The organism is Chryseobacterium vaccae (assembly GCF_009602705.1).
Taxonomy (GTDB): Bacteria; Bacteroidota; Bacteroidia; order Flavobacteriales; family Weeksellaceae; genus Chryseobacterium; species Chryseobacterium vaccae.
In genome coordinates, this window is sequence record NZ_VSWH01000001.1 from 1,211,100 (window position 1) to 1,268,770 (window position 57,671).

Genomic DNA, 57,671 nt, shown 5'->3' on the forward strand with positions numbered 1-57,671 from the left:
CCAAGACGTTACTCGGACCACTTGGAAAATAGAAAAAAAATCGTTATATTTATATATAATTTAACAACGGCAGATGGACATATTACAAGGAAATCAACACGCAACTCCCGAGGATTTTTACAAATCTCTAAAGGAAAAGCTGGAAGGTCATCACGACTTTCCGGAAGATTATTTATTTAAATTTATCATTCCCACAGACCAGGCAAAACTTACTGAGATTTACAAAGTTTTTGATGGCATTAAATTTACACTGGGAAACCGCGAAAGCAAAAACGGAAAATATACAGCCTGTAACATCAACGCATTTGTACTGGATGCAGATCAGGTTGTCAATATTTATAAAGAAGTATCAAAAATAGAAGGTGTTATTCTATTATAATACTTTACTTCTAAAAATAAGAAACGGCTATTTCTACTTTTGAAACAGCCGTTTTTTTATTGATTTTTTATTTTTCAATAAAGAATTTCACATTTTCAATAGGTCTTCCCAGCATAGCCACGGAGCCTTTGATCAGAATCGGACGCTGGATAAGGGAAGGATTTTCAGAGAGAATCTTCAGCCACTCTTCTTCAGAATACTCTTTATCAGCAAAATTCTCTAAGTAGAGTTTATCAGTCTTGCGGATCAGATGAAATACGGTCTGATTCAGTTTTTTCAATACCGTTTTAATTTCCAGAATACTTAGCGGATCTTCAATAATGTTGATGATCTCGAACGGTACACCATTTTCGTCCAGATATTCCAGTACAGCATTTGACTTTGAGCAGTCTCCGTTATGTAAAACTTTTACCAGCATAATACAGACATTTAAAAATTAAACTTTTCTCCTCAAATTTAGCAAGAAACCGTCTGATCTGCATCTTAAAATCTGATAAAAAATTGTTAAAAGCAAAATTTATTCATCAACTTTTACATATTCCAATGTCCTGTCTTATCGTTCGTACTAATTCTTTTCTTAGTATCAAAATAGTCCACTGTAAACGGAAAGGATATAACAAACACTTATACTGATTGTAAGTGTTTTTATTATCAGAAAGCTTTCATTTCCCATTACGGGATTTATCACCGTTGACTCCCTGGAACTTACCCCCTTCAAGAAATACCTGATATGTATTTTCAGGGAGGCTCTACTCTGTTTTTGGTTGCTTTAACCAGCTATCACTTTCCGATTAACTCTTTTGAATATGTATAAGGCTGAACACAAGAAATAATAAAAATTTCATTTGTTTGATTCTATATATGTTAAATGGTTCAAGAACTTATGTTAAGCACTCCCTAAGGGATTGTTTTAAAAGCTATATTCCGCTTCATGTTCTCCAAGTACAATCTGGAAGGATGGTGGTAGAGCTTCTTTATATTCCGGTTGTATACTAGGATTTCCCGGATATATCTTTCCGGTATATTTTATCAGGTAATTTTTACTTTTGCTCGGAATAATAAGATCTGCCCAGCCATTTGTTTTATTGGAAGAAATAGCGATAGGGCCACCCACCACTGTGAATCCATTGATCTTTTTACCTTTGCTGTTTAAAAGATAAACGGTGCACCCTCCCGTTCCACAGAAGTAGCTTCCAGCCATACCCACAAAGATTTCCTTATCACCATCACCATTCAGGTCTGCTTCAGTATAACGGAATTTTCGATCGTTCTCGGTCAGAATATTTAAATCATTTTTCAGCAGCTGCTCTCTCAAAACATTACCAATCAATAAAGCCTTCTGATCAGTAGGTACAGAATCATTTGTTGAGGATACAGCAACAGTATCTTTTGATTGTGCAGCCGGAGCTTCATGAATTCTGTTGCTGTCAGCAGTTGGAGAAGACTGTTTTTCTGTCTGTTTATTGCATGAAAGACAAAATAAGGAAACAAGGGAATATGCAAAAATATGTTTAATGTTTAAATACATAGATATAATTTGGTGGTTAGAAATGTGTTTTCAATTACATGATCAAAGCTACACATTTTTAAACTGTTAAACCATACAAAAACACAAAACCAGTAAGCCTTTATCCAATAAACAGATTGAACGAAAATAAAATAATTAAAATTTATATTTCAATGCATTTTATTAATCAAATCATTAAAATAATCCATGTAATTCTGCCTCTATTTTTTCAAGAATGAGCCCGAAATCTTCCGGTTTTTCAACAAAGTCCAGATCATCAACCTCAATGATCAGAAGCTTTCCTTCTGTATAATTGGAAATCCACTTCTCGTATTTCTGATTCAGTTTGGAAAGATATTCAATACTGATGGATGCTTCATATTCACGGCCTCTTTTGTAGATTTTCTTTACCAGATTGGGTACATCAGATTTTAAATAGATCAGAAGATCCGGTGCAGAGACGAAAGATTTCATCAGATTGAAAACCGATGCATAATTATTAAAATCCCTGTCTGAAAGAAGGTTCATATCATTTAAGTTTTCCGCAAAGATGTGGGCATCTTCATAGATTGTACGGTCCTGGATAATATTTTTGCCACTCTCTCTGATTTCTTTTACCTGACGGAATCTGCTTCCGAGGAAATAAATCTGCAATGCAAAACTCCATTTACTCATGTCTGCATAAAAATCCTCAAGGTAAGGATTATGATCTACATCTTCAAACTGCGCATCCCATCCGTAATGCTTGGAAAGCATAGTGGTTAAAGTAGTTTTTCCTGCTCCAATATTTCCTGTAACTGCAATATGCATATTCTTTTTCTCTTAGTATTTATTTAATTAAATTCCAACATCCTGAACTGTGGAGACATTTTCAATAAGCTTCTGTAAAGTATCCTCAGCTGCTTTTGGCTGGTCTTCCTTTTTTTGTTCAGCAGCTTCCGATCCATTTTCAGAGGCTTTCTCTGCCGTGGGTACGGAGGTTTTCTGTACAGCATCCGGTTCTGTCTGTTGCTTGGCTTCCTTTATTTTTTCAAGGTTGTAAAGATAGAGTTTGTTCGCTTTGATTGCAAAATATGACAGGATGTTTTTATCCACAATTTGCGCATCCGGATCTTCAAAAACTTTTACCATTCCTTTTTCAGGAACATATTTTAAAATAGAGTTTCCGGCAATCACTAAAATAATATCGTTCTCTCTTCTGAAACGTTTACCGTTTTCCAGAGATGCTTCAAAAAGCTTTTCAAATTTCAGGGTATAGATTCTTATATGTTTCCTGGTGAGGATATACACTTTATTTTCATATACTAAAAGATCAGTCAGATCATCAAAGCTAATATCAAAAGGATAGGAATTGATTGTGGTTTCATTTCTGAAGTTATACTGTATTAAACGCTTTGTACTATCGTCCAGAAGCCATAGCTGCTGAAGATCTTCCGCATACGCCATCCTGATAAATCCGAACTTTTGCCTGAAATCCAGTTTCTGGATCTCATTCATGTTCTGATCCACAAACTTCATCTCCTGAGCATTTTCCGAAAATAAAGGTACACTGAGAGGATTCTGAACAGACTGAACTTTATACGGAACGGTAAGCATCATTTTTCCCAACTGCTTTCCTAATGAATCGTATTTGGTAAAACTGAAATCCTTATTCTTATAGATGTACAGATTTCCGTAATCATCTGCCAGCATATCTTTTGCCTCCTTCAGTTTTAAGGTATCCAAAGGAAGTGTTTTCTGTCCGAAAGCTGTACAGAAAAGAAAAAAAAATAGTATGTTTAAAAATTTCACCCTTCTTTTTTAATGAGTTCAAGATACTGAAAAATTATTTCATCCAAAAGATGATTTAACCTGATATCATTATCATAAATATTAATCAAAACTGAGACCACGAGACGTTCTTTAGGATATATTCTCAGGTCGGACATTCCTCCCGGATAAGCACCTCCGTGGCCGAAATAATAATTCCTGTAAAAATCCCGTCCGGTAATGAATCCCAGCGCATAGGTTTTATCTTCATCCCTGGGAACTAACAGTTCTTTAAATGTTTCTTTAGACAGAATACGATCTGCATACAGGTATGAATTCCCAAGCTTTACCAAATCTTCGGAGGTCGAAAGGTAACAGCCCGGTCCATAATTAAAGCTGCAGTCTGTACAGGGTACGATCTTCAATTCATCATTCATCCGGTAGTAAAACCGCGAAGTATCTTCATCAAAATTTCCATCATCAGGAACAGTATGCTCTAAACCTGCTTTATCCAGCACCAATTCTTTTTTTGCCTTTATGATAGATTCCCCTGCCAGCTTTTCTAGCAGAACACCCAAAAGGATGTATCCATAATTACTGTAACTGTAAGAAGTTCCAGGTCTGGATATCAGCTCCGCATCCTGAAAAGACTGATAAAAATTACTCCTGTGAAGATTATTCTTCCCACACAGAAATCCTTTCTGCTTATCTCTCACCAGTCCGGCTCTATGGCTCAGCAATTGTTCGATCGTTATGTCATATTCTTTCTTAGGAAGGCTATCCAGGTACTTATAAACACTCTCTTTGAGGTTTACTTTATTCTGCTCCTGAAGGCTTGCTAATGCTACAGAAGTCATCGTTTTGGAAATGCTTCCTATTCTGAATTTGGTTTTGGACGGAATTACTTCAGTCTTATTTTCCACATCTGCATACCCCGACCCTTTGGAATAAACCAATTGATTTCTATAGGAAACAGAAATCGAAAGTCCTGGAATATTATATTTCTTTCTGAATTTTTCAAGCAGTTTATCCGTCTTTTTATCAAGAACAGAAAAGTCAGTTGTATTCTGCCCTGCCATGGTACAGAAAAAGAAAAAAGCGATAACCTGTACAACTTTTAAAGAAGTTTTTGTACTATTCATCATTATAAAACGGTCTCCTGTTTATTTAATGGAAACTTCATAAATTTTCGCCCAGTTTTTGCCGGTCACCAGCATATTATTTCCTTTGAAAGCAATTCCGTTGAGAACATGTTCACTGTTTTCCTGAACATTTTCTTCTGTTATTTTAGTAAAATCAAGTTTTCCAACCACTTCTCCGGTTGCAGGATTGATTTTGAGAATGAAAGGCTGATGCCAAACGTTAGCATAAATAAAGCCGTCATAATACTCCAGTTCATTCAGCTTATCATAAACTTCAGTATTTCCAGCCACAGAGATTGTTTTTATCACCTTTGAAGGATCATTTATATCCAGAAAAAATAAATTTTTCGAACCGTCAGTAGCAATCAGGTTTTCTCCGTCGTAAGTAAGTCCCCAACCCTCTTTCATGGCCTTCGCCATGCGGAATTCAGAAAGTTTTTTGAATGTATTTTTATCATATACAAAAACTTTCCTGTTTTGATAGGTCAGCTGATAGATTTTATCTCCAACTACCGCACAGCCTTCAGAAAAAATGTTAGCAGGCTGCCTGGCAACGAGACTGGGAACGGTTGAACCCAATGTATATTTTATAAGCTGAGAAGTTCCTTCCAGACCATCACTTTCGTAGACGGTATTACCTTCTATCAGAAATCCTTCCACAAAATTATCGGGATCATGAGGATAGTCTTTTATGATTTCATAGGCAATATTCTGTTCGGGTTTTCGGGCAAAAACATTAATGGTAGCATCCTGATTCAGGGTTTCTCCGTTTTTAGTTTTAATAACGAAAGTAACTTCATTATCCCCCATTGTGAAAAACTTAGGATCAATCGTTAAATCTGAGCTTTCTTTGTCTCCAAAACTGATAGCCACTGCTTCGACATTGTCTGTCACTTCTTTGGGTAAAGCAAGCTTATCTCCAAAATGATAGCCTTCTGCCTCCTTAGAATTATTAAAGTTAACCAGAGAATCAATTATCTTTTCATTATTGCTGCAGGAAACCAACAGAAAAACAGCGCCCAGTCCAATGGTTAGATTTCTTTTCAATGAGTAGTTTATAATCATTTTCCAAAAATAGTAATTTTTTGATCCCTTCATAGAGAACCCGAAACAAAATCACAGGTTATAAAAATTTCTTGTGAAGGCAAGCTTTGATAAAGCTTTACGTTGATTTTTATTTGAAACGCAAAGCTTCATGATGAATGCTGCTGATTTCAGGAGGCAAAGAACAGAATCAACTCTGTTGATTCGATGAAACGGACTGGATATTTTAATTATAAGTTTCAAGTTTGTCCAAATCATAAACTTGTGACCAGACCTGGTGTTACATCATGTTAATTCCTATTCAGTCTTTCAATACATGGCAAGAAAAACAGCGTTCCAAAGAGAACGCTGTTGTATGATTAAAAAGTTTCAGTCATTTATTTGATCTGTACTTCATAGATTTTCGACCAGTTTTTACCGGTTACCAGCATATTATCACCTTTGAAGGCAATTCCGTTCAGAACATCATCAGTTCCTTTGGTATTTTGCTTGGCAATTTCTGTAAAGTCAAAAGTTCCTACCACTTCTCCGTTGGCCGGATTGATTTTTAAAATAACCGGTTTCTGCCAAACGTTGGCATAGATAAAGCCTTTATGGTATTCCAGTTCGTTCAGCTGATCATAAGCCTGAGCACTTCCTGCAACAGCAATATGCTTAACTAATTTGGAAGGATCATTAACATCCAGGAAGTATAAAAGTTTGCTGCCGTCTGATGCAATCAGGTTTTTCCCGTCATAGGTAAGTCCCCAGCCTTCTCCAAGTACATTTGGATAAGCAAATTCTGAAAGCAGTTTCAAAGAACTTTTATCATAGATATATCCTTTTTTGCTCTGCCATGTCAGTTGGTATACTTTATCTCCTACAATGGTACTTCCTTCCGAAAAGTCTTCCTGAGCCTGTTTTGTGGAAGCAAGCGGTGTTGTTGTTCCCAATGTATATTTTAAGATCTGTGAAGATCCGTTCTGCCCGTCACTCTCATAAATAGTATTTCCTTCCGCCTGAAATCCCTGTACGAAATTTTTAGGATCGTGCGGATATTCTCCTACAATCTCATATGAAATTTTCTGCTCCGGATTTTTTGCAAATACATTGATGGTTGCATCCTGGTTCAGTATTTTTCCGCCTTTTGTTTTCACATTAAAGGTAACAGCATTATCTCCTAATGTAAAGAATTTAGGATCTACCGTAAGGTTTGAAGATTCTTTATCTCCGAAACTGATGGTAATACTTTCTGCATTTTCCGTTACCTCTTTCGGAAGTTCCAGTTTATCACCAAAGTGATAACCTTTGGTCTCCATAGAGTTGTTATAATCATTTAAAGTGTTCAGGATTTTTTCATCTTTGTTACAAGATGCCAGCAGGAGAACCGCTGCAAAACCTGCTATGATATTTTTTTTCATTGAATTTCTAAATATTTCCCCAAAAATAGCAAATTTTATTCCGTATTGCCAATATTATCCACGGGCTGTCCAAATTGTAGGATATAACCATTATTATCATAGATTCCAAATTCCCTCATTTCCCATTCAAAGGTTTCTATCTCATAGCAGATCTTTGCTTTTGTTTTAAGGTCTTCCCAAAGTTCATTTACATCATCCACATTGAAATAAAATGAGCCTGTAAAGCCTATCTTTTCAGACTTTTCATGTTCATTAGGCTGGGAAAGCATGATCTGCACTTCATCTTTGCGCAGGGACGCCCAATTCCAGTCATCATTTCTTCCCTGCAATGTAAATCCCAGAATGAGGGTGTAAAAATTAATGGTTTCATCCATATTTTCGGTCCATAATATGGGACGGACTGCTGTAAATTTTGTCATCGCTTTAGCTTTTCAAAGGTATTTTTATTGATTTTCATATTGACTGAAAGCCAGGTTTCATCGTCTATATTCACGGTACTCATCACTTCCGGATCTGTTTCAAAACCTACTTTTTTATAGCATTCAATTGCTCCAATATTCCAGTCGTAAACATTGAGTTCTGCAGTCTCGCGATCAAAATGACTGAATCCGTATTCCAGCAGATTTTCTACCGTCTTTCTTCCGTAACCTTTTCCTCTGTTGTTTTCATCCCAGATCAATATACGCCCAAGCAGAAAAGTATTCTCTTTCAGAAAGATCTGGGCATGACCGATTATATTTCCAATAGTTTTATCTTCAATACTGAACATGAATCTGTTTTTATTTTCAAGATCACCTTTCAGCTGTTCTTCCGTTAATGGAAAATGATAGGCAGGTCCTGCAAACTGGAGGAGCATTCTTTGATCTTTGATGTTAGAAATCAGTTCTGAAACATTCTCATCTTTAAAAGGAAGTAATTCAATCATTCTATTTATTTTCCAGATATAACTTCAAGCTCTGTCCGATAATAGCATTCCAGCCCTGAATAAAATTTTCACGGGAAAAGCCTTCTCCAAGCTCATTAAAATTCTCAATATTTTCATGGGTAAGCGTTACCAGCGTCTCCTCTCCTTTTGGCTGAAGATTCCAGGTTACCGTTGTTTCAGCTTTGGAAAAATCAGGATATGACCAGGTATGTTTTAAACGCTGTTCCGGGATCAATTCTAAAATCCGGCCGTGGTGGTGATACTTTTTTTCTTCTCCCGGTTCAAAAAAGTTAAATTCTTTTCCAACTTCCGGCTCAAAATCCTGAATATCAAAATACCAGTTTTTCATTTCCTCTTTATCAGTCAATGCTTTCCATACTTTTTGTACCGGAGCATTTATTGTGTACTGAACAGTGATGGGTGTATCCATAAATAAAACTCAAAAAGATTTTACATAAAATTACATATTAAAATGGCAAAAGCCGCAAAAGTTTATTTTAAATATTCTTTTACGGCTTCTATAGAGCTTATTTAAATCTGTGTTATTAATGAGCAAACCCTGTAATCTTTGCTTCATCAAAATCCAGCTGCATCTCAATGGTTCTCATCACATGATCATCAAATATTTTTTCTCTTTTCATTCGGTGCAGTTCATTTCTCTGTGCCTGAATGATCTGACGGAGAACGTCTTTATTTTCATTAATTGCGGTTACATAATCTCCTGTGGAAGCCATACACTGAGCTTTGTCTGCCATCAGCATCATTTCATTTTCCAGCTTATGCTTCTGGTGGCGTACGAGGCTGTTACGTTCTGCCAATTCAGAAAAATCGTTCTCTAATTTGTGCATGGCTGTTTCCTTCAGTTTACGCATCAGAATTACTTCCTGCTTTTCTTCCGGCAGCTCACTTCCTGCATCCTGTATGTTCAGGAATTTCAGGATTGGGGTAAGAAGCAATCCCTGTCCTACTAAAGTGATCAGAATAATAACAAAAGTTACAAACAAAATAATATTACGGTGCGGAAAAGCCTCTCCGTTAGGTAAAAATGCAGGAATAGACAATGCAGCCGCCAATGATACCACTCCCCTCATTGCTGCAAAGCTGATGATAAAAGGTTCCCGCCAGTCGGGTTTGGGTACTTTAAGTCTTAATTCTTTGGAGCAGACCCTTGGAAAATACATCAGTGCGTAGCTGTACAGCATTCTGGTCAGGATAATAGCCCCACCAATCACAATGCTATAGAAAATCCCTTCTGAAATGGTATAGTCTTTCATTCCGGCTACAACCACAGGGAGTTCAAGCCCAATAAGGATGAAAATAATTGTATTCATCACAAATATGAGCACGCTCCAGACATTTCCCGACTGTATCCTCGACGTATGGCTTAAATAACAATGTGAATTATAGGACATCAATAATCCTCCTGCCACTACTGCAAGCACTCCGGAGAAGTGAAAATGTTCTGCTCCTACATACATAATGTAAGGAACAATAAGGGTAATCACGGTATCTATATTGGAGTTGGAAGGAATTAACCTTAATAGTGCCCCAAACAGCAAGCCGGTTCCCACTCCTACTGCCACTCCTCCGATAGCCATTGTAAAGAAATCCTGAACGGCATCTCTCCAGATAAACTGTCCGGAAATAACGGCTGCAAGCGCAAATTTAAATACAATTAAGCTGGAAGCATCATTAATTAAGCTTTCCCCTTCCAGAATATTGGTGATTTTTTTAGGGATCTTCATATGCTTCAGTACAGAGGTTGCGGCTACCGCATCAGGCGGAGAATTCACTCCTCCCAACAGAAATCCCATGGCTACGGTTAATCCCGGAATAATGGAAGATGAAAGATAGGCCACTACAATTGAGGTTAAAAACACCAGTCCGAAAGCCATTGAAAAGATCTGCTTCCTCCATTTGTGGAAATCCTGCCAGGAGGTAAACCACGCCGCCTCAAACAAAATTGGCGGCAAAAAGATAAGGAATACAAGGTCCGGTTCTATTTCTATATGGGGCATTCCCGGAATGAGGCTTATCAGCAATCCGGCAATCACCAGAAAGATAGGATAAGCTACTTTCAGTTTCTGCCCTATCATCACTAATATCATTACAGACAGAAGTACTGCAATGGATATGATAACATAACTGTGAATCATCTTGAGTTTGTTTTTTAGTTGTTTTTTAGTTAATCTGTGAGATTGTAAAACTTATATGGATCTTTCTACATCCACGGTTTACATCACGATATTATTCTTCGGAGCAATGGCTGGCGGAAGATCGGACTCATCCAGCATATCTCTCATATCAATTTCAATCGTTCTGCTGATCTGGGTAATCGGCACATCATTAGGGCTTCCTTCAAAAGGATTGACAGAAGCTTCTCCCACGCTGTCTAATGTGTGAAAGCACCATGTCACCAATAACGAAAACGGAATATTGAACCATAAAGTCCAGCCTTCCAGCACTGTTCCGTCGCCCAGTTTATCAAGCTCTTTCAATAATCCGAATGGTACGAAAAGAATGAAAAGCAGCAAAAGGTAAGTAGTAATGGAGGAAAAGTTTCTCGGATACGGAAAGTTTTTAATTCTTTCTGCTTTCCCCTGATCATCGGTAAATTTTACCAGCTGCTGATTGATCTGCGTCCATTGGAAATCATTAATATCTCCCTTGGCATAGGCTTCTGAAAGTTCCCTGCTCTGAGCAGCCATTAATTGAGTGGCCCTGTTTTTCTTACTCAGAATGTATTGAAGTTCATCTTCGGCAAGGTATTTTTTCAATTCGTCTTCCAGCTTTGAAGTGCGTTCCGGAATTTCATACTTCTTAGCGTATTCATCAAATTGTGCGGTTCCCATATTTTCCCATACTCTCGGCTCCCTAAGTTGGAAACGGAGCGCAGTAAGCCATGCATAATGACGGAGAAACATTTCTTTTACTTTTTTTGGATCTTTTGCTGTAAGAGCATCCCTCAGTATATACCCGAAACTCCGGCTGTCATTGATGATGGAGCCATAGATCTGTCTGGCTTCCCATAACCTGCTGTAGCTGGCATTATTCTTAAATCCGACAATGAATGCGACGGCTGTTCCCATAATCGCAATCGGCTGCCAGGGGACTGAAAGAAATTTCCAACCAAAAAAGTATAATATTGTGGGAATTGCCGACAATATTGTTAAAACGTAGATACTCTGCCTCGTCCATTTTGCGAATTCGCGGGCTCCGAACCTTTTCCCTGAGTGCATATGTGTTTATTTTATTTATGTTTCTGTTTATTGTTAACCAACAGTTTTTTCTTCATCAGGCACTTTCAGGAATAACTATTGGTATTAGTTTTTGGTAAACGGAATATTATTATAAAAACCGATCTGAATCTGTCCGCGATTTCTGTTTTCCTGAATCTGGTTCATATATCCGGCTTCAATCCTCATGTTTTTATTGATTACATATCCCAATGCCCCGTATACTCTGTTTCTGTCGAACACCGGGCTGTCAAAATGCAGGAAAATCTCGTTATAGACTGATGCATAGAGAGATTTCGGCAGCATTTCTTTTTGAGTGATAGGAATATTCAATCCCAGCATATAACGGAATCTCATTCTGAAATCGCTTTCCAGGAAGCGCTCTTCCAAGCGATATCGGTGCTGCAGGTTGAAGCGCCCAAATTTCTGCTTGGTGATATACTGCTGGAAGATCCTGTGCTCAATATTTTCTTTTTTTTCACCGTTTACGTAAGGCTGGCTTAAAATAAATCCATATCCCAACAGCACATTGTTATTATTCTCGGTAAGATCATATCCTACCCCGGTACGGATCAAAAGCTGTTCAAGGTCTCCCACTGCATCAAAGTTCCGGTACTGGATTTCGTTATGCCAGTTCAGCTTTTTGCTGATCTTGTTATTTCCGAAATACATATACCATGCTCCCAGGTCATTCTTCTGTGCCCATGCACTTATTGATCCAAGACTTAATACTGTTAATGCCAGCTTCGTAAAAACCTTTCTCATAAATACCAATTACTATTATCTATCACGTTGAACAAATTTAATACTTTAAATCAATAATAGCAAATGATATTTACTGGGAAAGCAATAGATTAGTTTACACAGAATATTAACTTATAAATCCCGATGAAAAGATACTTTCTCTAATCTCTGCCCGGAATATGCTCCAGCAGGACATCATTTCCTTTTTTATCAAAATAAGTACAGGTCATCGCATCAAGGTCCATTTTCCAGCCTTCTATCCCGTTTTCTGCACAGTCATTACAGAAAGTGACATAATCTGTTCCTCCCTGCTGGTGAAGTTTTAATCTTTTAATAAAGTCTTCAAGTTTTACTGCTTCGGAAATACTTCTTACCCCATCATCTTTCTTTCCTGTAGTTGCCAACTGATTATCTTCATCAAAGTAATCTGTATTTCCGTCAGCAACATAGGCCGTATAATTGGAAACTCCCAGTTCTTTCAATGCCTGAATATATTTCGGAAAATCGGCACCGCTTTTTACTTTTTGGTGCTCAGCTTTAATATCATCAATGGTAAATTTCATCTTTATTGTTTATGGTTTAATCAATGCCTTTCTTTAAAAAGTCATTATCAAATTTAAAAATTTTCGGGATGCAAATGTATGATAAAATAAAAACCGACAGAAGATCTGTCGGTTTATTTTTAACTATATTTCTTATACAAAATATTCATATTAAGGATGCTGCTGCATTTTTGCAGGATCATCATAATTGACCATCCAGCCAATTCCGAACTTATCGGTGAACATTCCGAAATAAGCTCCCCAGAAAGTATCTGCCATTGGCATTGTTACCTGCCCGCCAGCAGAAAGTCCTGCAAATAATTTGTCTGCTTCTTCTTTAGACTCTGCATTTATAGAGATTGAAAAATTGTTCCCAGCTTTGAAACCGGAAGACCATTCTCCACCAGTATCGCTTCCCATTAAAATGGTTTCTTTGGAAATAGGAAGAGAAACATGCATAATTTTGTCTTTATCTTCTTCGGGAGTTTCTTTTCCGTCCATAGGAGGCATTTCTCCGAAAGTTCCGATATAAGGATATTCACCGCCGAACACTGATTTATAGAAATCAAATGCTTCTCTGCAATTGCCGTTGAATGTTAAATAAACGTTTACTGTTGCCATGATTTTTTTTTAATAAGTTTTTTTAAGATAAGTTTTTATACAGATTATCTGTGCTGATCAATCAGGATCATGTTTCCATCCGGATCTTTCAGGAAAATATGTTCCGGGCCCGAAGTGGTTTCATCAGCAGATTTATCAAGTTCAATTCCATTTTCCTTTAAATGTTTCTGAATCTCCCGGACATCATCAAAAGACTCCAGGTTTTGGGCATTTTCGTCCCAACCAGGGTTGAAGGTAAGCATATTTCCATCGAACATCGCCTGAAACAGACCGATCAATGTGTTTCCGTTTTTCATGATCAGGTAGTTCTGATCCATATTTCCGCCCATAGCAGAGAATCCCAGCTTTTCATAAAAATCTTTGGATTTCTGAAGGTCTTTTACGCTTAAGCTGAGTGAGAATACTCCTAATCTCATATTGTTTTTGTTTTTAAAGCTATTTTACTTCCTATAAATACAAGGCCCCAGACTGCAATTCCCAAGATCCAGAACCAGATAGGAGTTGGCAGAGACATCATCATATAAATGGTGATCATCAGAAAAATAATACCACAAACAACTGCAGATGTATGTTTTCCATTAGCTGCAATTTTTGAAGCTGTATATCCGGAAACGAAAGCTGCCAGTGCGTAGGCGATAATAACGAAGAACAACGCCATAAAAGGAGCGGATGCCACATATTCCTTCATGGCTTCCATATCATTGCTTCCTGCTGCTGCAGGTCTTGGATAGAGCATATGCCCTATTTTTTCTACGATGGTTATGCAGATGATCCCTGCAATAAGCCCTCCCGGGACTGCCAATATTCTTCTCAACATAATTATTGGTTTTTTAAGCGGGTTTTAAAGTCCAGTGTTCCGTCATAGCTTTTCCAGTCGCCGGTGAGTTCTATATCCTGATCTTCAATTTTTTCGGTTTTCTTATTCCATTTGAAGGTATAGGTGAACTTCCCTTTGAAAAGTCCTGAATGTTTTCCTTTATTTTCTTCTGCCAGTTCATATTCTCCGAATACTGTGCCTTTACTCTTGGCATCTTTGTATTTGGTAATGATGAATTTTCCTTCGAATTTTGCATAGTTATCATCAACAAGCGAATAACCGGAAACAAAATATTCCTGATCATTTTTCTTATTCTGTTCAGAAATATTGATCTTCATCTTTAATTCCTGCCCTTTGCCACCGATGGTTCCGATGTAAGGTTTACTGCTGTTGAGCCAGACATTTGAAATATCCGGCATTTGTGCCCATGCAAAATTACAGGCAAGAATGAGGAGGTATAAAAGTTTTTTCATAGATGGGTAAGGCTTAAACTCCGAACTGAGACAGGTGATGGTTCAGATGTTTCGCAAACATATTATTCCATTCCTGAGCGGTAAGTTTTCCAAAAGAAAAAGATTCTTTGCCATCAAAAGCATCCGGACCCAGCTGCTGTGTTTTCTGGATAAACCCGATTAGTCTTTTCTTTTCTTCTTCGAAATTTTTTCTTCCGGAGATCAGAAACTGCGGAGCTGTAGGAGAATCTCTAGGATATGCTTTTTCTCCCACTACTTTAGGTTTTACAAAAGTTTTCAGAATGAATTTGGCAATGGCTCCCGGCTTCTTATGTTTTTCAGGTTCGTATACCATTTCATAAGATATACTGCAGTGTGCCAGCATCTGGTCCACTGTCATTTTGCCCCATAAACCATGGGTATCTTCAACAAGTTTGTTTATTCTATCTATATAATTCTGAGCATCTTTTGCATCAAATACATTTTCCATAGTCTGTTAAATTATCTGAAAGCAAATATATCAGTTTTTTCTTTTGATTGGATAGGGCAACAAAAAAGTTGTTAATTGTTTTTAATTGAAATTTAACTGTCCAAAGTTATTAATGAACTGGGATATACTGATAAGACAGCCTGATGCCGGAAAAAACTCCTGTTATTTACTCTTCAATTTCCAGTTCTTCTATTTGCTGCGGGGCTGCCTTTTTAAAAATAAACCATAGTTTGATCTTCAAAGCAATCCAGCCTATAATGGCATATACCACAAGAAGAATGCTCAGATGTTGTAAGTAAGGATAAGTAAGCTCCACGGAGCCTTTCTGGATCAACAGGATTTTGAACGCCTGAAGAAAAGGGGTAAGCGGGATAATGTTTGCAATAAATTGTACGAAAGCAGGCATCGCACTTAATGGCCAAGTAAATCCACTGATAATGAATGCCGGTGAAGCAATGACCATCAGAATCTGTGTCGCTTTCAGTGCGTCCGGAATCAGGATACTGATGAACACTCCTAAAAAGGATACTGAACCCACAAAAACAGCTGTCAGAAGGATGAAGTTCAGTATTCCTTCCGGCATCGGAACCCGGAATATCATATGCATAAAGTAATAGATTCCTACAATAAGAATGGAAAATACCCAGATCGGGATTACTTTAATAAGCATCGTCGGGAAAGCCCATTTTTTCATTTTAAGGTATTCTTTTACAAAAGATCCTCTTTCAAACTCGGCGGCAAAGCTTACTGCCATGGCCAGGAGGATTACCTGCTGAAGCACAACCGCCAGCATGGCAGGCCACATGAAAATAAGGTAATTTCCGGTGGTATTGAAAAGGGTTATGTAATTGGCTTTGAAAGGTTCGTACTGGGTTGCTGCTTTGGTTGCAGGCATTCCGGCTTTCTGTAAAGCTTTTATGGAGGCTCCGGCAGAGAATGTTCCTATGGTTAATTGTAATGCTTTGGAAGCGAAATTTGCTGTAAGAACATTTCCGGTATTGATATATACATTGAGTTCAGGGTATTTTTTCTGAAGCATATCTGCTTCAAATCGGGAAGGAATAACGACTACGGCGGCGGCTTCATGACGGATCACCTCATCTTTCATGCTCAAAGGTTCCTGAACGTATTTTATAATCCGGATGCTTTTGTTGTCATCCAGCATATCAGTGAGCTGGCTGGACAAAGGGGTGTTATCCCTATCGATGACCAATACGGGTGTATTTTCAACTTTTCCGCTTTTATAAACGAATCCTAACAGGGTGGCATAAAATACCGGGGCCAGAAAAAATACGGTCCTTAAGGTAGAATTACCTATAAAAAGTTTGAACTCACGTTTTAAAAGCCGGAAAAATTCTTTCATCTTATTTCAGAATAACATTAGCATTGACTAAAATACTTTTAGCCTTATTCATATCTTTAGGTTTTACTTTGATCTCATATACGGCATCCTGAAGCTGATAATCAGGATAGGCAGTGGTAATATCCGCATATCTTGTCAGCTGTTTGATGTATACAATATTTCCAGCCAGGTTTTCTTTGTTATAGACGACCTGCATATTGACCTCCTGTCCTTTTTTATACTTTGCAATAGCACTTTCGGGAACGGTAAATCTGAAATAGGTACTTTCAGGAATATAACCGTTAAATAAAGCAAAACCCGCTGTTGCCAGTTCTCCCGTATTCAGGCTGATGGTTTCTATTTCCATGTCATTAGTGGCAATTACATATCTTTCAGAATAAGCAACATTGGCTTCCTGAAGTGCTCCTCGGGCCTGTGATGCCTGTCCTGCTGCCATTTCCACTTTTTCTACACGGGTTCCTCTTTTCACATCATCCAGTTCTGCCACTACAGCATCATACTGCGCTTTTGCGCCCTGAAGTTTTGCGTATACTTCATCATGAGCCTGTGGAGACATTAAGCTGTCGCGGAACATATTATTAGCCCTTTTGAAAGATTTCTGGGCAAATTCATATTGCTCTTTTAAGCCTTTATATTTGGCCTGAAGCTGTCTCAGCTGATCTGCCGTAGCTCCGTTTTTGGCCATTTGTTCCTGGGCTGTGGCTGCATTTACAGCACCCTGAGCCTGGGCTATTTTTGCAGAAACTTCTGGTACATCCAGCTGCGCAAGGGTATCCCCTTTTTTTACAGTCTGCCCTTCGGTAACGTATATTTTCACAATTCTTCCGGTTACTTTCGGAGCGAAGGAAATCACGTCCTTTTTGGTTTTCCCTTCGGAATCATTAAGGTTTTCTTTTTTTTCACCACAGCTCCCTAATAGAAAAAGAGCTGCAAAGAGTATGGGTATATTTTTATGCATCGTTTTAATGGTAAGGAGTTAATAAAGTTTGGCTATATTCAGTTCCTGAGTAGATCTCATCAGTTCAATTCCGGCTCTTCTCTGGTTGAAAACAGCGTTTTGGTATTCCAATTCTGCTGCTTCAAGATCATTTTCGGCATCAATCAGCTGGGACGATTTGCTCATCCCGTATCTGAATTCTTTTTCTGCCTGCACCAGTGCGTTTTTAGCCAGTTCTTTTTGTTTCGCTTTTAGCTCGATCTGTGCAGTGGCTATATCATAATTGGTTTGATTGTTAGCCAGATTCAGGGTTAACTTTTTCACGGCATCTTCTTTTTTGTTCTGGAGAATTTCTTTCCCAATCCGTGCGGTTTCTTCTGCGTGTTTTCCTTCTTTTCCGTCAAAAATTTCCCATTTAAAGCCTACGCCTGCCGTGAGTAACGGAAGAACATTGACGTTATTGGGTCTCCAGTCCAGTTTTGCTCCGCCATACCCTATTTCCGGAATGGCAGGAATAATATTTTCAGAGGTTTTGATTCTGCTTCCATAAAGCCCGATATAATAAGCCGAAGCCATCAGCTGTACTTTTGGAATCATCCACGTTCTTTCTGCTTTGATTTTGTAATCTGCCGCGCTAATTCCGTGATCGAGGGCTCTGATCTCAGCTCTCTGTTCAATTCCTTTTTCAGGAGCTATAAGATCTACCGGAGAAAGTACCGGAACAATCATTCTTAGGCGGTCTCTGTTGATACCGGTAAGAATATAAAGCTGGGTAAGAAGAAGTTCTTTTTTCCCTTCATATTCTACCATTTTAGCGTTCAGTGTTGCCTGAGCGAGTTCGATTTTCTTGTGATCGTACGGGGTAATGAGACCGTACCCTAAAGCTTTATCTGCTGTTTTCCTGTTGATATCCAGCCTTTTTTTGCTTTCATCCAATACTTTTTTAGACTGATGAATCAATGCCAGCTGGTCATAGGCTTTGGAAATATTAGCCACCACATCATCCTTCGTCTTTTCCAAAAGAATATCTTCGGATATTTTCTTTTCCTCAACCGCTTTTTTCATGTATTTCACCTTACCGCCTGAGTAAAGAAGCATTTTAGCCTCTGCTTTGGCGATTCCGGAGAAACCGGATATGTTGAGATTGTTATTAAAGCTTCCTTCCGGGATATTGATGAAAGGCGTGAGGTTAATTTCCGGCGATGTAAGTCTTGTGGTTGCATTAAGATATCCGACCTGTCCGCTCACTTCTAGTGTAGGCAGAAAAATGTCTTTCAGCTTGTGTTCGTCAAGATCGGTGAGTTTATTCTGGGTAATCTGCATTTTGAGATCAGAATCGCGAACCATAGCACTATCCAGCAGCTCTTTAAAATCCGGAGCAGACTGTGCCCAGCCAAAAGCAGGGAAAGCCAGAAAACTAAACGTAAAAATCAATAAATTGTTTTTCATGGTTTATGTTTATAACAAATATAATGCAAAAAAATGTTAATTCGTTACCGATATACATCAAAAATAGGTGAATTTAAAACAAGTTTAAAATACGTTTAGTTTTAACTCCCTATTTAACATAACTATAGAGTAATCGTTTAATTTCAATTTGAGAGATGTTTTAAATAAAAAAAAATTATTTTCAGTTTTTGGAAACGTAAAGTTCGATGTATAGGCAATGTTGATTTTTAAGGAAGCTAAGAAGGGAATCAACTTTGTTGATTCGATGAAGCGGACGTTGTAAGTATCCGGTTTAGTAATGATAAAATCGGCTTGATCTGCTCAATCCTCCAGACTAAAAAATGGTTATCAAATGAATTGAAATCTTTGATTTTCTAGCGCCTTAAATGCAGTATAATGATTCAAAACCTTGCGCCTGTTGCGTTTTCCAACATAATTAACCTTGGTTCGGGTTAAGAAGTTTAAGTATATAAGGCGAGAAGTTACTTTTAGTTATAAGTATTGACAACCATTGTAAAATCAAATTGCCTTAAAAAGATAAAAATACATCAACACTTATTTTTAATGACCTTCATAACTTCCTTCTCCTAGCTTTAAGCCAGTCTAAATAAGACATTTTATCCCGGACTGAGGGTATAATTGTTTTCAAATTTTGTTCATATTAAAATAACATATTAATCATTATAATTATCAGGTCGCTCCTACGGAGCTCACCTTAGATCATGTATTAAATTCTATGAACAGAGTACTCCTGCGGAGCACTTAAAAAAACTCAAATAACATCGTGTTTTTTTTACAAAAATTTATAAATTGATCATCAATTATAATGCTTAATATAAGTCTAATTTTATTATCCCGAACTCTGAGGTTAATTATTCAGGTTTCCCGCGGATTGCACGGATTTCAAAGATTTTGGTGAATGTTTTTCTTTCGCAGGTTGCGTAGATAAATACAGGTTTTTCGTTAGTAATGTTTATAAAAAACAAAACCTCCCCGCATTTCTGAGGGGAGGTTTTTATGTACTGCTGTTTCAGATTATTTCTGAACGGCTGTTTTCATTTTGGCATCAGGGCGTAAAACTCTGTAACGTACTTCTAAATCTTTTGGTACGTAGAATACTAACGGCAGTTTGCTGTTGTATCTTACAACCTCCGGCTGAAGGGTTACGAATTTTTTCGTCAGCTTCTTATCAGGGCAAGCCATTAAGGTTCCGCCTGTTTCTCCATTAGATTCTACTTCATAATAGTTGTAGCCCCATCCCTGAAGATCCTGGGTTTTCACATTTCCCATCAGGAAATATTTGTTACAGTCCAGCATTTTTTCAGCACCTACAAAGAATTCTACTTTTAAATCCGCTTCATTTTTTGCAACAGGCAGCTGAATGTATACCTGCTTGTATCCTTCTTTAGCTTTTGGGAACATTTGAATTTCCAGCTTCTCAAACTTTTCAGCTTTCTTTTGTGCGAAAGCATTTACACCTGCAAGCATTACCAATCCTGTAATTAAAGTTTTTGAAAATCTCATTTTGTTTTATTTTAAAATTTTACTACTTCCCTATGGCCAAAAATCATTCCAAAATAGAAACGGCTGTTCCTTTTATGTGTGAATTCATCTGCGGAGCATAGTAATTCTGCATCGTGGTAATCCCGTTGGAGAACTTTCCTGAAGCATTGACAACCACATCATATTCAAATACATACTTCCCTTTCGGCATGTACTGGATGTAGAAGTTGGTGGAGGCATCTTTGGTGGACTGATAATATCCTAAATTATTTTTCCACTGGTATCCGGACAGCACATCTAAAGGTTCAAATCCTGCAGCACGCATATCTTTAATATGGATGAATTCCATAGCGCGGTCTGTATTCAGGATCATTCTTACGGTTACTTTGTCTCCTACTTTCAGCGGGGTTTCAGACGAAATTTTCTGAAGTTCCTCTCCATTCACTGTTTTTATCTTTTTATACAGCTCTTTGGTCACCGAGATATAGTTTTCTGAAGATTTAATCTTATCCAGATCTTCGTAATACTGCCAGAACAGTCCTCCCTGAACAATTCCAGGTCCGGGTTTTGTAATGGTAACGGTTGCTAAGTTTTTATCTACAGCGTCTGTTTTTACGGCAGATTTCACATATCCGGTTGCCTGGGTCTGAGGTGCCAGCTCTTTTCCGCCCCAAATGATTGTAGCTTTATCACTTTCAGCACTGGTCCATGACTTTCCTGAGTTCAGGATGGTAAAGATCACTTCTGAGGTTCCTCTTGAGCTGCCCCATGAGTTTACTTCTTTCTGGGTTACCAACCAGATTTTCATATCTTCAATGAACTTCTGGTCATTAGCCTTCAGCTTATTGAACGCTTCCAGAGCTCCTGCATGATTCACTACTTTTGATCCGAACCAGCCCCAGTCATTCAGGTTCTGTTTCCAGTAAACGCCCTGTGTTTTTGTGTCTGTGGAGGTTTCTTTCAGGTAATTCATCAGTTTATCCGAAACGTCTTTCAGGCCATAGTCATTCATCAGTAATGCAGCACGGTGAAGTCCGAAGAAAGTGAAATCAGTGATCTTCGCGGTTTTTGCTTTTTGTTTTACCAATGATTTCAATGTAGCTCCTTTTCCTTTCAAAGGATATTGTTTTTCCCAGTAGTTACGGGTATCAAGGTAATCCATCGTCCAGTTATTCCACACATTTTCTTTTTTCACATCCCAGTATTTGCTGACCTCACTATCAACATACTGAACCAGTTTTGCAACAAGCTCATTCTGTTCTGTTCCCTGATAATCTTTTACATTATCTTTTAACCATGAATTGATCTTTCCTAAGTTTTTAAGAATGTATAAAGAAGTTCCGTACGAGCTTGGATACCCGGAATACCATGAGAATCCGCCGTCAGGGTTCTGTAGTTTTCTGAAATCGTCCCAGCTTTGGCTGATGGAGTTTCTCATCGTATTAACATCAAATAACAGCGCCAGTTTCTGCATCTGTTCGTTTTCATTTTTACTTTCCAGTACCCAAGGGGTTTCTTCAAGTAAAAGCTGTTTCAGTTCCTGATTTTTCTCCAGATTTGAATTCAGCAATCCTTTGTTCTGGTATTCTTCAAAAACAGTTTTCATTTTCGGATTGGCTCTGAAGATCTCAGAGGCTAAAATATCCGCAAACCATTTGTTGAACACGACATCGGCAGAATTATTCTGATCATTTTTCAGGCTTGGCAATGCAAACATGATCTCCCAGATCGGATTGGTAGTCAGTTCCAGTGTATTGGAAACATTGGAAATTGTTGTTGAGTTTGTATTCTTAAGATTTTCCAGGACAAATGTTTTGGTTTCTCCTTCTTTTACAAAAACAGGAACAGCATCTGTTACCAGCATTCTGTTAGGAAGTACGGCTACTGCCTGCTGCTCACCATCTGAATAAGCTCCTGCTTTGGCTACCACTTTCATGATGATAGACGAAACATTATTCGGAACTTTAAGCTTCCATGTCAGGGCAGAATTTCCGTTTTCACTTAAATTAAAGTTCTGAGCTCCTGCATTGATTCCGAATTTTGAAGTAATATTCTCATTGGTGAACGCATCCAGAATCTGTAATTCCGCAGAACCGCTTAATTTTTTATCGGTAAGATTCGATAATTTAGACTGAAGATTCAGTTCATCCCCCTCCCTCAGGAATCTTGGATAATTAGGGGTTACAGAGAACTCTTTCTGGGTCACGACCTGTTTTTCCAATACAGCTGCTCTGGCATCTTTGGTATGGGCCAGGAACATCAGCTTCCATTTTGTAAGGGCTTCCGGAGAAGTAAATTCAAAGCTTACGTTTCCTTCCGCATCGGTTTTCAGATCGGGATAGAAGAAGGCTGTTTCGTTCAGATTCTGGCGTACAGGAACTTTTTCAAGGTCTTCTGAATTTACAGCCTGATCGTCAACATCTAATACTCCGTCAGCATCTGCTGCCTGAGCCTCAACTTTCATTGCTTTTTTCTGCCCATATGCCATCATCACAACTTCATCAACACTTACTTCTTTTGCAATGGCAGTAGGAGCAGGGGCCATTTTGTTACGGGCTAAACCTCCTATATTTCCAGCTACATAACCATAGATGTCATTATCAAACCAGTTGAAGCCAGGAACCTGCACAGATTTACCGTTATAGTATTTCAATCTTTTCTGATAATAAGCCTGCTGCAGATATTCACCGATTTCATATGAGGTGATCAGAGAATAAGGCATATAAAGCTTCTGCCAGTTGAAACTGTTAGCCGCAAACTGATCCAGTGACATATCATACATATTGGCCAGTACCTCAGCATTTATTTTTTCCTTGTCATTTCCTGAAACTTTTACGCTCCATTTTTCTTTTGAACCCGGTTCCATCTTATCTCTGAAGGTTACGGTTTCTATTTTCAGTGGCTGTTCTGAATCTTTAATTTTCAGGACTACAGATTTTGTCTGCACATCGTTGAATGCTACGACCTGGAACTGAAGATTCAGCGCAGAAATTCCTTTATCTTTAGGAATGTCTGTGGTATATTCCAGTACTCCTTTTTTCAGTTTATGGGTTTCTGAAACGGTTTTTCCGGTTCCGTCCTGTACAAAAACATTCACTGTGGCATCCGGTATTGCAGAATAAACATATATTTTCGCCTTCTCCCCTCTTGAGAATTCATTTTTAGGTTCAATGACTTTCAGGAAGGTTTTCTGTGCCGGTTTTAAGGCTCCTTTATCCCAGACACTGAAGTTCTGAGAGGATTTAATGGTATCTTTTCCTTCGATATTATAAAGCTCCAACTGATAATCTCCTGCATCCAGTTTTCCTAAATCCAGTTCTGCTGAAGGCTGCTGCTGTTTTTCCATAAGCACCTTCTCTGTTTTCCAGTTTTTAACCTCATCATTTTTATCGAAAAGATCATGAGGAAATCTGTTGATGAATTCTTCTTTTGAAAACTTCGGAAGATCCTGAACCGCCGACTGGAAGTTCTCTCTGAAAATTCTGTCCGGAGCCGCCAGTTTGGAAAGCTTAACCTGGTAAGATTTTTTCAGATCCTGTTCGTTGTAGTTTCTGGTTTCCACTTTCAGCTTTACATTTTCATCACTGAAGGCATTGTTAAGCTCATCTGCTTTTATGTAGTGGGAAACTGAAGCTACCTTCAGCTGTGTATCTGCGGATTGGGTTTCTCCATTAATGTCTGTTACGGAAGCATTGATTTCATAATTATCGATCTGAATTCCTTCTAAAGTTTCATCTTTTTTAAGGTCCAGACGAATGACAAATTCTCCTTTTTCATTGGTTTTCGCTTCGCCCAGAATAGAGTTTTCATTATCATTTCCACGCGGGTACCACCAGAAATATCTCCATCGGATATTATGTTTTTTGATCTCATAATTTACCGTGGTATTGCTTAAAGCCACTCCGGAAAACATCATTGCTTTTCCTTTCAGCTCTATGGTCTGTCCGTATTTATATTCGTCTTTTACAGGATCAAAGGTTACTTCAAACTTAGGTCTCTTGTATTCTTCCACCCTGAAATCTTTATAGCCTTGAGAACCTGCATCTGTTCTCAAGTAGAAAACACCGTTCAGCTGGCCTTTTGGAAGGGTAAAACTGCCGTGATAGGAACCAAATTCGCTGGTGGTAAAATCCTGGGAGGAAACATCCTGACCGTTGGCATCCTGAAGGGTAATTTTCTGCTTCAGACCTGCCGTTACAGATTCTATTTCCTTATCAATTTTTGTATTGATCACTTTAAAATAAACGATCTGTCCCGGTCTGTAGATGGCTCTGTCGGTAAAGATCTGAGCCTGGAGACGGGATTGTTTATTCGGATTATATTCTTCTGCCGTTCCGCTGTTTCCGTAGACCTGCATGATCTGGAAATCGTTGCTTTTCGGCTGGCGGATCAGGAATGTTCTGTAGTAGGCATTGCTGGCTGTAGACGGAAATTTGAAAATTCCATTTTCATTGGTTTTGCCATCAATTTTATTTAATGTTTTATTGGAAACAAATTCATAAAAAGTAAGACCTTCATTCGTTATAGGGTTTCCATTCTCACTGCTTACCAGTTTCATTTCATTGGAAAGCTGATTACGGTCCGTTTTGTTCTGATAAATGATCCTGTTTCCGGAAACCAGAAAATAGAAATTCTGTCTGGAATCGCTGTTCTTATCATTTGATCCTGCTACTGCATATTCAGCAACATAAGCTCCTGCCGGAAGAGGTTTAATCTCCAGAGAAGTTTTATGATTCTGATAATCTTTGGCATCGGCAAGCTGGAAAGTTTCTTTTCTTACCAGATTTTTTTTGATGTTTCCGAATGTATTGTTATAGCTGCCCTGTATGTATTGCATGAATGGAAGAAAGTCTTCTTTTACTTCATAAATGTTCAGGGAGAATTCGGATACATTTTTATGTTCTGCAACAATATGAACAGGCAGATTACTCTGCGTCTGCTGCTCATATTTAATGGTAAGCAGCGGATTGGTGATCTGGTTTTCCCTGTTTTTAATGTTTTCAAGGAAGAGCGATTTCGGGTACTGCTTTTTCGCCTGATCTGCAACAGCCAGAGCTTCTTTTATGTTCTTTTTGATGATAAGCTCACTCATGATCTCTTCCATGATGACTACTTTGTAATCACCTTCTGTTCCGGATTTCAAGAGACTCTGAAGCTGTTCAAGTTTATCTTTACAACGGTTGTAATCACAGTTTTCCGTCAATTTTTCTTTCATGAAATAGAGCTTTGAATTTCCGCTGTTCTGCGCAATAAGCTCATCGAAAACAGTATTGATTTTTGTTCTGTTTTCTGTAAGTTCATTTTTTGTAAAAAATCCGTTGTCAGAAAGGAAAGCTATCTTTTTTAAGGAATACCAGTCAAGAAGCGTTGGAAAATAAGCGATATCCTTTGTTTCTGTCAGCATATCCTGGTATTTCTGCAGGTCAATCTTTTTCATTTCCGGTTTGCGGCTGTCCAGTTCCTGATAGCTTTTGGAGAGATAGTTTTTAAAATCCAGCTTGCTCCAGGTTTCTATCTTTGACAGATCCTGAGAGTTGATATTGGTTCTGCTATTTATCTTCCAGGAGTTCTGACTGTAATAATCCTGAAAAAACTCATTCATCAGAACCCTGAACACCAGCTGCTCTTCTCCTTTCAGTTTAGCTTCTGTGGTCTGAAGCTTGTTAAAAAACTTGGAGACGGCATCATTCTGATCATCGTCTACGGTCCGGTTTACGATACTGAATTCCGCTTTCAGGGAACGAATCAGCTGAAGTACATTATTTTCTTTCATGGCCTGGTTTTGTATGTCTAAAATAATGGGAAGATTGGATTTGTAAGCTCCTCTGGCGCCGTTGTCCGTAATCTTTTTCCATTGTCCGTCGTAATACTGTTGCGCCTGCATTTTAGGGTAAAAGCTAAAACACAGCAACATCATTAATAGTTTGACATTTCTCATCTGTTATATGTTATTTTCTAATTTCTATTTTATCTCCTTTGGTTCTGGCATTCATCTGAGGTGCATAATAATTCTGCAGGGTGGCAAAACCACTGGAGAAGTTTCCTGAAGCGTTGCACACCAAATCATATTCAAATACATATTTCCCTTTCGGCATGTAGTAAATATAGAAGTTGGTGGAAGCATCTTTGGTGGCCTGATAATACCCCAGATTATTTTTATACTGATAACCGGAAAGTACATCTACAGGTTCCAGTCCTGCTGCTCTCATATCTTTCAGGTGGATATACTGCATTGGACGATCTGTGTTAAGGATCATCCTTACGGTAATACGGTCTCCTACGGTAAGCGGACTGCTGTCTGTGATTTTGATCAGCTCTTCTCCGTTTGTGGTTTTTATTTTTTTATAATACTCTCTTGTCATGGAAAGATAGGTTTCTGTGGATTTTACATTTTCCAGGTTTTCGTAATACTGCCAGAACAATCCACCTTGTGCAATTCCCGGGCCGGGTTTTGTTACGGTTACCTCAGCCAGCTTTTTATCGACCTTATCAGAATGAATGGTCTGCTTCAGATAGCCTGTTGTTTTGGTTTGTGGAGCTACTTCTTTTCCTCCCCAGGTTACGGTAGCCTTATCCGCTTCCGGGGTGGTCCAAGATTTTCCTGAATTCATGAGGGTATAAATAATTTCAGCGGTTGTTCTGGAATTTCCCCATGAATTGGTTTCTTTCTGTGTGGCCAGCCAGACTTTTGATTCTTCAATAAAATTAATATCCTCGGGTGTTACTTTGCTAATCGCTTCTATGGCGCCAGCATGATTTACCGCCTTGGATTCATACCAGCCCCAGTCATTGAGGTTCTGTTTCCAGTAAGCGCCCTGTGTCTCTGAAGAAACAGAGGTTTCTTTGAGGTATTTAATCAGCTTTTTAGAGGTATTTTTCAATCCGTAGCTGTCATAAATAAGCGCTGCCCTGTGAAGACCGAAAAAAGTAAAGTCTGTAATTTTAAATTGGTCTGCACGGGTGATAATATTCTGTTTCAGACTTGCCCCTGTTCCCTGCAGCGGATATTCTTTTTCCCAATAGCGTCTTGCATCCAGATAATCCAGGGCAAAGTTGCTCCACGGGGTATTTTCATTTTCCTTCCAGTGGGTTACCAGTTCCCTGTCGATATAATGGATCAGGGAAGAAACCATATTCGCCTGTCCTGACTGATACTGGTTTATTCCTCCTTTCAGCCATTCATTCATTTTCCCAAGATTTCTGAGGATGTATAACGAGGAAACATATGAGCTCGGGTACCCCGGCAGCCATGGGAATCCTCCGTCTCCGTTCTGATATTGTAAAAGAAGTTTCCAGTCGCTGTTGATGGATGCTTTCATGGCATTGACTTCAAAAAGCCTTGAAATCCTGTTCATGGTTTCTGTTTCAGACTGGGCATTCAGCACCCAGGGAGTTTCTTCCAGCAGCACTTGTTTAAGCTCCTGATTTTTTTCAAGATTGCTTTTCAGGAGGTCGGCGCTTTTGTATTCATCAAAAACGGCTTTCATCCTTGGATTGGCTTTGAAAATCTCGGTTCCCACGATGTCTGCAAACCAGGTATTGAATATGGCATCAGACGTGATATTGAGGTTCTGGCTCAGATCCGGAAGAGCAAAAAGAATCTCCCAAACCGGATTTGTTTTTAGTTCAAGGGTGTTGCTGATGTTTTCAACCGTCGCAGAAGTATTGTTTTTAAGATTTTGGAGGGTAAAGGTTTTGGTCTGCCCTTCTTTCACAAAGATAGGAACGGCATCGGTAAGCATCATTCTGTTGGATAGTACGGCAACCGGGATCTGTTCCCCATCGGAATACTCTCCTGCTTTTGCCACTACTTTGATGATGATTGATGTTGCTTTATTGAATGGTGTTTTAATTTTCCAGCTGACCACGGAATTTCCGGTATCTTTTACTTCAAAATTCTGTACCGCTGAATCAATTCCGAACAGCTTTGAAATATCTTCATTGGTTTCTGCGTTGAGGATCTGCAGGGAAGCTGCCCCAGACATGTTTTTGTCTGTGAGGTTGGAAATTTTGGTCTGGAAGTTCAGTTCATCCCCTTCTCTCAAAAATCGCGGATAATTTGGATTTACGGACAGTTTTTTCTGGGTGATGATGTCTTTTTCCAGAATAGCCGTTCTCAGGTCTATGGTGTGGGCAAGGAACATCAGTTTCCATTTGGTCAGGGCTTCCGGTGTTGTAAATTCAAAGCTTACATTTCCATTGGCATCCGTTTTCAGGTTTGGATAGAAAAACGCGGTTTCGTTAAGATTCTGACGGGCTTTCACATCGTCCAGATCTTCTTTCTTCTTTTCTTTCGGTGCTGCATCTTTTTTATCAGACAAACGCCTTTCATTATCACTGTCAAAGCGTCCTTTTTCATTGTCAGAACGACTTACCACCTCCATTGCCTTCCGGCTGGGTTCCGGACAGCCATTGTACGAAGAGAGCCCCGGAACAGTAGGACAGGCATCATTCATATCATCAATTCCATCACCGTCTGTATCGGTAATCAGTCCATATTTTATCAGCAGCCTGTGAAACAGACCTTCTTCAAACCAGTTAAACTTTGGAATATAAACTCCTTTTGTTTCCAGATAATTGACTTTTTGATACCAGTCAAGAGTCTGCATCAGGTTTCTGATATTGTAATCCTGCATAACATTTACAGGTCTGTAATATTTTATAAAGTTATAGGTATTGGGAGCAAATTTATCCAAAGATTTATCATACATATTGGCCAACACTTCGGCAATCACTTTTTCGTTATTTTTCCCCGAGATCTTAACACTCCATTTTTCTTTCGTACCTGGTTCTACTTTATCCCTGAAAGTCATCAGTTCAATTTTCAAAGGATCTTCTTCCTCTTTAATTCTAACCTGAGCATATTGATTCTGTACATCATTATAATAAGCCAGAGCAAACTGTACATTATATTGTGTGATCTTTTTCTCTCTGGATACCGGGAAGCTATACGTTAATATTCCGTTGGTAAATTTCTTTCTTTCGATGGTCCTTTTCCCCTGTCCGTCCTGAAAATAGATATTTACAGATGCATTAGGAATCGCTGAATAAGCATAAACAACGGCCTGGGAGCCTCTTTCCACCTTATCTTTCGGGCCCATGACCTTCAAAAACGGATATTGATTTTTCCCCAATTTCTTTCGGCTCCATATCTCAAAATCCTGTTCAGCTTTTATAGTGTCTTTGCCCTCAATATTATATACCAGAAGTCTGTAATCTCCTGGTTCCAGTTTTCCAAGATTCAATTCTTTATCATCTTTTGTTCCGTCTATAATGGTTTTCAGGGTTTCCCAATTTTTACGGTTCTCAGAATGATCAAAGCGGTCATGCGGAAATTTTTTCAGAAACTCTTTTCTGGACATTCCCGGAAGGGTTTGAATCAGATTTTCAAAATTACTTCTCAGAACGCGTTCCGGCTGCTTCAGCTGGACCAGTTTTACCCTGTAATTCTTATTCAGGGAAACATCATTATAGTTGTAGGCTTTGACTTTAATTTTCAGTTCATCTTCAGCAAAAGCTTCTTTTATTTCATCGGTTTTTAAATAATGGGAAACTGAGGCTACTTTCACATTGGTTTCTGCCGATTGGGTTTCACCATTGATATCCGTTACAGACGTTTTTATTTTATAGTTATGAACCTGTATTCCTTCTGTGTTTTCATCTTTTTTAAGATTGATTTTAATGACAAACTCTCCTTTCTCGTCCGTTTCTGCTTTTCCCAGGATTGAATTTTCATTGCTGTAGCTCTCGTATGGGTACCACCAGAAATATCTCTGGCGGATATTCTCTCTTTTAATTTCATAATTAACGTTGGTACTGCTCAATGGAATTCCGGAGAATGTAACAGCTTTTCCTCTCAGTTCAATGGTTTCGCCGTATTTATAATCTTTTTTGATGGTATCAAAAATGATCTCAAATTTAGGGCGCTTATATTCTTCTACAGAAAAATATTTAGAGTCACTTATATGACCTCCTTCAGCATAACCAGAGGCTTCAAGCCTGAACTGTCCGTTCAATCTGTCTTTTGGTAAAACAAAACTTCCGCTATACGATCCGAATGCATTGGTCGTAAAATCCTGGCTGCTCACGATCTGCCCGTTGGCGTCATACAGGGTCACTTTCTGATTTTTACTGACGGTAAGCCTGTCTGATCTTTTTTCAGCATCCGGGTAGGTGGAAATAGCCTTAAAATAAACCGTCTGTCCCGGTCTGAAGATCTGCCGGTCCAGGAAAAGTTGCGTATGTGGGTAATATGCCTCATATGAACGGGAAAAATAGGTACCTTCTACGATGTTGTAATCATTTCCTGCCGGATCATACATCAGACGACGCGGAACATTATATTCCACTATTTTTTCGGAAGGAAATCTAGCCATATTATCTGTATCAATCATCAGCTGGGTTTCGTCTATTCCGGAATAGTCTCTGAAGTTAAATTTAAAAAGCCGGGTATTGGGTTTCAGTTTTCCGTTTTCACGGTCAACCAGAACATAATCTTTATTTTCATCATAAATTATCATGGAAGAGGTGATAATAAACATAAATTTTGACACCTCTTCTCCGTTAATATACTCCCCGATATATACTCCCTTAGGAAGCTCTTTCATTTCAAGAGCCGTGCTGTATTTAAGATAATCTTTCTTATTGGGAAGGCTGAAAGAATCTGTCCTGAAAAGGGTTTTATCTATTTTTTTATACTCCTCTTCCTGGGGATCTACCTGATATCCTAAATAGGCCAGATACTCTAATTGCTTTTTAACGTTATTAACCTGATATATTTTAAGGGTAAAGCGGTCTGTATTTTTATGATTGGCAACGATCTGGATAGGCTTTCCGGGTTCGTTATGAACTTCAAGAGAAAGTGTAAGAGAGCCTGCTTTTATCTGGTTTTCCTGGTAGATAATATTGCTCAGAAATTTTGAACCGGGATATTCTTTCTTTATTTTATCAATCAGCTCTACAGCCTGAATATACTTTGATTTGCCGGTGTATTCTCCCACTATATTTTTTACAATTAAAATCTTGTAATCTCCTTTTACAGGGGAATTGACTAATGCTAACTGCTTATCCAGGAAATTTTCATCTTCTTTGATACTGTTTTCATAGATCAGTTTCTGGTGCTGGAAATATAGTTTAGAATTAGCGGTATTAAAATCAATCACATTCTGATATAAAGCAAGAACAACAGCCTGATTCTCTTTTAATTCATCTTTGGTGAATATATCACTGTTGTTCAGGAAATCAATATTTTTTTTAACCTTCCAGTCGTAAAGAGAGGGAAAGAACTGAAAATCGCGTTCATTTTCAAAGGCGTCTTTGTATTTCTCAATATTTATTTTCCGGAGTTTATCATCAACTGCGGTGAGTTCTGACAATCTTTTCAGGTAAAAGTTTTTGAAATCAAGCTTCGTCCAGGATTCTATTTCTGAAATATCTCCTTTAGCGACATTCGTCCGGCTCAGAATCTCCCATTTTTTAAGGTTATAATAATTTTCAAAGAATTCTATCTCCAATACTTTAAAAAAAAGCAGATCTTCATTTTTCAATCTTTTTTCCATATTACTGATCTTGGAAAAGAAAACGGAAGCATAATCGTTCTTCGGATCGTCCTGAGTGGCTTTATATACTGCAAATTCTGCCTTCAGAGACTTGATTATTTCCGTCGTATTATTCTCTTCTACAGCTTTGTTCTGAATCTCAAGAATAAGGGGCAGATTGGATTTGAAAGTTCCGTCTTTGTAGCTTTCTGCAATTTTCTTCCACTGCTCTTCATAAAACTTCTGTGCATGGAAAAATATGCACGAAAAAGCAAAAAAGAGAAGAACACATTTGGAGATGATTTTCATAGGTATTAATTTTGATAAATGAATGTTTTAAAAGTACTGAAAAAATACATTATAGACAGCCAGCTCTATGTCTCTTTAATGGGAACTCTTTTTGCAGTATTTTTTATGAAGGAGCAAAACACATTCCGTTTCCCGTCTGTATTACTGATCTTTATCACTTATTTCAGTGGTTATCTTTATACCAAATATCAATACACCCAACATTTCCTTAAGATTGTGGCCTTAAATGCCATAGCCGGGGTTATCTGCGCTTTTCTGATCATTCATAATCATAATGAAATAAGGCTTCTGAAATGGTTCATCATTGTTGTTCTGGGACTGCTTTACAATAGCTTTTTCCTTGATGTATATATCCGGAAAATCCCGCTTCTGAAGGTTTTTTACGTTGGATTGGTCTGGGCATTGGTGAACTGCTGGCTTACGCTTCCTGAATTCAGTCTGCCCATTTTCCTGGTCAGTTTCTTTTTTATAACAGCATTAGTCCTTCCTTTTGACATCCGGGATATGGACAGCGATACGATACAGACGTTCCCTAAAATGATTGGGATTCAGAATACGAAGTATATTGCGTATATTCTTGTATTTGTTAGCTGCCTGATCTCCACTTTTTATCTTAAACCATTATATGCTGGAGCATTTTTCCTTTCGGGTATCATAACTTATATTTTCATTTATTTCGCTGAAAATAAACGTGATGACACTTATTTTTCCTTCGGAGTGGAAACCTGTTCAGCACTTCCTTTTTTATTTTTACTAATAATGGAGTATTTTTGACGAATGATTATCAAGAAGCTTTCTCTTTACAATTTCAAAAACCATTCGGAGAAGAAATTCGAGTTCTCGCCACAGATCAACTGTTTTGTAGGGAACAATGGTGCCGGAAAGACCAACATTCTGGATGCCCTGCATTATCTGTCTGTAGGGAAAAGCTTTTTAGGCAATACGGATTTTAACAATATCAAACGGGAGGAAGACTTTTTCACCATCGATGCCGAGGTCCTGAATGAAGACAGTGAAGACACCATCAAGATCTCCCAACCCAAAGAAGCTAAGAAGATCATCAAAAAAAATGATAAAAGCTACGACAGACTCGCCGATCATATCGGATATTTGCCCAGTGTGATGATTTCTCCCTATGACTCCAACCTGATCTCGGATTCCGGAGAAAGCCGCCGGAAGTTTCTGGATTCTATGATTTCCCAGACGGATTCAGGCTATCTTTTTGATCTGATCCAGTATCAGAAAACTATACAGCAGAGAAATGCCCTGCTTAAATATTTTGCGAAAAACAGAACCTGGGATAAAGACTCACTGGAAATTTATGATGATCCAATTACCCGATACGGAACTAAAATTTTTAATAAAAGAAAAGAGTTTGTAGAACAACTGAATCCTATTGTTCAAAACTTTTATCAGATTATTTCGGGAGGAAAGGAAACGGTATCGGTTATTTATGAATCCCATCTTCTTGAAAACTCTTTTGAAGAACTTTTAAAGGAAAGTCTTGAAAAAGACAGAATGCTTACTTATACCTCAAAAGGTGTTCACAAAGATGATCTTCTTTTTGAAATGGACCATGTTTTAATTAAGAAAATCGGATCGCAGGGACAACAGAAGTCTTTCCTTATTTCCCTTAAATTAGCTCAGATGAATCTGGTAAAAGAACTGACCAAGAAGACTCCTATTCTTTTACTCGACGATATTTTTGATAAGCTTGATGATACAAGGGTTTCCCAGTTGATTGAACTGGTTAACAAAGAAAGTTTCGGACAGATTTTCATTACGGATACCCACAGGGAAAGAACAGAAAGTGTGGTGAAGAAAATTAATGAAGAAAGTATTATTTTTGAGATATGACATCAAAAATCCTCGCTCTGTTATTTTCAGTGATTTTTTTATTTTCTTACGGCCAGAAGAAAAAGAAAAAAACTGTAGATTTATTGTCAGAATACAATTCTTATCGGGACGGTGATCTCAGAAAGGATTTCAAACCCATTCCCCTCCAGAAGAGAATGGCCAGATTTCCGTTTAATAAAGCGACCAAGGTAAAGATCATTTCTTATAATCTGAATTTAAAAAGAACGAGTGCAGGCTCTTATACGCCACCGCCTCCACCACCAAAAACAAGGGAAGACTCTATCAATCTCACCAGATATTATGACAGTATCAGAAAAAATGTAAAGTTTGAATTGAGGGAAGCGGTTAAACATTCTAATATTGAAGGAATTCAGGAATCTAAAACGTTAACACATTCTGAAATTTCCGAGCTCACGGATGTGATCTACAATACCTGCAATAAATATTATATAAGTGTTGTTTCTACAAGCGGATGCTTTTTTCCAAGAAATGCCATCCTGTTTTATGATAAGAATGATGAGATTTTTGCTCATTTCGAAGTTTGTTTTGAATGTTCAGGAATAGAATCTTCACCGAAAAAGATGCTGGAACCCATCGAAACCTGTGAATATCTTTATCCGGACCTGGAAAAGTTTTTTAAAAGCAAAGGTTTAACCACTCAATTTATAGGGAGAAAATAGTATGAAGAAGAAAAAACGTGAATATCAATCGTCAGAACTTGTGAAGTCTTTTGCAAGAATTTATGGTTTTGAAGATAAGCTTGTTGCCTTTGAAATCAAAGATTTTCTGGAAGATTATCTTGATAAAAGTCTTTTCAGCGAAATCCGAAGCGTAAATATTGAAGAAAAATGTGTGGTGATTAAAATAGAATCTCCCCTGCTTAAGCATGATTTTCAGATGAGGAAGAGTTTTTATCTGAAAAAGTTCCAGGATAAGTTTGGAGAGGAAAAGTTTAATGATCTTAAGATTTTATAGAACTCTTTTGCCTGGCGGATATTTTTATCGTTTCCCACAGAATACACAGATTGGCACTGATCTTTGCGATTATTTTTATTCTCGCAGATTTTGCAGATTGCGCAGATTTATTTTCACACCAATAAAAACTTAAGTAAATTATAATATCAGTATTAAGTTTAATTCGTGTATTAGTGGCAATTTACCAGCCACTAATGCACGAATTTTTTTTAAAACTTCACACAAAATATACGGATGTTTGTGGATATTTTTTCTCCTATATTTCATGGATTCATTATATAGGTTTTGGCTAAAGCCAATGGATTGTTTTTTATTATTTTGGCGGACTAAAGTCCGCCTCTATTGAATAAATTCTGCAAATAACACATAATTCCTGCTGATCATAAGATAGAATGAATTGCAGCTTTCTTTATCATGATGATGAGCTGCCAATGATGTCTTTTTATTCCAATTTCAAAGCTCTTATTGCCTCATCCTTATCAAAAAACAGTCCTGAGTTTTTTACAAAACCATAAGTAGTATCTGTATTCTTATTGATAATATAGCTCACTTTAAATGGGTTGCTCTCAAAATCTTCATAAGCAGGCATAAAATCTTCTAAATACTTGTCTAAGTATTGATATTTAAAATCTGTAATATCGATGATCACATGCTTTACTCCGGAAAATTTTAAAAATTTCTTTAAAGCAGCGTACATCCTTTTTGTTTCTAATATATCATCCTCAAGGTCTTTGGTAGGCCCGGGATAGGCTCCTGTTATTTTAAAATAGCCTAATCCATTTTTTTGGTCGTGCTTAATTTCAAAGGAAATAAAATGAGTATGTTCCAGTGCTTCAACAAATTTAGGTTTCTGGTATTGGTCATCATATATTCTTATTTTCCCGTCATAATATTCTTTTTTCAGTAATCCGGAACAATAGTTTAAAGCCTCTAATTCTGTATCGAAAACGTTATTTTCCTCAATGCTGAAGTTCCCTTTTATAAAAATAAACCGGTCTTTGTAGATAGGATTTAATCTGAAAGGAGTATTTGTATTATTCTGTAAGTCAGAAAAATTAATTATTCGATAAGAAGTAGTATCATCGTAAAACTCTTCATTAAGATAAAATTTCAGTAATTCTGATTCCTCCATTGAATCAATTTTCCCGGTAATATTGATTATGGGAACGTAACTATCACTTTTTGTTAATTTCCAGTAAACAGTTTGGGTTATAAAATAGGTTTTGGGTTCTGTATATGCTTCTAATTTCATATTTTAAAAATAGTAATTCTTACTTCTCATATATTCTGATATCCTCTCTTTAAGATTTTATTTTTTATGGGGCCAAAATAAATACCGCTAAAAAATGTAAATTTATCCGAATGTTTCCGAATGGAAAAATTAACAGACCAAAAACTAATAAAAATGAAAGTGACAAAAATAATGTACGCTCCAACAGCAGTTACACAGTTTACCTACAGATTCAATAAAGAAAATAATACCCACATTGAACATACCCATGAAATCATAGAAGGCTCCCCTTTTGTAACGATTGATTTTAAAGAAACCAGCCGTGATTTAGTGTTTCATTACTCTTACGAATTAGGCAGCCTTCAGAAATATTTAGCCCAAAAAGGAGAAGAATTATTACCACTAGCAGATTATCCTTTTCCTCCTGAAAAGGAATAGGCTGTTTATGGATGTTAAAATTAATACCCAGATATAAAAAGTGGAGAACAGATTTAATTTATATAGTGCAATAAGAGAGAAAAGTGATTACACAGCTGATGATTTACCAGGTTTTAACGAAACTGAATTCAATAATCTGGTTATCAGAAGCCTGAATCTGGATGATCTGATCTCTGTAAAATCCCAATACAGTCATGTTGAATTTAACGGAACTTCGCTTTATTCCACATATTTTGTGCAGACCTTATTTCAGGAATGCATCTTTCAGAATGTTGATTTTACAAAGTCCAACTTAAGCAATACCTCATTTACACGATGTTCCTTTACCTCGTGTTCTTTTGTCAGTGCTGAAATAATGGGAGCAGAAATTACATCATGCATTTTCAGGAAATGTAATTTTACGGATATTGTTTTTTGTGATAATGTAATTCATGATACTCAATTCGAGATTACTAACCATTCTTTCTCTTCCATTAGCGATAATATTGAAAAAGATGTGGTTTGGTTATTTGATCAAAAAATGTAAAATATTTTTATCAACAGCATAAATCAGAGCATTAAACTCACAAAAGGATCAGATATACAGATCAATAAACATGGAGAATATAAAAATACAACTGCATCAGCAATGGCTTCACGGTACCGGAGGGCAGCAGCTGGATATAGCCGATGAAGAATTTAATGATCTCATACTGAAAGAGGAAGATCTAAATACGGCGGTATTCAGTAATACAAAATTTATATCCGGTACTTTCAGCAGTCTGAATCTGGGAGGCAGCTTGTTCTTTAACTGTACTTTCTCTTCCGTCAATTTTGAACATTGTTTTTTAAGGAAATGTGAGTTTCATGGATGCACCTTCAGAAGCTGTGTTTTTTCGGAAGATGAAATAACAAAAGCTGAATTTTATGATACGGTCATAGAGTCCTGTACTTTCAGGAAAGTAAAACTGGGGTGGAGCCACTTTGGAGATTGTTATGTATCAGATACAACTTTTGAATCAGCAGAACTGGATGGCTTAACTTTCATCGACAGTAAGTTTAAAGCCGTTGATTTTAAAAATGCGGAATTCAGTACCGTCTATCCTGTGAAAATTAATGATCATGTAAATATTATCACTATTGATCAGCTGAAAACTACCATTAAAGCATTCAATGAATAAGGATTAAAACAGACCAACCATGACTTTCGAAGAAATTAAACAACGGATCCTTAATGCAGAGAAACTGCATATAAAAAAATTTAAAGAATCATTAAAACAGGCCGGGCTCCCTCATGTATTACAGTACTGCTTTCCCCGTTTTCATATTAACGATAAAAGGAAGGTGTATTCTTATACCGTAGAGCTGCTTTTTGATATCGAATACAATGAATATCTGTATTGGGAGGGCAAACACTTAATCAGTGTAAATCCGGAGACGGGAGAAAAAGGGATTGTGATCAATAACTCCTATAAAGGCATATTAATATATCAGTCAGAATCCGCTCTGCTTACCCTGGAAGGTGATCCTACTATTGTAACAGACCTCCCGGTGGCAGAAATCAGGGACATCCTGGAGAATGAAAAATTAGTCAACCAGGATTATTTCAGCCCTCTTTATTATACAGAAGAACCTATACCTCCTCAAAAATCTCCTATGGTGGATAAAACATTAAATCCTCTACAACTATTTATCAACGATCAGGAAGTGGATCCCCGTACTATATTATACGATGAGTTTTATTACAGAAAATATATTGGAGGTAAAGAAATATATCCTTTTGAACTCTATATTGACCTGAATGATTTTAATGAAAGAATGCAACCTAAATATGCAGAGCTGCTGAATGAATTAATCGCAGATGACCTGCTGGTCAACGAAAACTATGCCCTGGAACTATTTGAAAACCTCACGGAATATCCTTCCTATAAAGATATTCTGGATGACACCTTGGATATGAAAGAAAAAATGAACTTTCTGGATCCATTTCTTATATCTCAGATCTTTAATGAATATTTTTGGAAAAACAATAAAGACACTTGGTGCTGGATCATAAGAGAGGTGCTGTATTTTAATAAAAATGGAGATAAAATTATAATGAAAGGCAACGCCCAGAGAATAGACTAACTATAGTTGATACGGTATATCAGCCATGAAAATAAAAAATGAATCAGGAAAAATTATATCCTTTGCACGGATTTCAGTTCTTAATTTTTAATTCAACAACAGTAACTACAGTAAAAACAGAATAAAGCTATGCAAGATTTAAACGAAATCCTATTGAATTTAAAAAGCAATGATTCTGAAGTTATAGAAAAAGCCCTGGATGATTTAGCCCAATCAGGATATGAGAATTCTTTAGAACTTATTTTACCTTTTTTAAGGCATCATTCAAAAGAAGTAAGAGAAACCGCTGTATTTAATCTTGGAGAAATAAAGGATGAAAAAGCAATTCCCTACATTATAGACACCGCAAAAAATGAGGAAGAATCCGTAAGAATGTTTGCTATATTGGCTTTAGATAATTATAGAAGTGATGCTATATTAAAAGTTCTGCTTGAGGAAGTAAAACGGCCCAAAGTATCTGCCTCCCCTAAACAGCGGGCTGCTGAACAACTAAAGAATTATCCTTGTAAAGAAGCTCAGGAAGCATTAATATTTTTAATTCTCAATGATGAAAATCCATATATATTTATCCCTGCAGCAGATTCTTTATATTCAATGAATGATAAGGATTTACTGGATCTCTGGAAAAAAATAGACACATCATACAATCATGATTATGTAAATTCGGTTGCCCGAAAAGCGATAGAAGATATAGAAAACAACCAGAGTTGAAGATAAAAACAGATCCACATCTTTTTCAGAACCCGTTTCTTCTGTTTCCGGCTTCAGACCATACGTGCTATGCTTTCAGTAAAGATATTGGTCAAATGATGTGAATTAAAAAAATACGTAAAGAGGATACAATTTTTAACCCCGTAATGTGTAATTTTATCGGCCTTACAATAAAAACTATATTAAAATAAAACTATACCATGAAAAACGAATATCTGGTTTCTGAAGAAGCTAAAGAAATGCTTGCAGAACTTTCTGAAAAAATGGATGAATTGCTGGTTGAAGGCCGTACTTACCATTCTGAGGTCAACATAGATGAACACGGAAGTTCCAGAGACGGCATTTATTTTTATGAAAATGGAGTTCTTCATGACTTTAATAATTTCGGAAAATACGCCAAAGAGGAAATCAGAGAACACATTGAAAGCATTAATCGCTTCAATTTTATAAAACTGCTTACCTTTTTCCCTGTATATTCAAAAATAAAATTCACTTTCAAAAAAAGAGAACTGATTCAGGCGGAAAAATTCAGCATTCCCATGCTGCTGGAAAGCGTTAAAAGTAAAGTGATAAAACGGCTCATGCTGTTTGTTGATAATGATCAGGTTTTACATAAAGCAGAAGTACTGCTTCACTTTAAAAAAGAAGGAAATGAAATCGGAATGTTTGTAGATTCAACTTATTATTATGATAACAAAATAAGTTCATATGATGATACAGCCAATAAAGAAGATATTCTTTCCATTTATCATCAATTAGACGGTAAAATAGAAACCCTTTATTTTATCTGTGAAAATGACACAATTCAGGCACAATCCTATCCGGCTTTTAAAGAACATGGGCTCCAGCTTTTAACTGTATCTCAGATTGAATCAGATCCGGAATATAAAAAACGTAAAGAAGCTTCAGAAGAATGTAAAAAACTCCGAAATGATTTTTTCAATTCTTTAGGAAAACCCGATGAACACATCATTTATTTAAGTCTAGGCGGACTCGGGGATCATTCATGGCCGGAAGACAGCACTTTACACAATTCCTGTAAAATGAGGGTTATTTATACCCCGGAATCAACGGTTTTAATGACTGACGGGCTTTCTGATATTTACAGATACTCTGATGACGATGAACATTTAGAACACAATGGCATTGGTGCAGAATTTTACATGGAATTTCATAGTACGGTTCCGTATGAAATTATTCATAAGCATTTTGCCGTAGCACTGATCAACAGTGTATCTCAGATGGCTATCGGGCATGGTGATTTTAAAAGTCTGATGGAAAACCTCAGAGTGACTTTTGTAGAATTCAGCGAAGAAAATATTGAGCTCTGGGTAACCAGTGAAAACAACCCCAACCAGGATCTGTCCAGCTTTTTGGTTTCTGAAGATTTTATAGAAGACGAGAGTTTTGGAGTGTTGTTAGGTATAGAATCGAAGACTGTTCCTCAAAAACTGCAGCTAAATCTGGAAGAAATCTTACTGATAAGCATCAAACCTGTTGTCAAGAAATGGCTTTCAAAAGACCAACTAAGGAGTGATAACAATGAAGAAGCAAAACAGCATATTATCAAAGAATTTAAAGATAGTGGATCGTGGAACTTAGTGCCTCTTACCTATCACAGTAAATAGTGTAAAAATGATTCAGGTTCCGGCATAAACAGACCCTTATTTTTCCGTTTTAGCGTTATATAAGCCATTCATCTCAAACGAAAATAGGCTCAAATACTGCGCTTCCACCAGATAAAGCTGCGTTTGTTCATTTGCTTAAAAGTATTCTATGCTTTGGATTAAATTTGAATAACAGATTGTCCGGAAAGGATAAAAGATACAAGCCGATCATCAGGTATAAGGTATGACTTTCATAACCTAAAACCTGACTGAATCAGAAATTATCCCTTATGAATATCAATCTTAAATAATAAATTTAGTGACTGAATTTGAAATAATATACAACTCTTTTATGGGGTTTATGGAGACATCTGAAAACTATGCCAACGCTGATGATGAATTAATTGATGAGTACAGAGGTGTTTTCATGGATCCTAAAGATGAGACAGACGTTATCACAGAAATCTGGAAAAAATACGGTTTTTGTCTCTATAAGAATGGATTGTTTTCCCTGTTAAATCCCAAAGAATACAACAGGCTGGCCAGAAATTTTCCTGAAGTTTCAGAGAAAGCAGAAGTTTTTGCAAGAACGGCCACCGGTTGCCTGTTTTTATGGGAAGAATATAGTTTCGGAAGAAATATTGCTTTTTTGAATATTCATACGGGAGAGAAAAGCATCATCTCTACAAGCTTCAATGTGTTAATAGAGTGGAATTTAACAGCGTCAAACTATTGGACGGAAGACTGTTACGGCAAAGTAGAATTTGCGGTAATGGATAGGTTTAAGCATATCCCGAACAATCAGTGTGGGGGGTATTCCTTAGCTTTGCCTCTGGGAGGAAAAGAACGCCTTGATCATATGGAATTATTCAATTATAAGACCCATCTTGAATTATTATCACAGCTTCATCATTAAAAAAACGGCTGGAATGATAGCCTGTTACCAGATGAGCAGAAAAAAATAATCACTATTTTTAAAAATAAAACCAAAATAACAACCATTTTAAAATTTTAGAACCATGAAAAAAACAGTATTCATTTGTTGTCTTTTATTCGGAATATCTATGGTAAGTGCGCAGACTATAGAATCAGGAAGCCGCAGTACAACGGGCTATATCAAAAGTGACGGTACCATAGAAAACAGCAGCCGTTCAACGGTTGGTTATATTAAAAGCGACGGTACTATTGAAAACAAAAGCCGCAACACCATCGGTTACATCAAAAGCGACGGTACTATAGAAAACGGCAGCCGTTCAACGGTTGGTTACGTTAAAAAAGATGGTACTGTAGAAAACAGCAGCCGTTCGACGATTGGTTACATCAAAGATGATGGAACCGTAGAAAACAGCAGCCGCAGTACGATTGGCTATGCCAGAGGTGTTAAAAAAGAATGGGCAGCGGTAGTATATTTTTTTTTCAAGATGAATTAATGTTCAATTCTGTAAGATAGGTCAATCCTGTTAAAAATACAATTAACCTTCAGACTCAGTTATATAAAAGCGGCAGATATTTCAATATTTGCCGCTTTTGTGATCTCAACAGGATTCAAACCTATAGATTAAAGCAATATTTCTCCATTGAATGTATTTCACATTAACCAGAATTTTGTAAGTTAGTCTGGTGAAAAAACGAACGCATGAATGAAGGTCAATTTTTATAAACCGAAAAACAGCATCCTGAAAAATTATATTGAAGGGTATTATTTTATGGCTGGCAATCAAGATTCAAATCCTATACAATATCTTACTTTTCCTAACAATTTCTGCATCTTATCCACCACTTACAATTCTGATACGATTCTTGAAGAAAACCGGATTATGGTGACCCCTTCTACCCAAAATAAAGTTTGGACTGACCTGGTTTTCCGGTATAATTATCCTATTGAAGTTTTTTGCGAACAGCCAATCAATGAGATTACCCTCTATTTTAAACCCCTCGGATTAAATCATTTCGTGAGTGATTTGGAGAAAATATTTGCTCAACGAAAAAACCTTACCAGCTATACTCCTTTTCCTGATTTTAAGGATACAATGAAACAAATTTTAACTAACCCAAACCGGGAACAGCAAATTGAGTTATTAGAAAACTACTGGATTTCAAAATTCCAGCTAAAAGATCTATCCTTAATGGAGCAAATTTTATCGGACATTGAAAAGGATATGAAAATCGAAGAAATTGCAGAGAAATATAACCTGTCAAGGCAATACATCAATAAACTATTTATTAAAAACATAGGAAAAACATCTTCTGAATACCGGAAAATCCATCGTTTCAGAAATACATTGATCAACCGGAAGAAAAGCAAAAACCTTACAGATTTATCTTACGGAAATCTCTTTTTCGATCAATCTCACTTCATCAAAGATTTTAAGGAATTAACCCGTATAAAACCAAGTACATTTTTCAAAAACGTTGACACAAGCAAGGAAAACATCTGGCTTTTTATATAATTAAGGCTGGAATTTACTTCTTGTTATAGGTTTTGAGAGCCACTGTAAAATCAAATTCCTTAAAAAAGATAAAAATGAATGAATCTTATTCTTGATGACCGTTATAACTTCCCTCTTCCATCACCAGGCTTCAAATCTATAAACCTCTCTAATGCTGATTTTCAGATTTATTAGAAACCGTACTGTTCATCAGATCATCTGCTTTTTTATCTAATCCGGAGCGAAGTGGAATGAAAAATTTAAACGGATGTTTAATAAAATATCTGAAAATTTCTTTATAGATCTCGCTTACCTGTCCGAAGTTCATTTTTCTTGATCTGAAAGCCAGGAACATAGACAATGAAAAGCTTACCAGGAAGTTGAAAAACCCAATCAGGAAAACTGTAATAAAAGAGATCCAGAAAGTGTAGGAATCTACTGAAAAATCCTTACCATAAAGTCCTAATGCAAAGTTTCCGGCGGCAAAAGTGATGTGTCTGATATCAAGATCAAGCCCGAAAAACAGCCCGATGGGTGCTGTTGCCCCCAGAAATACCCCGAACCAGAAGTTGGAAATAATTCCAGGCCAGTTTTTAGCATAATATTTAGACAATCCTTTGGCAAACTTTTTACCGAAAAAGTTTCTGATGGAAAGGTTTTTGGCAATTCTCTCGGGAATCTGGTAAAATACGGAGTTGTTCCCGATGTTTCCGGAAATAATTCCCGAAATAAACAGATAAAACCCAGCTATGGATGCGTGCAAAATAGCTTTTGACTTAAACGGATCTAAGTCTTTTAATAATTTATCAGATCGTTCAACAGCAAGGTTTTGAGAGAAAAATACATCAAGACCATAAATGATGGCCAAAGCAATCGGGAATGAAAGCAGTACGTTTCCAACAAAAGCAATGAACTGGCTTCTGAACAGCTTAGATACAAGGTGGGCGAATTCGGTATTATTTCTTTTGTTGTTGCCTTCTTCCGACAGAACCTTCGTCATGGTAGCGGCAGTCATGGCAGGCTGTTTTGTTGCCAGCGTAAAGCCCATCAGATAAATCATAATGAACCCCATTGCATAGTTCATGGAATATAAAAACGCATGGGAGAAATCACTTCCGGGAATATAGCCGTAAAGCATTTTCAGGACACAGAGCGCTCCTACAATAATTCCACCGCCACTCGCTTTATAGAACATCGTCATATACTCTTTCCTTGTGGAAGTAATATAATGAGTGCCTGTTTCTGCGGTATGGTTGGTAATAAGGTGTGAGATCAGACGGGTACTGTCGTTGATCAGATCGGCAATATTATTTTTATGGGATTTATAATTCAGGATATTGAAGACCAGCTGTTTTGATTTAATCATTACATCTTCTTCGTTATCGATTACCAGAAGCTGCACTATTTCATAAATCCTTTCGGTTTGCTGGCGAATCTTCAACAGTGACTGGTTAATTTTTCCTGATATCCCGTATTTATCTGAGTTTTTGAAAGCAATATTAACGAATTCCAGACATTGTTCCGAATATATTTTAATCTGCTTATAACGGCTGTCTTTGGAATGCAGCTGAAGTTCAGGATCCTTTCTCAGATCTTCCGCCAATGTTTCCAGTTCGTTCTGCAAAGCCAGAAAAGGGTTGTCCAGATTCCTGTATTGCGGGGCCATTCTTACAACCTCTACTTCCATCGCCATTCCTGTAACCCTCCATGAAAGGATATTCATTGAGAAGATCAGCTCTTTTTTTACGTTGGGTTTAACAATAAAATCGGAAGCTCCCAGAAGGACAAGGAATTCATCAATCTCATTTTCAGGAAGATTGTGAAGGTATTTTAAGTCTTTTTTGGGTCTTAAACTGACATTATCAATCATATACCACACTGTTTTTTCATTTTCAACAGGTGGCAGCAGCTTGTTCAGGATTCTTTTTTTAAGTTCAGGGAAGAAAGCATTTTCCGACAGAATATTAGCTTCAGTCAGCGAAAGGTTAAAAGGTCTCCCTCTGAATATATTGTGAATATAATGTTTAAAGTTTTCAGCAAAAACAGGGTTGTTTCTTAAAAAATTAAGAACATCCGTAAAATCAGCTCTTTTAATACTCTCTAAAAACTCGGCAAAGGGTTCCAGAGAAAGGGTCTCATTCTTAAAAGAGAAGTATTTTTTAAGAACAGATTCAAAATTTGTGCTGGAATTAAAGAATTTCATTAGTACAAAGATACTATTTCAAACTCACATTCCTCATTTGTCTCATGATCCAATTGTGTTTCTTTCTTAAATAAGGAGATGGGTTCTTTGGATCATACTTCTTTGGATTAGGCAATACTGCGGCAATCCATGCGGCATCTGATGCGCTTAGATCTTTGGAAGATTTTCCAAAATAATATTGAGCGGCCGCTTCTACCCCAAATACTCCCTGTCCCATTTCAATGGAATTAAGGTATCTTTCCAGGATAATATCTTTGCTCCATACCTTTTCTATGATGAAGGTATATATGGCTTCAAGCCCTTTTCTAAGCCAGCTTCTGCCCTGCCACAGAAAAACATTTTTTGCAGTCTGCTGGGAAATGGTGCTTCCTCCTCTGATCTTCTTCCCTTTTTCATTGTGTTTCATTGCTTTTTCTATAGCAGTATAATCAAACCCGTCATGATTAAAGAACTTCTGGTCTTCAGAGGCAATCACTGCTTTTTTTACGTTATTTCCCATTTCGTCATAAGAAATATAATCCCGGTGCAGTTTCCCGTACTCAAAAAGACCACCTATCTGAGTAATCGTGATAGGCGGATTGAAAAACCTACCCCAAATGATAAAAACTACATTCAGGACAAGAACGATGAAAATCAGCTGTTTAATTTTTTTCCACATAGTTTTTCGTAAAATGAAATGCAAAAATAAGCAAATGTCCGGATTTTATTGCAGTTCTTTCATGTAGGTAAGCTGATAACCCTGTAAAAGTTCAGGATGGAAGATTTTAATATAGTCTTTGAGAACCAGATCAGCTCTTACAACGCCGCTTTCAAAAAAATCATTGGCTTTCTGTTTCTCCTTCCCTGCCATTGTATAGATCTTTCCTTTATTGAATACATCCAGCTTTCCGTAGAAAGGATTGGCATTCAGCATTTGCTTTTTAGAAGCGTGACTTCCTGCATTCACCCAGTACTGTACCCCTCCACATTTAGCGTAGACTTCTTCAAACCCCATCGTTAACGCTTTTTCATCTTTATTCTCTTTCATGATATAGTTTGCGTTGGCATCTGCAATATAATGAGCTACCGAAGTATTTCCGCCTGGAAGATACCAGACATCACCATACATCTCATTAGCCAGAACAACAGGTTTTTCTTTTGCTTTCTGTGCAAGCTGCTTCAGGTCTCTATAATTTTTTTCAATTTCTTTATATTTAGCCTCAGCTTCTTTTTCTTTTCCTAAAAATTCTCCGAAAAGTTTAATATAAGCTGTTTTTTCAAGAGGCTGCTGTTCCATATACTCATCCAGAAATATCACCTGAATTCCGTTGTTCTTCAACAGTTCGTACGTATTGTCAAAGCTTGCAATATGGTTGGTAAAAATGGCATCCGGTTTCATGGAAATAATTTTTTCCACATCATATTTCTGCTCATTTCCTACATTCTGGATCTTTCCGTCTTTAAGAAGGTTCAGAATTTTCTCAGAATAGATGTATTCCGGGCTGGATATTCCGATGATCAGATTTTCTGCTCCAAGCTCTGAAATATACCCTGCCATACTCGCATTTAACAGAATAATTTTCCTGAACGGGGTCTGATTTTCCTTAAAATTATAGGTGAAATTTCCCGATTTCAGCTCTAAGGTTCCGCCACTCTCTTTAAACTGGGTGCGTTCTGAGATTTTGGTCCAGTCTGAGGACGAAATTTTTGTTTCTCTCTTACAGGCAATTAGCGAAAAAACCGTTAATAAAAGTAAAATTCTCTGTTTCATCTTTCAAAGAAAAGAAAAAAGTGCTATATTTGCAAACCTTTAAACAACAAGGTAACACAAGGCCTCGTGGCGCAACTGAATAGCGCATCTGATTACGGCTCAGAAGGTTACAGGTTTGAATCCTGTCGAGGTCACAAACGACAATATGCGCAAATTTAAGACAATTTGCGCATATTTATTTATACACACCTCATATTCAATTAGTTAACTTTGATCAAATTAAGACTTTCATTACAAAAACACTATTTCAAAAATATCTTAATTGATTCCATACAAAAGCGAAATGTAATTAAAAACCAGCAAGTTATATTTAAATTAATAAAAGTTTAAAAATTTTATCTGCGATGACCTAACAGGATTCGAACACCAAAAATTCACAAAAAAACCACATATTTTTCGCTAAATAGTTTTCAACCGTTGTTCAAAAGCAAACAAGGAAATTTCCTTTAGAAAATGATTTATCTTCTCATCATTACCTAAAGCTTCTCCTACTCTTGCCCCAGATTTTTCTAATTTTACTCCAAATTTTTTTTTATAAATCCCAGTAACATAAACATATTCAAAGTATTTTCATCAATAATTACTTTCTCAAAAAAATAATCTTGCCAATCTTTGTTTAGTTAAACTATTCTTGATTTTTGAGATGTATTGTGTCTATTTAAAGATAAAGAAGACGAATGTAATTACTCATCCGCCTTCGAAATATAAGTCTAGAAAATAATATTTAAAAAAGCTGACTAATTAAGCTTTTCCAAATAAAGCTTTTTTAAGTGCTAATGCACCCTGTTCAGAAGAAAACTTTATTGCTTCTATATGATCCAACGGGTTTAATAATCCATAGTCATGGATAAATCCGTTATAAGTCTGGATCGTGGTTGGCACACCTGCTTCATCTAATTTTCTGGCATATGCTAATCCTTCGTCAAAAAGGATGTCATTCTCCGCTAATTGTACTAATGCTGGTGGCAATCCTTTTAACTGCTCTAAAGAAGCGTTGAAAGGTGTTGCATAATACTCTTTTCTTGTTTCGAGATCTGGTAAATAGTTATCCCACATCCATTTCATCAATGGAGCTGTCAGGAATCTTCCTTCACCATATTTTTGCCAAGATTCACGTGTAAAATCAGCGTCCGCTACAGGCCACAATAATAATTGAAATTTTATCTCTGGGCCACCTTTATCCTTAGCCATATGACAAAGTACCGCCGTCATATTCCCACCTACGCTATTTCCGGCAGCAGCCATATTTTTACCGTCTACTCCGATTTCAGCGCCATTTTCTGACACCCATTTTGTGGCAGCATAGATCTGATTGATCGCTACAGGGTATTGAGCTTCCGGAGATGGTGTATAGTCAGTAAATACAGCAGCAGCTCCGCTATTTATAACAAGATCTCTAACCAGCCTTCTATGAGTAGGATAATCACCCAATATCCAACCTCCACCATGCGTAAACATAAATACCGGAAGGTTTTCCGAAGTTGAGTTTGCAGGTTTAACAATATGAATATTTACTGTAATACCATCCTGTGTAATTTCTCTTTCTGTCTCAATGATCCCTGAGTAATCAACCTCTACAGATTTTTGGGCATCCACTAACACCTGTCTTGCCTGCTGGGGTGTCAAGGTTTCCAAGGGACTCCCCCCACTGTTATTCAATGCATTTAGAAATTCTCTGATCCCCGAAAGGATTTGCGGATCGTTTTCCGCTTTAATGTTTGATGCCATAATTAAAATTTTAATGATTAATTATAAATTTATTTGGCTTATACAAGCCTAAAAGTATATTTATTTATCAAGTTCTTTAGCAACAACTTGTGCCATTTCTTTTGAGCTGAAGGGGTTTTGTCCTGTAATCAGATTCCCATCCACTATAACATTGGACGTCATGGGAATACATGCTTTTTTCAGATCTGCACCACGTTCAACAATTGAAGCTTCAAGATTAAAAGGAACCTCCCTTTTTCTTCTGGCGATGGTCTCCTCGAACCAATCAAATCCAGTCATTGATTTTCCCGTAATCAGATAAGTTCCGTCTGAAAGCTTTACATTAATCAATCCTCCCACTCCATGGCAAATGGCAGCAACCATTTTTCCACTTTCGTACTGCTTTCTGATTATATTTTGTATAATAATATCATCGGGGAAATCATACATTGTCGCATGGCCACCTGCGAGATATACACAATCAAAATCTTTATTTTGAACTTCCAGCAAATTCTTTGATTGATTGAGGTCGTTCATAAAAGCAGTGTTTTCGTAATATGATCTTGAAATTTTGTCCAATACAAGAGGTTTTAAGCTCTCGGGGTCAATGGGAACATGTCCTCCTTTAGGACTTCCTATGGTGACCACCCATCCTTTTTCTTTTGCTGTGTGGTAGATATGGGTAAGCTCACTCAACCATAGACCGGTTTCTAAACCACTTTTATAATGTCCGGTATTCGTTACAACCAGAAGGATTTTTTTCATTTTTATATCTTTTTTTGTCATCTAAAGTTAGTAATAAACGAATGGACATCAGTAACCAAATCATGGAAGATTGTAACCGAATCTCTGTTAGAAAAATGATGGATGTAGAACCGCATTCCTTAGTTATCTCTTTATATATATTTCGTTAAACGGAACCCTACAGCGTTCACCCCAAATACCTTCATTCCCTTTTCTGATCCCGCAGGAAACAACCATATTCACTTCAGCTCCACGGGGTAGGCCCAATACTTTTTTTAATACCTTGCTATCAAAACCTTCCAATGGACAGGTATCATATCCTTCATTTGCCATGGCGATCATAAAAGTTTGAGCTGCCAACGCACAGGATTTATGAACCACCACTCGCATATCATTCTCTGACACCTCTCTTGTAATGGTTCTGAACACTCCTATAGTTCCTGTCAATAATTTTCTAAAACTTCCCAATAAGCCAAAGAAACGTCCATATAATAAGGGCATGATCTTCCCATAATATAATTCTCTGTCCTTGATCCGTTTTTCCTGCCGCTCAACAGGACTATTGCGTCTGATGTTTCCTTTTTCAAAATTCAGTACAAATTTTGCCCTTTTGCGAAACAGATCACGCCTTGTGACAAAAACCACGATCTGCGCTGCTGTTGAAGTGGCAGTCTGATCCAGACAAGCGCTGGAAACCTTAGATAACAGATCAGTATCTGTGATGTGATGAAACTCCCAAAGCTGCATATTGGAACTACTTGGGGCTAAAGCTGCCAATTGAAGACATGCTCTGATTTTTTCATCCTCTAGAGCTTTTTCCCGATCATAGACACGTACAGATCGTCTAAAGTCCACTACTTCTGATAAATTCATATCAATTATAGTTTTTACAATATGATCAAAATATCCTGACAAGAAATTAAAGTTTCTTGTCTCTAAACTGCTCCTTCTTAATTTGTGCTATTCCTTCTCTATAGGTAGTAACCTGAAATTCAGGAAAACGTTTTTTGAATTTTGTATCATCAAAAAGATTATCATACGAATATCTCGGAAGCAATTCCAATAGTTCTTTAACCTTAGGATTGAACCACGAACCTATTTTGAAAAGAAATTTTGGAACTACGTTATGTTTAAGCTTCTTGCCATAGATCCCGGATGCTATTTCTATAAACTCTTTATATGTCGGATGACTTTTGTCAACCGGCAGGTGCCATGTCTGACCGTAGGCATCAGGGGTATTTCCAATTAGCGCTGTGGCACGGCTTGCATCCGGTGTCCAGATCAGGCTTCGTTTTTTACTGTCACTTAGAGGAACTTTTACGGTTTTCCCTTCTTTTATGTTATTAAATACTAAGGTGTTGGTAATACTCTGAGTTTTACCTGGACCATAAAACTCAGGTGCCCTACAGATTACCGCTTCTAGTGCTCCTGACTCAATTTCTTTCAACACCATATCTGCCATCTTTCTTCTTACCTTTGCTTTTCTTCCAAGCGGACTAAAAGGAGTATTTTCAGTAAGGTTCCTATCATCCTGTGGATACATATAAGTATTATCAAAGAATACCAGTTTAGTTCCATTGATTTTACAGGCATCAATCACATTTCTGAGAATCAATGGAAACTGTTGCTCCCATAAATCTGAACTGATCGGCAATCCAAGTGTAAAATACGCAATTTCACTTCCCTTTACAGCTTCAATGGCCTTCTCTTTTATGGATAGATCAGCTGAAAAAACCTCATCGGTATCATTCACTTTGGTAGCTTCACGACTCACGATCCTGATTTCAGAGGTAAAATTTCTTTTTAACTCTTTTGCCAGTTCCTCACCAATCTGTCCGTTGGCACCTAATATTGTTTGCATTTTTTTCTCTTTTAAATTTATAGTACAAAATTCGGCCATATCAGCCACAAAAAAGTATCCCAATCCATGGAGGTTGTAACATAATCTCTGTTACATCACCTTTTTTATCCAGTGCATTTTTTTATCAGTATAGGGCGGATATTTCAGATCCGGCTCGCCCCAGGTAGCTTTGTCTATAACTGATTTTTGGTGAGAAAATGCAAGGAAACCGTATTCGCCGTGATAACTTCCGATTCCGGAATTACCAATGCCGCCAAAAGGGAGATAATGGTTGGTAATGTGCATCAAGGTATCGTTGATGACACCACCGCCGAAAGAAACCAGATGGAGAAGTCTTGTTTTTTCTTCTTCATTTTTTGTAAACAGATAGGCTGCTAAAGGTTTTTCTCCTTCAATGATCTTCTGCAAAATCTCATCATAATCGGTATAGCCAATGACCGGAAAAACAGGTCCAAAAATCTCCTCCTGCATTATGGCATCGTCCCAAGTGACATTATCCAAAACCGTAGGTTCGATATATAGAGTTTCTTCATTGGTTTTGCCACCATAGAAAATTTTGTCTTTATCGATAAGTGAAGAAACACGTTCGAAATTCCTTTTATTGATGATGCTGGTGAAATGCTCCGCACCATCTGAATAATTGAATTCCTCCAGCTTTTCTTTTATCAGCTGTAATAATTTCGGCTTCACTGATTCTTCTACCAGAAGATAATCAGGAGCAATGCAGGTCTGTCCACCATTTATAAACTTGCCCCAAACCAAACGCTTTGCCGCGACTTCCAAATCTGCCGTTTTAGTAACGATAGCTGGAGATTTACCGCCTAATTCAAGGACAACCGGAATAAGATTTTTTGCAGCGGCCTCATATACTATTTTTCCTACTTTCGGGCTTCCGGTAAAGAAAATTTTATCCCAGCGGAGTTTCAGAAGTTCGGTTGTTTCAGGAATCCCACCTGCCACCACATACAGATAATTGGATGGAAAATTATGATTAATTAATTCCTCTAGCAGATTCATTGTATTTTCCGGTAGCTCGCTGGGTTTCAGTACGCAGGTATTTCCCGCAGCGATAGCGGTAACCATGGGCAACAACGTGAGCTGCAAAGGATAATTCCATGCACCGATGACCAACGTTACACCCAATGCATCGTAATAAATATGACTGTTCCCGGGCTGCAAATTCAATGGTGTTTTTACTTTTTTAGGCTTACTAAGCTTATCCAGATTTTTCAGAAAAAAATCGATTTCATTATAAATAAGATTCAGTTCCGTTAAAAATGTATCGAATCTTCCTTTTCGAAAATCTTTATAAATCGCATCGTACATACGATTTTCATTTTTTTTCAGAATGGTTTTCAGCTTTTTCAATGTTTCCTTACGAAAGGTTATATCTTTTGTATGATGTGTATTGAAAAATGCTTTTTGTAATTGAAATATTTTGTCAAAATCCATTGCTTTAAATTTTAAGGTTGATTGAATTATTTTTTCTCTTCCTGTACCAGTTCAGGCGTATATAATGCTGCCTGAAACTCCGGCTGGTAATCGTACTTAACCAGTTTATTTAAACCTAATGATCTGATAAAAGTTGACAAAGGACCATCAGAAAGATTTAATTGAATATCTTCAGCACTTTTGCTGCTCGCTTTCTTTATGGCACGAACATCAGTATAACCATGTGTTAGCTGACCTTGTTTATTCAGATTGATGAAATTAGAACGCATAATTTCCGGTGTTGATGCAGAAACATCCAGTTTTTTCCCTGCCATCGAAAAGTCAAAATTCCCTTTTTCATCGTAATAATTAAACGTCAAACTATTACCCTCGTTCGTGTAATTGATAGGAATCAGCCATTTGGGCAAATTGTAACCGTAAACACCTCTCACTCTTGCCAACTCCGTATCTACCGGAAGTTTCAACACGTATCCCCAAAGGTTCTTATCATTCAGCTCACCCATCAGCGAAATCAGTCCCCAATTGCTTCTACCCGGTTGTGTGGTTACAATAGAGATGGACAATTCGTTATAAAAATCGTTATCGCAGTAATGGTAAGCGTAAGATGTAATAGCTATCAATCCCTTGCCGGGCGTATAGGAAATTGGTTTTACCAGACCTTTAACCTTTTCCGGAATCAATTCCTTTATTTTTGACATATCCGCCGTGTAAATAGCTGTAATGCTGCTGTTACTGTAATAGAAGTTAGGCGAATAGGTTGTAAAGCCTACTTCTTTTTTTTGTTTTTGAATGGTTTTGAACCAGCTCAGATCAATATCAGGTCTTTCCTTTGCAACGATATCCATAGGCGAATTTGAATGAAATCTGTCAAACAAACCGCCTGTCAGTACGGGTATCTTCTGTCCCGCCAGTTCAATGAGTGTATCCTTATCAGTAGGATTATTGGTTTTTGGTTGTACATTTTCCTTATTTGAAGCTGTATTAACGACAGCTTTACTTAGGAAAAAGCCAGGGGCAAAGAGTAGGATTATAGCGATAATTACTGCGATTGCCAGAATTTTTAAGTTTTTCATTTTAAATCGTTTTTTAATGTTGATTATTATCTATGATTTTAGATTGTGCTATTTGTTTATCCAGTTCACGTACCACGACTTTTGCCATTTTTTTAGAACTGAAAGGGTTCTGTCCGGTAATTAAATTTCCATCGACAACAACCTTTGAGGTCATCGGGATAAGTGCTTTTCTGTAATCCGAACCCTGGTTCTTCAAAGTCTCTTCAAGATTGAAAGGCACTTCTTTTTTTCGGCCGGCAAGACCTTCTTCAAACCAGTTATAACCAGTTAGTTTTTTATCTTTGATCAGATAATTTCCATTGGACAATTTTACGTTAAGCAAACCACTGACTCCATGACAAATAGCGGCCACCATTTTTCCACTTTCATATTGATCACCAATAATTTTTTGGAGCGTTTTATCATCGGGGAAATCATACATTGTTCCATGTCCGCCTGCCAGATAAACCACATCAAAATTGTCATTTTCCACTTCCTTAAGGCTTCTGCTATTTTTCAACAATTCACGGAAGGAATTGTCATCCCAATATTTTTTAGATATCTTATCCAGGGTAAAAAATTTCAGACTCTCTGGATCTATAGGAACATCACCACCATTGGGACTTGCAATGGTAACATCATAGCCTTTTTCTTTTGCTGCCTGATATATATGCGTCACTTCACTTAACCATAGGCCAGTAGGATAATTCCCACTTGCATACATATTGATATTGGTAACAATAATTAATATTTTAATAAGATTCATTGTATAAGTATTTTTATACAACAAAGGTCCAAAACATCCGATGAGTTATTGTAACCTAAATAAGGTAAGTTGTAACAGAATCTCTGTTTTATTGATCTATTTCAAACTCCAAACCCAATAAAAAATAAAAAAAGATGGGTGGTAATAATTACCACCCATCTTTTCAATATTTATTGATATTAATTGCATTCGTTAAATTAGAGTACCTTTTCATTAATTAAATGAGGCTCTGAATTCCAGAGGCGAAAAAGTAGTACGGTTTTTAAACAGACGATGAAATGATTGTGGATGCTCAAACCCTAAATGATAAGCGATTTCTGATACAGACAATTCCGTTGTTGAAAGCAATTCTTTGGCTTTCTCTATCAATCGGTTCTGAATATGCTGTTGGGTTGTCTTTCCCGTCTGAACCCGGAGCATATCGCTTAAATAGTTGGCACTTAGATTCAATTCACTTGCTATTAAGTGAACAGAAGGTATTCCATTGATTACTAAATTATCATTCTTGAAATAGCTATCCAGTAAGTTTTCCAACTTTGTAAGTAAATCATTATTCGCCTTTTTTCTCGTTAAAAACTGACGGTTATAGAAACGGTCACAGTATTTAAGCAAAAGCTCAATATTGGAAACCAGCAGATCCTGTGTAAAACTATCCATATTCCCTTCAATTTCATTTCCAACGTTATGAATGATATCCATAACAGAGGTTTCTTCTTTTTCTGAAAGGTGCAACGCCTCATTGGTCGCATAGGAAAAATAACCATAATCTTTAACCTGCGATGCTAAAGGATATCCCTGAAAGAAATCAGGATGCACTACCAAAACAAAGCCCTTTACACCATTCAGAAGCACATCTTCAAATTGGAGTACCTGATGAGGGGCAATGAAATACATGATCCCTTCATCAAAATCATAATACTGTTGTCCATATCTGCACTTACCTCCCGCACATTCCTTTTTCAATGCAATAACATAAAAATCTGTAGTAATTGCATTTAGGATCGTTTCCGGTTCCAGATTGACATCATCAAAATTGAACACACTAATCAGTGGATTCGACGGTTTTTTCAATCCTAGAAACTGATGAAGGGCATTAATTGACGAAACCTTTTCTGGAGTTTTCATATTTTGATTTTCTGATTTATACATAACTAATTTACTGCTTTTTTTTAATTGAAGTTTGTTCATTTCTGATTTGTTCAATCCCTTCCCTGTAACTTGTTGTGTGAAATTCCGAAAAACGACTTCTGAATTTGGCATCCTCAAACAGATTATCAAAAGCATACCTTGGTAGTAATTCCAATAATTCAGCAAATACTGTACTGGATTGTGCTCCCTTTTGGAATATATATTCCGGTACTATTGTAAACTCAAATTCCTTTCCATAAATTTCAGATACCAGACTGATAAACTCGGCATAAGTGGGGTGACTATTATCCACGGGTAAATGCCATGTCTGCCCATATGCATCAGCCGTATTTCCGATCAATGCCGTGGCACGGCTTGCATCCGGTGTCCAGATCAGACTCCTTCTCTTATCTGTACTCAGTGGTATTTCAATGGTCTGCCCTTCTTTGATTTTATTAAAGATCATTGTATTGGTAATACTTTGTGTTTTTCCGGGACCATAAAACTCAGGAGCACGACAAATTACCGCTTCTATTTGCCCTGCGTTCATTTCTTCCAGCAGCATTTCTGTCATTTCTTCTCTTACCTTTCCCTTTCTGCCCACAGGGGCAAATTCAGTATCCTCGGTAAGAACTCTGCCATCCTGTGGATACATATACGTGTTATCAAAGAACACGAGCTTAGTTCCATTAATCTTGCATGCATCTATAACATTTCTGGTAATGAGAGAGAACTGCTCCTCCCAAAGAGATGTACTAATAGGCAATCCTAATGTGAAATAAGCAATTTCACTGTCTTTTACAGCTTCAACCGCATTTTCTCTAATAGATAAGTCTGCAAGAAAAACCTCATCGGTATCATTTACTTTTTGTGCATTTCTACCAACAATCCGGATATCTGAGGTAAAGTTTCTCTTCAACTCTCTTGCCAGTTCTTCGCCTATTTGACCGTTAGCTCCCAATATTGTTTGCATATTACTTTACGTTTAATTCTTTACTATCTTTATTTAGATCTTTCTGTTAATTCAGGAGTATACAGTGCCGCCTGGAATTCCGGCTGATAATCATAACGCATTAGTTTACCAAGATCCAATGATTTGATAAACATGGATAAAGGCCCATTGGTAAGATTGAGCTGTACGTCTTCCTTCTTTTTGCTGCTTGCTTTCTTAATCGCTCTGACATCAGTATAACCGTGAGTCAGTTGGCCATTTCTATCCTTGTTAATAAAGTTTGAACGGACAATATCCGGTTGAACATCTCCAATAGCCAGTTTTTTTCCTCCCATCGAAAAATCCATTTTCCCGGACTCATCATAAAAGTCGAACTTCATCATCTCTCCTTGATCACTATATTTCATTGGAATCAACCATTTCGGCAGGTTATATCCCACTAGCCCACGAACTCTCGCCAGTTCTGTGTCTACAGGAAGCTTCAGAACGTACCCCCAAAGATTTTTATTCTTAACCTCCTTCATAAGGGAAAATACGCCCCAATTGGTGAAGTTTG

Annotated in this window: 54 protein-coding genes and 1 tRNA gene (2 of these 55 cut by a window edge); 16 read left to right on the top strand and 39 right to left on the bottom strand. The window is 37.3% G+C overall.

Going from position 1 to position 57,671, the window contains the following annotated elements; translation table 11 throughout:
- Window positions 1-32, top strand: partial view of a DUF4197 family protein gene (locus FW768_RS05535; protein ID WP_153393506.1) — the final stretch only. 640 nt of this gene lie to the left of the window's left edge; 32 of the gene's 672 nt are visible here — the last part of the coding sequence; its start codon lies off the left edge, out of view; it ends in the stop codon at window positions 30-32.
- A 41-nt stretch (window positions 33-73) separates the two neighbouring features.
- Window positions 74-379: a DUF493 family protein gene (locus FW768_RS05540; RefSeq protein ID WP_153393508.1), complete on the top strand. Its 306-nt coding sequence runs from the start codon at window positions 74-76 to the stop codon at window positions 377-379.
- A gap of 67 nt (window positions 380-446) precedes the next feature.
- Here the strand turns inward: FW768_RS05540 and FW768_RS05545 are convergent, their stop codons facing one another.
- From FW768_RS05545 to FW768_RS05665, 25 genes are all read right to left on the bottom strand, one after another.
- On the bottom strand, window positions 447-797 hold the full coding sequence (locus tag FW768_RS05545; protein ID WP_062696260.1) for an ArsC/Spx/MgsR family protein: 351 nt from the start codon (window positions 795-797) through the stop codon (window positions 447-449).
- 492 nt (window positions 798-1,289) lie between these two features.
- On the bottom strand, window positions 1,290-1,907 hold the full coding sequence (locus FW768_RS05550; RefSeq protein ID WP_153393510.1) for a hypothetical protein: 618 nt from the start codon (window positions 1,905-1,907) through the stop codon (window positions 1,290-1,292).
- 174 nt (window positions 1,908-2,081) lie between these two features.
- Window positions 2,082-2,696, bottom strand: a complete 615-nt coding sequence (locus tag FW768_RS05555; protein WP_153393512.1) for a deoxynucleoside kinase — start codon at window positions 2,694-2,696, stop codon at window positions 2,082-2,084.
- Window positions 2,697-2,723: 27 nt separating this feature from the next.
- On the bottom strand, window positions 2,724-3,677 hold the full coding sequence (locus FW768_RS05560) for a hypothetical protein (protein WP_153393514.1): 954 nt from the start codon (window positions 3,675-3,677) through the stop codon (window positions 2,724-2,726).
- Entirely contained in the window at window positions 3,674-4,780 is a 1,107-nt protein-coding gene (locus tag FW768_RS05565; protein ID WP_153393516.1) for a serine hydrolase domain-containing protein, read from the bottom strand. The genes FW768_RS05560 and FW768_RS05565 overlap by 4 nt, the downstream gene beginning before the upstream one ends.
- Before the next feature lie 18 nt (window positions 4,781-4,798).
- A complete protein-coding gene (locus tag FW768_RS05570; RefSeq protein ID WP_153393518.1) occupies window positions 4,799-5,824 on the bottom strand; it encodes a glutaminyl-peptide cyclotransferase in 1,026 nt (341 codons plus the stop codon).
- 374 nt (window positions 5,825-6,198) lie between these two features.
- The gene (locus FW768_RS05575; RefSeq protein WP_153393520.1) at window positions 6,199-7,221 is read right to left on the bottom strand and encodes a glutaminyl-peptide cyclotransferase; all 1,023 of its coding nucleotides are present in this window, start codon (window positions 7,219-7,221) and stop codon (window positions 6,199-6,201) included.
- 35 nt (window positions 7,222-7,256) lie between these two features.
- Window positions 7,257-7,640: a VOC family protein gene (locus FW768_RS05580; RefSeq protein ID WP_153393522.1), complete on the bottom strand. Its 384-nt coding sequence runs from the start codon at window positions 7,638-7,640 to the stop codon at window positions 7,257-7,259.
- The gene (locus tag FW768_RS05585) at window positions 7,637-8,146 is read right to left on the bottom strand and encodes a GNAT family N-acetyltransferase (protein ID WP_153393524.1); all 510 of its coding nucleotides are present in this window, start codon (window positions 8,144-8,146) and stop codon (window positions 7,637-7,639) included. The genes FW768_RS05580 and FW768_RS05585 overlap by 4 nt, the downstream gene beginning before the upstream one ends.
- 1 nt (window position 8,147) lies before the next feature.
- Window positions 8,148-8,576, bottom strand: a complete 429-nt coding sequence (locus FW768_RS05590; RefSeq protein ID WP_153393526.1) for an SRPBCC family protein — start codon at window positions 8,574-8,576, stop codon at window positions 8,148-8,150.
- 115 nt (window positions 8,577-8,691) lie between these two features.
- The gene (locus FW768_RS05595; protein ID WP_153393527.1) at window positions 8,692-10,302 is read right to left on the bottom strand and encodes a Na+/H+ antiporter; all 1,611 of its coding nucleotides are present in this window, start codon (window positions 10,300-10,302) and stop codon (window positions 8,692-8,694) included.
- A gap of 78 nt (window positions 10,303-10,380) precedes the next feature.
- A complete protein-coding gene (locus tag FW768_RS05600; protein ID WP_153393529.1) occupies window positions 10,381-11,385 on the bottom strand; it encodes a bestrophin family protein in 1,005 nt (334 codons plus the stop codon).
- A gap of 84 nt (window positions 11,386-11,469) precedes the next feature.
- A complete protein-coding gene (locus FW768_RS05605; protein ID WP_153393530.1) occupies window positions 11,470-12,147 on the bottom strand; it encodes a DUF2490 domain-containing protein in 678 nt (225 codons plus the stop codon).
- A 140-nt stretch (window positions 12,148-12,287) separates the two neighbouring features.
- On the bottom strand, window positions 12,288-12,689 hold the full coding sequence (locus FW768_RS05610) for a DUF1398 domain-containing protein (protein ID WP_153393531.1): 402 nt from the start codon (window positions 12,687-12,689) through the stop codon (window positions 12,288-12,290).
- 150 nt (window positions 12,690-12,839) lie between these two features.
- Window positions 12,840-13,289, bottom strand: a complete 450-nt coding sequence (locus FW768_RS05615) for a VOC family protein (RefSeq protein WP_153393533.1) — start codon at window positions 13,287-13,289, stop codon at window positions 12,840-12,842.
- Window positions 13,290-13,333: 44 nt separating this feature from the next.
- The gene (locus FW768_RS05620; RefSeq protein ID WP_153393534.1) at window positions 13,334-13,705 is read right to left on the bottom strand and encodes a VOC family protein; all 372 of its coding nucleotides are present in this window, start codon (window positions 13,703-13,705) and stop codon (window positions 13,334-13,336) included.
- Window positions 13,702-14,106 carry a hypothetical protein gene (locus FW768_RS05625; protein ID WP_153393536.1) on the bottom strand — a complete coding sequence of 135 codons (405 nt, stop codon included), beginning with the start codon at window positions 14,104-14,106 and terminating at the stop codon, window positions 13,702-13,704. Before FW768_RS05625 ends, FW768_RS05620 begins: the two co-directional genes overlap by 4 nt.
- Before the next feature lie 2 nt (window positions 14,107-14,108).
- Window positions 14,109-14,579 carry a hypothetical protein gene (locus tag FW768_RS05630; protein WP_153393538.1) on the bottom strand — a complete coding sequence of 157 codons (471 nt, stop codon included), beginning with the start codon at window positions 14,577-14,579 and terminating at the stop codon, window positions 14,109-14,111.
- A 13-nt stretch (window positions 14,580-14,592) separates the two neighbouring features.
- Window positions 14,593-15,048 (bottom strand): DUF1569 domain-containing protein, encoded by a 456-nt coding sequence (locus FW768_RS05635; protein WP_153393540.1) that lies wholly within the window; start codon window positions 15,046-15,048, stop codon window positions 14,593-14,595.
- A gap of 166 nt (window positions 15,049-15,214) precedes the next feature.
- Window positions 15,215-16,411 (bottom strand): ABC transporter permease, encoded by a 1,197-nt coding sequence (locus FW768_RS05640; protein ID WP_153393542.1) that lies wholly within the window; start codon window positions 16,409-16,411, stop codon window positions 15,215-15,217.
- A gap of 1 nt (window position 16,412) precedes the next feature.
- Window positions 16,413-17,369, bottom strand: a complete 957-nt coding sequence (locus tag FW768_RS05645) for an HlyD family secretion protein (protein ID WP_153393544.1) — start codon at window positions 17,367-17,369, stop codon at window positions 16,413-16,415.
- A gap of 18 nt (window positions 17,370-17,387) precedes the next feature.
- Window positions 17,388-18,797, bottom strand: coding sequence for a TolC family protein (locus FW768_RS05650; RefSeq protein WP_153393546.1), 1,410 nt, complete (start codon window positions 18,795-18,797; stop codon window positions 17,388-17,390).
- A gap of 1,035 nt (window positions 18,798-19,832) precedes the next feature.
- On the bottom strand, window positions 19,833-20,321 hold the full coding sequence (gene eco / locus FW768_RS05655; protein ID WP_153393548.1) for a serine protease inhibitor ecotin: 489 nt from the start codon (window positions 20,319-20,321) through the stop codon (window positions 19,833-19,835).
- A gap of 43 nt (window positions 20,322-20,364) precedes the next feature.
- The gene (locus tag FW768_RS05660) at window positions 20,365-26,238 is read right to left on the bottom strand and encodes an alpha-2-macroglobulin family protein (protein ID WP_153393550.1); all 5,874 of its coding nucleotides are present in this window, start codon (window positions 26,236-26,238) and stop codon (window positions 20,365-20,367) included.
- 10 nt (window positions 26,239-26,248) lie between these two features.
- Window positions 26,249-32,146 (bottom strand): alpha-2-macroglobulin family protein, encoded by a 5,898-nt coding sequence (locus tag FW768_RS05665; RefSeq protein WP_153393552.1) that lies wholly within the window; start codon window positions 32,144-32,146, stop codon window positions 26,249-26,251.
- 18 nt (window positions 32,147-32,164) lie between these two features.
- On the opposite strand from FW768_RS05665, the gene FW768_RS05670 reads away from it, so the two are divergent.
- The 4 genes from FW768_RS05670 (at window position 32,165) to FW768_RS05685 (ending at window position 34,978) form a co-directional block, all read left to right on the top strand.
- Window positions 32,165-32,920, top strand: a complete 756-nt coding sequence (locus tag FW768_RS05670) for a UbiA prenyltransferase family protein (protein WP_153393554.1) — start codon at window positions 32,165-32,167, stop codon at window positions 32,918-32,920.
- 3 nt (window positions 32,921-32,923) lie between these two features.
- Entirely contained in the window at window positions 32,924-34,003 is a 1,080-nt protein-coding gene (gene recF / locus FW768_RS05675; protein ID WP_153393556.1) for a DNA replication/repair protein RecF, read from the top strand.
- Window positions 34,004-34,086: 83 nt separating this feature from the next.
- Complete coding sequence (locus FW768_RS05680) at window positions 34,087-34,683, top strand: hypothetical protein (protein ID WP_153393558.1); 597 nt, start codon at window positions 34,087-34,089, stop codon at window positions 34,681-34,683.
- A gap of 1 nt (window position 34,684) precedes the next feature.
- Window positions 34,685-34,978, top strand: coding sequence for a hypothetical protein (locus FW768_RS05685; protein ID WP_153393560.1), 294 nt, complete (start codon window positions 34,685-34,687; stop codon window positions 34,976-34,978).
- Window positions 34,979-35,420: 442 nt separating this feature from the next.
- On the opposite strand, the gene FW768_RS05690 is transcribed toward FW768_RS05685, so the two are convergent.
- Window positions 35,421-36,230 carry a hypothetical protein gene (locus FW768_RS05690; RefSeq protein ID WP_153393562.1) on the bottom strand — a complete coding sequence of 270 codons (810 nt, stop codon included), beginning with the start codon at window positions 36,228-36,230 and terminating at the stop codon, window positions 35,421-35,423.
- Between the two features lie 153 nt (window positions 36,231-36,383).
- Between FW768_RS05690 and FW768_RS05695 the strand changes: the two genes are divergently transcribed.
- The 9 genes from FW768_RS05695 to FW768_RS05735 all read left to right on the top strand — a co-directional run bounded on the left by FW768_RS05695 (window position 36,384) and on the right by FW768_RS05735 (window position 43,521).
- Window positions 36,384-36,647 carry a hypothetical protein gene (locus FW768_RS05695; protein WP_153393564.1) on the top strand — a complete coding sequence of 88 codons (264 nt, stop codon included), beginning with the start codon at window positions 36,384-36,386 and terminating at the stop codon, window positions 36,645-36,647.
- A 40-nt stretch (window positions 36,648-36,687) separates the two neighbouring features.
- Window positions 36,688-37,173 (top strand): pentapeptide repeat-containing protein, encoded by a 486-nt coding sequence (locus FW768_RS05700; protein ID WP_153393566.1) that lies wholly within the window; start codon window positions 36,688-36,690, stop codon window positions 37,171-37,173.
- Between the two features lie 70 nt (window positions 37,174-37,243).
- Entirely contained in the window at window positions 37,244-37,807 is a 564-nt protein-coding gene (locus FW768_RS05705) for a pentapeptide repeat-containing protein (RefSeq protein WP_153393568.1), read from the top strand.
- 19 nt (window positions 37,808-37,826) lie between these two features.
- Window positions 37,827-38,753: a hypothetical protein gene (locus FW768_RS05710; RefSeq protein WP_153393570.1), complete on the top strand. Its 927-nt coding sequence runs from the start codon at window positions 37,827-37,829 to the stop codon at window positions 38,751-38,753.
- A gap of 129 nt (window positions 38,754-38,882) precedes the next feature.
- Window positions 38,883-39,464 (top strand): HEAT repeat domain-containing protein, encoded by a 582-nt coding sequence (locus tag FW768_RS05715; RefSeq protein WP_153393572.1) that lies wholly within the window; start codon window positions 38,883-38,885, stop codon window positions 39,462-39,464.
- A gap of 200 nt (window positions 39,465-39,664) precedes the next feature.
- Window positions 39,665-41,092 (top strand): hypothetical protein, encoded by a 1,428-nt coding sequence (locus FW768_RS05720; RefSeq protein ID WP_153393574.1) that lies wholly within the window; start codon window positions 39,665-39,667, stop codon window positions 41,090-41,092.
- A 331-nt stretch (window positions 41,093-41,423) separates the two neighbouring features.
- Window positions 41,424-41,987: a GAD-like domain-containing protein gene (locus FW768_RS05725; RefSeq protein ID WP_262885793.1), complete on the top strand. Its 564-nt coding sequence runs from the start codon at window positions 41,424-41,426 to the stop codon at window positions 41,985-41,987.
- A 103-nt stretch (window positions 41,988-42,090) separates the two neighbouring features.
- Window positions 42,091-42,501: a 5-fold beta-flower protein gene (locus FW768_RS05730; protein WP_153393578.1), complete on the top strand. Its 411-nt coding sequence runs from the start codon at window positions 42,091-42,093 to the stop codon at window positions 42,499-42,501.
- Window positions 42,502-42,711: 210 nt separating this feature from the next.
- Complete coding sequence (locus FW768_RS05735) at window positions 42,712-43,521, top strand: helix-turn-helix domain-containing protein (RefSeq protein ID WP_153393580.1); 810 nt, start codon at window positions 42,712-42,714, stop codon at window positions 43,519-43,521.
- 148 nt (window positions 43,522-43,669) lie between these two features.
- On the opposite strand, the gene FW768_RS05740 is transcribed toward FW768_RS05735, so the two are convergent.
- Genes FW768_RS05740 through FW768_RS05750 form a run of 3 tightly spaced genes read right to left on the bottom strand, consistent with a single transcriptional unit; the run spans window position 43,670 to window position 47,453 of the window.
- On the bottom strand, window positions 43,670-45,703 hold the full coding sequence (locus FW768_RS05740) for a recombinase (protein ID WP_153393582.1): 2,034 nt from the start codon (window positions 45,701-45,703) through the stop codon (window positions 43,670-43,672).
- Between the two features lie 13 nt (window positions 45,704-45,716).
- On the bottom strand, window positions 45,717-46,361 hold the full coding sequence (mtgA, locus tag FW768_RS05745) for a monofunctional biosynthetic peptidoglycan transglycosylase (RefSeq protein ID WP_153393584.1): 645 nt from the start codon (window positions 46,359-46,361) through the stop codon (window positions 45,717-45,719).
- A gap of 45 nt (window positions 46,362-46,406) precedes the next feature.
- A complete protein-coding gene (locus tag FW768_RS05750) occupies window positions 46,407-47,453 on the bottom strand; it encodes an ABC transporter substrate-binding protein (protein WP_153393586.1) in 1,047 nt (348 codons plus the stop codon).
- A 60-nt stretch (window positions 47,454-47,513) separates the two neighbouring features.
- On the opposite strand from FW768_RS05750, the gene FW768_RS05755 reads away from it, so the two are divergent.
- Window positions 47,514-47,587, top strand: a tRNA-Arg gene (locus FW768_RS05755).
- Between the two features lie 607 nt (window positions 47,588-48,194).
- Here the strand turns inward: FW768_RS05755 and FW768_RS05760 are convergent.
- The 10 genes from FW768_RS05760 to FW768_RS05805 all read right to left on the bottom strand — a co-directional run.
- Window positions 48,195-49,181, bottom strand: coding sequence for an alpha/beta hydrolase (locus FW768_RS05760; RefSeq protein ID WP_153393588.1), 987 nt, complete (start codon window positions 49,179-49,181; stop codon window positions 48,195-48,197).
- Between the two features lie 60 nt (window positions 49,182-49,241).
- Entirely contained in the window at window positions 49,242-49,925 is a 684-nt protein-coding gene (locus FW768_RS05765) for a type 1 glutamine amidotransferase domain-containing protein (protein ID WP_153393590.1), read from the bottom strand.
- Window positions 49,926-50,048: 123 nt separating this feature from the next.
- Window positions 50,049-50,777: a nitroreductase family protein gene (locus FW768_RS05770; protein ID WP_153393592.1), complete on the bottom strand. Its 729-nt coding sequence runs from the start codon at window positions 50,775-50,777 to the stop codon at window positions 50,049-50,051.
- A gap of 46 nt (window positions 50,778-50,823) precedes the next feature.
- Window positions 50,824-51,765: an NAD-dependent epimerase/dehydratase family protein gene (locus FW768_RS05775; protein WP_153393594.1), complete on the bottom strand. Its 942-nt coding sequence runs from the start codon at window positions 51,763-51,765 to the stop codon at window positions 50,824-50,826.
- 90 nt (window positions 51,766-51,855) lie between these two features.
- On the bottom strand, window positions 51,856-53,217 hold the full coding sequence (locus FW768_RS05780) for an aldehyde dehydrogenase family protein (RefSeq protein WP_153393596.1): 1,362 nt from the start codon (window positions 53,215-53,217) through the stop codon (window positions 51,856-51,858).
- A gap of 26 nt (window positions 53,218-53,243) precedes the next feature.
- Complete coding sequence (locus tag FW768_RS05785) at window positions 53,244-54,290, bottom strand: acetoacetate decarboxylase (ADC) (protein WP_153393598.1); 1,047 nt, start codon at window positions 54,288-54,290, stop codon at window positions 53,244-53,246.
- Window positions 54,291-54,303: 13 nt separating this feature from the next.
- Window positions 54,304-55,035 carry a type 1 glutamine amidotransferase domain-containing protein gene (locus tag FW768_RS05790; protein ID WP_153393600.1) on the bottom strand — a complete coding sequence of 244 codons (732 nt, stop codon included), beginning with the start codon at window positions 55,033-55,035 and terminating at the stop codon, window positions 54,304-54,306.
- Between the two features lie 213 nt (window positions 55,036-55,248).
- Window positions 55,249-56,160, bottom strand: coding sequence for a helix-turn-helix domain-containing protein (locus FW768_RS05795; RefSeq protein ID WP_185151943.1), 912 nt, complete (start codon window positions 56,158-56,160; stop codon window positions 55,249-55,251).
- Window positions 56,161-56,191: 31 nt separating this feature from the next.
- Window positions 56,192-57,136, bottom strand: a complete 945-nt coding sequence (locus FW768_RS05800; RefSeq protein ID WP_153393603.1) for an NAD-dependent epimerase/dehydratase family protein — start codon at window positions 57,134-57,136, stop codon at window positions 56,192-56,194.
- Between the two features lie 29 nt (window positions 57,137-57,165).
- Window positions 57,166-57,671: the end of an acetoacetate decarboxylase (ADC) gene (locus FW768_RS05805; RefSeq protein WP_231128637.1), read on the bottom strand. It continues 565 nt past the right edge of the window; 506 of the gene's 1,071 nt are visible here — the last part of the coding sequence; the start codon falls outside the window, past its right edge; the stop codon is at window positions 57,166-57,168.

Bases quoted from the DNA above. Each gene is read 5' to 3' on its own strand.
- FW768_RS05595 (WP_153393527.1), bottom strand. From the start codon at position 10,302: ATGATTCACAGTTATGTTATCATATCCATTGCAGTACTTCTGTCTGTA.
- FW768_RS05750 (WP_153393586.1), bottom strand. From the start codon at position 47,453: ATGAAACAGAGAATTTTACTTTTATTAACGGTTTTTTCGCTAATTGCC.
- FW768_RS05785 (WP_153393598.1), bottom strand. From the start codon at position 54,290: ATGAAAAACTTAAAAATTCTGGCAATCGCAGTAATTATCGCTATAATC.
- FW768_RS05605 (WP_153393530.1), bottom strand. From the start codon at position 12,147: ATGAGAAAGGTTTTTACGAAGCTGGCATTAACAGTATTAAGTCTTGGA.
- FW768_RS05740 (WP_153393582.1), bottom strand. From the start codon at position 45,703: ATGAAATTCTTTAATTCCAGCACAAATTTTGAATCTGTTCTTAAAAAA.
- FW768_RS05540 (WP_153393508.1), top strand. From the start codon at position 74: ATGGACATATTACAAGGAAATCAACACGCAACTCCCGAGGATTTTTAC.
- FW768_RS05665 (WP_153393552.1), bottom strand. From the start codon at position 32,146: ATGAAAATCATCTCCAAATGTGTTCTTCTCTTTTTTGCTTTTTCGTGC.
- FW768_RS05590 (WP_153393526.1), bottom strand. From the start codon at position 8,576: ATGGATACACCCATCACTGTTCAGTACACAATAAATGCTCCGGTACAA.
- FW768_RS05715 (WP_153393572.1), top strand. From the start codon at position 38,883: ATGCAAGATTTAAACGAAATCCTATTGAATTTAAAAAGCAATGATTCT.
- FW768_RS05580 (WP_153393522.1), bottom strand. From the start codon at position 7,640: ATGACAAAATTTACAGCAGTCCGTCCCATATTATGGACCGAAAATATG.
- FW768_RS05585 (WP_153393524.1), bottom strand. From the start codon at position 8,146: ATGATTGAATTACTTCCTTTTAAAGATGAGAATGTTTCAGAACTGATT.
- FW768_RS05635 (WP_153393540.1), bottom strand. From the start codon at position 15,048: ATGGAAAATGTATTTGATGCAAAAGATGCTCAGAATTATATAGATAGA.
- FW768_RS05800 (WP_153393603.1), bottom strand. From the start codon at position 57,136: ATGCAAACAATATTGGGAGCTAACGGTCAAATAGGCGAAGAACTGGCA.
- FW768_RS05550 (WP_153393510.1), bottom strand. From the start codon at position 1,907: ATGTATTTAAACATTAAACATATTTTTGCATATTCCCTTGTTTCCTTA.
- FW768_RS05760 (WP_153393588.1), bottom strand. From the start codon at position 49,181: ATGGCATCAAACATTAAAGCGGAAAACGATCCGCAAATCCTTTCGGGG.
- FW768_RS05795 (WP_185151943.1), bottom strand. From the start codon at position 56,160: ATGAAAACTCCAGAAAAGGTTTCGTCAATTAATGCCCTTCATCAGTTT.
- FW768_RS05625 (WP_153393536.1), bottom strand. From the start codon at position 14,106: ATGTTGAGAAGAATATTGGCAGTCCCGGGAGGGCTTATTGCAGGGATC.
- FW768_RS05720 (WP_153393574.1), top strand. From the start codon at position 39,665: ATGAAAAACGAATATCTGGTTTCTGAAGAAGCTAAAGAAATGCTTGCA.
- FW768_RS05725 (WP_262885793.1), top strand. From the start codon at position 41,424: ATGGGGTTTATGGAGACATCTGAAAACTATGCCAACGCTGATGATGAA.
- FW768_RS05615 (WP_153393533.1), bottom strand. From the start codon at position 13,289: ATGGCAACAGTAAACGTTTATTTAACATTCAACGGCAATTGCAGAGAA.
- FW768_RS05660 (WP_153393550.1), bottom strand. From the start codon at position 26,238: ATGAGAAATGTCAAACTATTAATGATGTTGCTGTGTTTTAGCTTTTAC.
- FW768_RS05710 (WP_153393570.1), top strand. From the start codon at position 37,827: ATGACTTTCGAAGAAATTAAACAACGGATCCTTAATGCAGAGAAACTG.
- recF (WP_153393556.1), top strand. From the start codon at position 32,924: ATGATTATCAAGAAGCTTTCTCTTTACAATTTCAAAAACCATTCGGAG.
- FW768_RS05670 (WP_153393554.1), top strand. From the start codon at position 32,165: ATGAATGTTTTAAAAGTACTGAAAAAATACATTATAGACAGCCAGCTC.
- FW768_RS05780 (WP_153393596.1), bottom strand. From the start codon at position 53,217: ATGGATTTTGACAAAATATTTCAATTACAAAAAGCATTTTTCAATACA.
- FW768_RS05695 (WP_153393564.1), top strand. From the start codon at position 36,384: ATGAAAGTGACAAAAATAATGTACGCTCCAACAGCAGTTACACAGTTT.
- FW768_RS05790 (WP_153393600.1), bottom strand. From the start codon at position 55,035: ATGAATCTTATTAAAATATTAATTATTGTTACCAATATCAATATGTAT.
- FW768_RS05770 (WP_153393592.1), bottom strand. From the start codon at position 50,777: ATGAATTTATCAGAAGTAGTGGACTTTAGACGATCTGTACGTGTCTAT.
- FW768_RS05565 (WP_153393516.1), bottom strand. From the start codon at position 4,780: ATGATGAATAGTACAAAAACTTCTTTAAAAGTTGTACAGGTTATCGCT.
- FW768_RS05765 (WP_153393590.1), bottom strand. From the start codon at position 49,925: ATGAAAAAAATCCTTCTGGTTGTAACGAATACCGGACATTATAAAAGT.
- FW768_RS05640 (WP_153393542.1), bottom strand. From the start codon at position 16,411: ATGAAAGAATTTTTCCGGCTTTTAAAACGTGAGTTCAAACTTTTTATA.
- FW768_RS05555 (WP_153393512.1), bottom strand. From the start codon at position 2,696: ATGCATATTGCAGTTACAGGAAATATTGGAGCAGGAAAAACTACTTTA.
- FW768_RS05600 (WP_153393529.1), bottom strand. From the start codon at position 11,385: ATGCACTCAGGGAAAAGGTTCGGAGCCCGCGAATTCGCAAAATGGACG.
- FW768_RS05620 (WP_153393534.1), bottom strand. From the start codon at position 13,705: ATGAGATTAGGAGTATTCTCACTCAGCTTAAGCGTAAAAGACCTTCAG.
- FW768_RS05730 (WP_153393578.1), top strand. From the start codon at position 42,091: ATGAAAAAAACAGTATTCATTTGTTGTCTTTTATTCGGAATATCTATG.
- FW768_RS05545 (WP_062696260.1), bottom strand. From the start codon at position 797: ATGCTGGTAAAAGTTTTACATAACGGAGACTGCTCAAAGTCAAATGCT.
- FW768_RS05610 (WP_153393531.1), bottom strand. From the start codon at position 12,689: ATGAAATTTACCATTGATGATATTAAAGCTGAGCACCAAAAAGTAAAA.
- FW768_RS05685 (WP_153393560.1), top strand. From the start codon at position 34,685: ATGAAGAAGAAAAAACGTGAATATCAATCGTCAGAACTTGTGAAGTCT.
- eco (WP_153393548.1), bottom strand. From the start codon at position 20,321: ATGAGATTTTCAAAAACTTTAATTACAGGATTGGTAATGCTTGCAGGT.
- FW768_RS05705 (WP_153393568.1), top strand. From the start codon at position 37,244: ATGGAGAATATAAAAATACAACTGCATCAGCAATGGCTTCACGGTACC.
- FW768_RS05630 (WP_153393538.1), bottom strand. From the start codon at position 14,579: ATGAAAAAACTTTTATACCTCCTCATTCTTGCCTGTAATTTTGCATGG.
- mtgA (WP_153393584.1), bottom strand. From the start codon at position 46,361: ATGTGGAAAAAAATTAAACAGCTGATTTTCATCGTTCTTGTCCTGAAT.
- FW768_RS05775 (WP_153393594.1), bottom strand. From the start codon at position 51,765: ATGCAAACAATATTAGGTGCCAACGGACAGATTGGTGAGGAACTGGCA.
- FW768_RS05575 (WP_153393520.1), bottom strand. From the start codon at position 7,221: ATGAAAAAAAATATCATAGCAGGTTTTGCAGCGGTTCTCCTGCTGGCA.
- FW768_RS05690 (WP_153393562.1), bottom strand. From the start codon at position 36,230: ATGAAATTAGAAGCATATACAGAACCCAAAACCTATTTTATAACCCAA.
- FW768_RS05735 (WP_153393580.1), top strand. From the start codon at position 42,712: ATGAAGGTCAATTTTTATAAACCGAAAAACAGCATCCTGAAAAATTAT.
- FW768_RS05645 (WP_153393544.1), bottom strand. From the start codon at position 17,369: ATGCATAAAAATATACCCATACTCTTTGCAGCTCTTTTTCTATTAGGG.
- FW768_RS05650 (WP_153393546.1), bottom strand. From the start codon at position 18,797: ATGAAAAACAATTTATTGATTTTTACGTTTAGTTTTCTGGCTTTCCCT.